This is a genomic window from Noviherbaspirillum humi, from assembly GCF_900188095.1.
GTDB lineage: Bacteria > Pseudomonadota > Gammaproteobacteria > Burkholderiales > Burkholderiaceae_D > Noviherbaspirillum > Noviherbaspirillum humi.
Map to the genome: position 1 here is coordinate 342698 of NZ_FZOT01000003.1, position 57671 is coordinate 400368.

Sequence of the window (57671 nt, forward strand, 5' to 3'; positions counted from 1 at the left end):
CCAACAATGGACGCACGACCAGAAGTGGCACGTGACTTGCTAAAACGCTACAGCGGTGTTTTAGCCGCTCTACTCTTATTCAATCTAGGCAAATTCCATGTCAACCATTTCATCTATATCGGTCTCATCGGCTCACGGGATGGACGAGTCAACGACGTTCCACTCACCCGAGCTGCTTGCAGGGCGAGCGAATTCATGGAAGCCGCACGCAACCAAGCCCAAAACAAGCAGCCGCGCACTGAGCATCGATGCCCGGCAACTGGACGCAGGAAAACCGACAGCAGGCACCTCAACCGCGCTGCTTGAACGTCTTGCCAAGGAGCGCGAAATAAATGGTGCACCGTTCTCAGAAATTCACCTCTGGTTGAATGCCAGCGATGGATACATTTACATGCAGGATGGCCAGGTGAACCTGGCTTGGCTCGCTCGTTGGATGCAAGCCCGGAACATAATGAAACCGCCATCGACGTTAATCATCAGCACCGGCGGCCCCGTCGAATCATTGAATGGCGTATATCACGACGACATCAGTGTCCACGAGACGAAATACAATATCGCACAGCGTGCTGCGACGACGGGCACCAAGATAGTGTTGAAAGGTGAAGGTCGCACCATCATCTTTACACCAAGTGCAGAGCAGCTGAAAAAGGTTCAGCTCGCCGCCGCGCGAGCTGAAGACCTTGTCAATCGGGTCGCGAGGCAGCTCGGCAATTCATTCAAGAGTGAAGAGAAACTGCTGGTCCGAGAATGTGTATTGTCCGATGCCATGTTTAACCGCAGCACGAGAATTGAAACGATCGTTGATGTTGTAAGACGTTTCAGCGAGCTTCCCCTGGAACAAAAACGCCTCGAACTGAACGACATCTACCTGAGGTAAGTGATGATTCATCGCGTTGTCTAAGCGCTTGACTTATCAAGGTATAGAGGCGCTCACCTCCGGCACGTTCCATCGGAAGATGGATGTCCGGGGTGGGCGAGGACGAACAAGGATTCAGGCCGCCGAAACGAAAAGCCCGCACTGGCTGAGATCGGTAGGGAGTACATTTTCGCCGCAGCACATCGCCAGCATGGACAGAGATGAATGTTCCCGTGCTTTCGCCCTGACGAAACGCCATCCTGATATAGGATGGCGTTCCGCCCCTGAAAGTGCAGAAGCACCGAAGCGTTGAATGCTTGCTTCGCCAGCACATTGACTCTCTGGTGCGCCATGCGAGATGGTGCAGCCTACCTCAGCACCTTCGGCACCCGGCTCGCAAACAGCATCACGCTATGCCCCTGCACCTCCACTGCCTCCTCCCCAACCTGCCGAATCTCCGTCTCCCCAACGCTGCTGTCCACCAGCAGATACCAACCGCCATTCATTGCCGGGAAGCGGAAGCGCAGCGGCTCATGCCAGCCGTTGACGAACATGAGCACCTTGTCCACTTCTCCTTTCGGCCCGATGCCGGCGCGCTGCACCGCCAGCGCCCGCGCGTCCCCGTTCTGCCAGGCATCGCCTTCCAGCGCATTGCCCTGTTCGTCGTACCAGGACACGTTCTGCACGCCGGGCGCAATCTCCTCGCCGTGCAGGAAGCGGTGCGACTGCAGCGCCGTGAAGTTGTGGCGGATCGCGCCGAGGCGGCTGACGAAGTCGATCAGCGCCTGGCCTTCCTCCGATTCGGCCAGCTTCCAGTCGACCCAGGAGATCTCGTTGTCCTGGCAATAGGCGTTGTTGTTGCCGCCCTGAGTGCGGCCGAACTCGTCGCCGCCGAGGAGCATCGGCGTGCCTTGCGAGAACATGAGGGTGGCCAGCATGGCGCGCCTCACCTTGTTGCGAAGCTGCTTGATGCCGGGATCATCGGTCGGGCCTTCCGCGCCCCAGTTGGCGCTGTGGTTGTCGGAGTGGCCGTCGTTGTTGTTCTCGCCATTGGCGTCGTTGTGCTTTTCCGAATAGCTGACGAGGTCGTTGAGCGTGAAGCCGTCATGCGAGGTGAGGAAATTGATGGAGGCCCAGGGCTTGCGGCGGCGGCGGTCGAACACGTCGGCCGAGCCGGAGAGGCGGGCGGCGAAGTCGGCGCGCAGGCCGGCGTCGCCGCGCCAGTAGCGGCGCATGCCGTCGCGGTACTTGTCGTTCCATTCGGCGAAGCGCGGCGGATGATTGCCGAGCTGGTAGCCGCCGAGGCCGACATCCCAGGGCTCGGAGATGAGCTTCAGGCGCGACAGCACCGGGTCCTGCAGGATGGCGTCGAAGAAGCCGGAGCCAGGGTCGAAGCCGGTGCCTTCGCGCCCCAGGGTGGCGCCGAGGTCGAAGCGGAAGCCGTCGACATGGAAGGATTCGGCCCAGTAGCGCAGGGAGTCCAGCACCATCTGCAGCACGCGCGGATGGGAGACGTTGAGCGTGTTGCCGCAGCCGGTCTCGTCGATGTAGTAGCGCTCGTTGCCCGGCACGAGGCGGAAGTAGCTGCTGTTGTCGAGGCCGCGGAAGCAGAGCGTCGGGCCCATCTGGTTGCCGCTGCCGGTGTGGTTGTAGACCACGTCCATGATGACCTCGATGCCGGCCGCGTGCAGGCGCCGCACCGCGAGGCGCATGTCGTTCAGGCCGCCGCGGGACATGTAGCTCGGCTCGGGCGCGAAGAAGGAGAGCGGGCTGTAGCCCCAGTAATTGCGCAGGCCCTTGGCGAGCAGGAAGCCTTCCTGCATGAAGGCTTGCACCGGCATCAGTTCCAGCGTGGTCACGCCGAGGCGCTGCAGGTGCTCGATGAAGCGCGGATTGGCCAGCGCGGTGAAGGTGCCGCGCATTTCGCTGCGCAGGTCCTCGCGCAGGATGGAGATGCCCTTCACATGGGCCTCGTAGATGACGGTCTGCTCCCAGGGCACTTCCGGCCGGCGGTCGTCGCCCCAGTTGAAGGCTTCCTCCACCACCACGCCCTTGGGCATGGCGGCGGCGCTGTCGCGCCGGTCGAAGCTCAGGTCCTGGCGCGAGGAGCCGATGCGGTAGCCGAACAGCGCATCGTTCCAGCGCAGCGGGCCGGACAGCTGGCGCGCGTAGGGATCGAGCAGCAGCTTGTGGGGATTGAAGCGGAAGCCGCGCTGCGGCTCATAGGGGCCGTAGACGCGGTAGCCATACAGCAAGCCCGGACCCGCTTCCGGCAGGTAGCCGTTCCAGACTTCGTCGGTGCAGTCCGGCAAGGTCAGGCGCGCGACTTCCTTGCGGCCGGCCGGATCGAACACGCACAGCTCCACCTTTTCGGCATTGGCGGAGAAGACGGCGAAGTTGACGCCGGTGCCGTCATAGGTGGCGCCGAGCGGATAAGTCTTTCCAGGCAGCAGGCGGTCCGGGATTTCAAAGAACATGCGGCAATCTCCATGGGAAGCGGATAGTCGATTCTTGCCGAAATGGCAAATTTCGTACCACGGGTTGCGCAAGACCTTTGCATGTTCAGAAAGGTTTGGATCGCAGCCATGTCACTGAGCCTGAATCGGTTGCTGACAATGGCAAGGTTGCCGGATTCAGCATCCGTCCATCCCCGTTTCCATGGCAAAAATTGCCATGGAAGGCAAGTTTTACTCATCCCCAATCAGAAGCGCTGCCTCTTCGTCAGACACAAGCGGAGCTTAACCCGTCAACCAATTTTGACTGGTAGTGGCACTTCTTGATTCGATTGAACAAACGCGTCGCTGCGCGAACACATTTCTTCCATATGTCATATGGTGCGCCTGCCAAGTCATTCCTATGCTGGACCTTTCTGGTTACACCCATTTTGGCATTCAGGAGTTGTGCATGCAGACGCCAGCGGAAAAGTACGGCCAGCCTTCGAAAACTCACACTTCACCCCGGCAGAAGGAAAAGCGCCCTGTCCTGCGTATGCGGCTTGGCCGTACGCGGCTGACCTTGGTATGGCGGCCGCGCAAGCTGCCTTCTATCTTGTGGCGTCGCTTGTTGCTGCGTGCATTCGTTGGGCTGTTTGGAGTGACCAACATCGTGCAGGCGCAGGTCGCGTCCAACGCCCTGCCCACCGGCGGCCAGGTCTCTGCCGGCTCCGCCAGCATCGCCCAGACCGGCTCGGCCATGACGGTGACCCAGTCCACCCCCAAGGCCATCCTCAACTGGAACAGCTTCGACATCGGCCCGTCCGCCTCCGTCACCTTCAACCAGCCCAGCCGCGATGCCGTGGCGCTGAACCGCGTCGTCGGCATTTCTCCCAGCCAGATCCACGGCCAGCTCAATGCCAACGGGCAGGTCTTTCTCGTCAACCCGCAGGGCATCCTGTTCGGCCCCACCGCTCAAGTGAATGTGGGAGGCCTGGCCGCCTCCACCATGGCGATTGCCGATGCCGATTTCATGAGCGGGAACTACCGCTTCGAGCGCAATGGCAGCACCGCCTCTGTCGTCAACCAGGGCAAGCTCACCGCCGCCGATGCCGGCTACATCGCGCTGCTGGCGCCGGAAGTCATCAATGAGGGTGTCATCACTGCCAGGCTGGGCACGGTGGCCATGGCAGCAGGTGAGGCCATCTCGCTGGACTTTCGTGGCGATGGCGTGCTGGGCGTGACGGTGGACCCGTCCACTGTCAAGACGCTGGTCGAGAACCGGCAGATGGTGATTGCGGAAGGCGGTACCGTCTACTTATCCGCGAAGGCCGCCGGTGCGCTTGGTGGCGTCATGGTCAGCAACAGCGGCACGGTGAAGGCGACCTCGCTGGTGAACCGGGGCGGCATGATCCGGCTGGAGGCCAATGGCGGCGTGATCGACAACAGCGGCACACTGAGCACGGCAGGTGAAGCGGGCGCTGCCGGTGGGCGCATCGAGGTGGCGAACCGGGCGGATGCAGACAGGCCGGTCGGGGTATTGGTGCATACCGGCACCTTGAGCGCCGATGGCAATGGCACAGCGGGCGGTACCATTGCGCTCAAGCTCGATCGCATGTTGAGCGCTGGCCGTATCAGTGCAGCAGGCATTAAAGGCGGGCTCATCGATGTGCAGCTCACCAGCGATTTGATGGAAACCTCCGCCGCCACACTGAGCGTCAATGGTATTGACCAAGCCGGCGGCATCACGGTGCAGAGCAGCGGTGGAAGACTCTTCACGTCAGGCCGCTATGAGGCGATTGGCCGCACTGGCGGCAGCATCGATGTGCTGGGCCAGGATATCGCTCTGAATGCCGCCACGCTGGACGCGGCCGGCAGGCAGCAGGGCGGCACGATACGCATCGGCGGCGACTGGCAGGGCAGCGGCGATGTGCAGCGCGCACAGAGCACTTACGTCACCCATGCCAGCAGCATTCGCGCCGACGCGACCGAACAGGGCAATGGCGGCCGCGTGGTGGTATGGAGCGACGGCAAAACCAGCTTCTACGGCAGCGTGAGCGCGCGCGGCGGCAAGGACGGCGGCAATGGCGGCATGATGGAGGTATCGGGCAAGCAGCAGCTGATCTTCGGCGGCAAGGCCGATGCCGGAGCGACGCAGGGCGAAAAGGGACTATTGCTGCTGGATCCGAAGAACATCACGATCGATTCGACCGGCAGCGGCGTGGCGGCATTCGACCTTCTTGATCCGCATCCCCAGGACAACACCTACCTGGGTGAATGGCAGGCGAAGGTTCTGCCAAACGACAATATTGTCCTGACCAAGGGCTACGACAACTTTGCCGCGACGCGGGCAGGCGCGGTGTATCTATTCGACGGCAAGACCGGCGCCCTGATCAGCCTGCTGACAGGCAGCAAGCCCTTCGACTGGGTTGGCAGGTCCGGGCGTGTTTGGGTTCTGCAAAACGGTAATTTCGTTGTTGGCAGCAATTACTGGGGTAACGGCACAGCGACACGGGCGGGCGCAGCGACGTGGGGCAGCGCCGTGACCGGCGTCAGCGGTATCGTTTCAAGCACCAACAGCTTGGTCGGCACGCAAACCAAAGATCGCGTGAGCGAGGACGGCATCACGGTGCTCGCCAACGGCAACTATGTCGTGCAGAGCGGTTATTGGGCCAATGGCACAGCGACGCAGGCCGGCGCTTCGACGTGGGGCAACGGCGCCACCGGCATCAGCGGCGTGGTGTCCAGCACCAACAGCCTGGTCGGAAGCCAAGCAAATGATCGCGTGGGTGCTCAGGCGATCGCTGCGTTGAGCAACGGCAATTACGTCGTTCCGAATTATCTTTGGGCCAATGGCACCGCGACACAGGCGGGTGCCGTTACCTGGGCAAACGGCGGCATCGGCATCAGCGGGCTGATTTCCAGCACCAACAGTCTGGTTGGCGCTCAGGCGAATGACCAAGTGGGTGCGGACGGAGTCAAGCTGCTAAGCAATGGCAACTATGTCGTGGCCAGCCCTTTCTGGAGCAATGGCACCGCGACCAATGCGGGTGCTGTCACTTGGGGAAATGGTGCCGCCGGCATCAGCGGCGTGGTTTCAAGTACCAACAGCTTGGTCGGTGGGCAGACAAATGACCAGGTTGGCTACATCAACAAGATAACTGCCCTCGCCAACGGCAATTATGTGGTGGCCAGTCCCACATGGGCCAATGGCACCGCAACCAATGCCGGCTCCGCCACTTGGGGAAATGGCGCTACTGGCACCAGCGGCATGGTTTCCGCCGCGAATAGCCTGGTCGGGAGCCAGCCAGGCGACCAAGTGAGTTATCAAGGGATCGCAACGCTGAGCAACGGGAACTATGTCGTCATCAGTCCCTTTTGGGCCAATGGGACGGCGACTTCCGCCGGCGCCGTGACATGGGCCAATAGCGCCACCGGCATTAGCGGTTTGGTCTCCAGCACCAACAGCCTCGTTGGAACGCAGCCGAATGATCAAGTGGGCTGGGCCGGAATCACGCCGTTGGCTAACGGCAACTATGTGGTAGCCAGCCGATTTTGGGCCAATGGCACCGTGACCAACGCCGGCGCCGCCACCTGGGGTAGCGGCACTGCCGGCATCATCGGCGTCATTTCGCCCACCAACAGCTGGGTGGGGAGCCAGGCCGATGACCAGGTGAGCTCGGATGGGATCATGGCGCTTGCCAATGGCAACTACGTGGTGGTGAGCGCAAACTGGGCCAATGGCGCGGCGGTGAATGCCGGCGCCGCGACATGGGGCGATGGCGTCGTTGGCAGCAGCGGCGTCGTATCCGTCGCTAATAGTCTCATTGGTGGACAAGCTGGTGACCAAGTCGGTACGCAAGGAGTTACAGCGCTTTCCAATGGCAACTATGTCGTACACAGCCCCCTTTGGACAAATTTCACCACGACTAATGCGGGTGCGGCGACATGGGGTAACGGCGCCACCGGCACCAGCGGTGTGGTTTCTGCCGCCAATAGCCTTGTCGGCACACACGCCGATGACTATGTGAGTTCTTATGGAATCACGGCCCTGAACAATGGCAATTATGTGGTCAATAGCGCGCTGTGGGCCAATGGCACGGCCACGCGGGCTGGCGCTGTCACCTGGGGCAATGGCGCCACGGGAACCAGCGGCGTCATTTCAGGCGCCAACAGCTTGGTCGGCTTGCAGAGCGATGACTGGGTAGGCGGCCAAGGTGTCACGGCGCTCAACAACGGTAACTATGTAGTGCGCAGCGTTAACTGGACAAATGGCACGGCAACCCTGGCGGGCGCCGTCACCTGGGGCAATGGCACCGCTGGCATCAAGGGGGCTGTATCGGGCGCCAACAGCTTGATTGGAACGCAAGCCACGGATCGAGTGGGTGCCTATGGGATCACGGTGCTAGGCAATGGCAACTATGTAGTCCGCAGCCCTTTCTGGTCGAATGGAACGGTCACGCAGGCTGGCGCTGTCACCTGGGGCAATGGCGCCGGCGGCACCAGCGGCGCGGTGTCCGGTGCCAACAGCTTAACCGGTACCTATGCCTACGATACCATCGGCGATGCCAATGCAATCTACACACTCTCCAATGGAAATCTCCTGGTTGTCGCCAGCAATGCACAAGTGGGCACGCATCCCGGCGCCGGCCGTGCCATCATTGCCGTTCCACGCGTACAGAACCTGGCCTACGCCGACTTCCCTAACTACGACGTCACGCTGGCGCCATCCGCCATTACGAGCGTTACCAGCACCGGCACCGCCGTGCTGCTGCAGGCTTCCAACGACATTACCATCAATAGCCCGCTGATCACTTCGGGCGGCGGCAATGGTGGGAACATGACTTTCCAAGCCGGCGGCAGCATCAATCTCAATGCCGACATCGTTACCGACAATGGCAACATTACGCTCATCGCCAATGACAAGCTCTCCTCCGGCGTGGTCGATTCCAACCAGGGTCCCGGCGCCGCAACCATCAACATGGCCAACGGCACGGTTCTGAATGCAGGCAGCGGCGATGTGCTCATCAAGTTGGACGACGGCGCCGGCAAAACCAATAGCGCCTACGGCAACATGACACTGGAGCAGGTGCAAGGCGGCACCATCACTGCCACCACGCCTTCTGGATCGAATATCATCCTCAACGGCACCCTGACCGCCACAGGAAGCGGCAACTCGGTGGTGCTCGCGGCAGGAGGCAATTTCATTAACAATGCCGGTGCCTCGGCCATTAACCCCGGTCCCGGACACTATCTGGTGTATTCGCAGTCGCCTCTTACCAATACGAATGGCGGCTTGAACGCGTTGCCCTTGTACAATAAAACCTATGCCGCAAATCCGCCGACCTCCATCGCCAACAGCAGCAACCTCCTGGTCTACAGCCTGGCTCCCGTACTGACCTTTACCGCAGACGATGCAAGCCAGCCTTACGGCAGCCCAACACCAACCTTGACGTACAGCGTCACTGGACTGGTTAACGGCGATGGACTGGGCATGGCAACCAGCGGCGCGCCGGCATTGAGTACCACTGCTTCGACAAATAGCAGCCCCGGCAATTACAGTATCAATATTGCCCAAGGCACGCTGACATCGGAACTTGGCTACAACCTGGCATTCACCCCCGGCACGCTGACGGTGGTCGCTGCACCGACGCCAACCCCAACACCCGCGCCGACGCCAACTCCGACACCTGTGCCGGCTCCAACTCCGACACCTGCGCCGGCTCCAGCACCGACTCCTGCGCCGACGCCAACTCCAACTCCTGTGTCGACTCCTGCGCCGACGTCAACTCCGGCTCCAGCCCCTGCGCTGATTCCTGCGCCGATTCCTGCGACAGTTCCTGTACCAAAACTAGCGCCGCCGTTGGAAAACACCCAAGTCCTTCCGAACATTTCGGTACCGCCCGCCCAAACCCTGCTTCAGTTTATCTCTCTTCATTCGGAACCGAAGAGCGAAACGCCCACTGCTTCAAATGTTTCCGCGCCTCCTACAGCTCAAGGCGGTGGCATCCCATCGGTTCCCGCTCAAAGCGTGACCATCCCGTCCATTCCAGCGCAAAGCGAGCGCAGCATCCCGTCGATACCCGGGGGTTCTTCCAGCAGCTCGTATAGCATCACAAGCCCCGGGCGCCCTGCCAGCGCGGTTGAGCCAGCAGACCGCTTGACCCAAATCTGCTTCAGCACGATAACGGTGGAGCGGGATCCCGACGGTTGCATCGCACACTTGGCGACCAAAATCCCAAACGGCAGGAACGATGGGCAACCAGGTTCAGGAAAATGCAGCGTTGCGGAAAACGTGACCGCCCGCCGTTTTGATGGCAGTCCGTTGCCGGCTTGGGTGCAGTTCGATCCCAAAACGATTAGCTTCAGCGCAATCAACCCACCGCCCGGAGCCCTTCCGTTGCTGGTGGAAATCGGCTTTCAGTATGCCAGCAAAGGGCAAGCCATCATCCATACCTTGCTGGAGAAGTGCAGCGATGATTAAGCGGTCCAAGTAAATCACTCATCCGAAGAACCGTGCGCATCAGCTTGAAATTCCGCCTGGAAGGAGGCGTCTGGCATCGGCCATACCGCAACATGCTGTCGTGATGAGAAGACATTGCCTGTGGGTGAATCAGGCACATGGGTTTCTTTCGTCCGGAAAGGACATTTACACCGCAAATTAAATTTGAATGTGGGAAATGAAGGGGCTTTACGTTTCAAAAGTAAGAAGGCCAGTGGAAATTCGCTTGAGGGTGACTTGTTTCATATTGGCCGGTTGGTGCCGTGAATCCTATGCTATTTAGTTGTATCTGGTGCACAAAAATCGCCTAGATGCCTTTCATGGACAGATTGGCCGCCAAACAACCAAATTCATTTTCCGGCCCACGAACCGCCCCACCCGCCAGGCAGCGATGCATGCAGCTGCGCTTGGGCCGGACAAGGCTTATCGTTCGATGGCGGCCCAGGAAAGTATCCTCCGGACTCTGGTGCCGGTTATTGCTGCGCGCCCTCCTAGGCCTGTGCGGCACTGCTTCATTGGCGCAAGCCCAAGTGGCACCGGCTGTCCTGCCCGCCGGCGCTCAAGTCTCTGCCGGCGCCGCCAGCATCGCCCAGTCCGGCTCGGCCATGACGGTGACCCAGTCCACCCCCAAGGCCATCCTCAACTGGAACAGCTTCGATATCGGCCCGTCCGCCTCCGTCACCTTCAATCAGCCCAGCCGCGATGCCGTGGCACTGAACCGCGTCGTTGGCCTCTCGCCCAGCCAGATCCACGGCCAGCTCAATGCCAACGGGCAGGTCTTCCTCGTCAACCCGCAGGGCATCCTGTTCGGTCCCACCGCTCAGGTGAATGTAGGAGGCCTGGTCGCCTCCACCATGGCGATTGCCGATGCCGATTTCATGAGCGGGAACTACCGCTTCGAGCGCAACGGCAGCACCGCCTCTGTCGTCAACCAGGGCAAGCTCACCGCCGCCGATGCCGGCTACATTGCGCTCTTGGCGCCGGAAGTGATCAATGAAGGTGTCATTACCGCCAGGCTCGGCACGGTGGCCATGGCCGCCGGCGAAGCCATCTCGCTGGACTTTCGTGGCGATGGCGTGCTGGGCGTGTCAGTAGATGCAGCCACCGTCAAGACGCTGGTGGAAAACAGGCAGATGGTGATCGCGGAAGGCGGTACCGTCTACTTATCCGCGAAGGCCGCCGGCGCGCTTGGCGGCGTCATGGTCAGCAACAGCGGCACGGTGAAGGCGACGTCGCTGGCGAACCGGGGGGGCGTGATCCGGCTGGAGGCCAATGGCGGCGTGATCGACAACAGCGGCACACTGAGCACGGCAGGTGAAGCGGGCGCTGCCGGCGGGCGCATCGAGGTGGCAAACCGGGCGGATGCAGACAGGCCGGTCGGGGTATTGGTGCATACCGGCACCATGAACGCGGATGGGAATGGCGCAGCCGGCGGGCAGATCGCCCTCACGCTGGACAAGCTGCTGAGCGCAGGACAGATAAGCGTCAATGGCAGCAGCGGCGGGCGCATAGATGCGCAGCTCACTGGCGACCTGCTTGAGACGACTTCAGCCAAACTGAGCGCCAATGGCACGGACCAGGGCGGCAGCATCACCATGCAGAGCAGCGGCGGGCGTCTGTTCAGCTCCGGCCGCTACGAGGCCAAGGGCCACGTCGGCGGCGGCATCGACATGCTGGGCCGGGACATCGCCCTGAATGCCGCCGCGCTGGATGCATCGGGCGCGCAGCAGGGCGGCACGATCCGCATCGGCGGCGACTGGCAGGGCAGCGGCGATGTGCAGCGTGCGCAGAGCACCTATGTCACCCAGGCCACCAGCATCACGGCCGATGCGACTGAAAAGGGAAATGGCGGCAAGGTGGTGGTATGGAGCGATGGGCAGACCAGCTTCTATGGCACGGCCAGTGCACGGGGCGGCATGCAGGGTGGCGACGGCGGCGCGATCGAAGTGTCGGGCAAGGCACAGCTGACGTTCGGCGGCATGGGCGATGCAAGTGCGGCGGCGGGCAAGGCGGGCGTGCTGCTGCTGGATCCGAAGAACATCGTCATCGACAGCACGGGCAGCGGCATTGCGGCGTTCGATCTGCTCGATCCCAATCCGCAGAGCGGGGGCGCTTTCGGTGCCAGCACGAGCAACCGCTTGACCGTTCTATCAAACGGCAATCTGGCGGTGGCCAAGCCGGCGGACAGCTTTGTTGCCAATAATGCAGGTGCCGCATATCTGTTCAATGGCACGTCGGGCGCGCTGATCAGCACGCTCAGCGGTTCGCAAGCCAACGATCAGGTCGGTCTCGGGGGAATCACCGCCCTAAGCAACGGCAATTACGTGGTGAGCAGCTATAACTGGGCCAACGGCACGGCGACCAATGCCGGTGCGGCAACCTGGGGAAACGGCGCGACAGGTATCACAGGGTTCGTCTCCAGCACCAATAGCCTGGTGGGATTGAAAGCCAATAATTACGTCAGCAAGGGCGGCATCACCGCCTTAAGCAACGGCAATTACGTGGTGAGCAGCTATAACTGGACCAATGGCACGCTCAACAATGCTGGCGCGGTCACCTGGGGGAATGGCGCCTCGGGCATCACCGGCCTGGTAACCAGTTCCAATAGCCTGGTCGGGTCGTGGAAAAACGACCAGGTGGGAATAGGCGGCGTCAGTGCCCTAAGCAACGGCAACTACGTCGTGAACAGCTACAACTGGGCAAACATCGGCGCACTCTTTGTCGGGGCCGTCACATGGGGGAACGGGACATCCGGCATCACCGGCGCCATTTCCAGCAGCAACAGCCTGATCGGATCGCAAGCGAACGACCAGGTTGGCTATGCCGGCATTACCGTTTTGAGCAACGACAACTATGTGGTGAAAAGCCCTTACTGGGCAAACGGTACGGTGTCCAGCGCTGGCGCGGCGACATGGGGCAGGGGCACATCGGGCGTCGCCGGCCTGATCACCGGTACCAACAGCCTGGTCGGCTCGAGCGCCAACGATCAAATCGGGATCGGCGGCGTCAGCGCTCTGGCTAACGGCAACTACGTGGTGAACAGCTACTACTGGGCTAATGGCACGGCGACACGCGCCGGCGCGGCGACCTGGGGTAACGGCGCATCCGGCATTACCGGTTCGGTCGACAGCAACAACAGCCTGGTAGGATCCAGAACCAACGATCTGGTGAGCATTGGCGGCACGACGGCTCTGAGCAACGGCAACTATGTCGTTACCAGCTATAACTGGGCCAATGGAACGAATGCCAATGCCGGCGCGGCGACCTGGGGTAACGGCACAACGGGCATCACCGGCTTGATCTCCGCTACCAACAGCCTGGTCGGAACAACGGGCACTGTCGGGCGGGGCGGCACCGTCGCGCTCACCAATGGAAATTATGTCGTCAATAGCTACACCTGGGCCAATGGCGCATCCAATAACGCCGGAGCGATCACGTGGGGAGATGGAAACGCCGGGCTTGCGGGGACCGTATCCAGCACCAACAGCCTCATCAGCACGAAGGCCAATGACTTTATCGGCTATGGCGGCGTCACCGCCCTGAGCAACGGCAATTATGTGGTGAACAGCTATTTCTACTATTGGCCAAACGGCTCGACGAATGCCGGTGCCATCACGTGGGGAAACGGCACAGGTGGAACAACCGGCCTGGTCTCCAGCACCAACAGCCTCGTCGGCGCGAAATCCAATGATTACGTTGGATATGGCGGAGTAACCGCCTTGAGCAATGGGAGCTACGTGGTCAACAGCTACCGCTGGGGCAACGGCACGGCAACCAGCGCCGGCGCGGTGACCTGGCTGAACGGCACGTCGGCCTTCTCGGGCCTGGTTTCCAGCGCCAACAGCCTGGTCGGGTCGCAGACCAATGATCAGGTGGGGCTGGGAGGGATAACCGCTCTCGCTAACAGCAATTTTGTCGTAAGCAGTCATAACTGGGCCAACGGCACGGCAACCAGCGTCGGCGCGGTGACATGGACCAGTGCGACTTCGCCGCTGACAGGCGCGGTCGGCGCCAGCAACAGCCTTGTCGGAAGCTATGCCGGCGATCAGATGGGTGCTTCGACCGTACGCGAACTCGCCAATGGCAATGTTCTGACCGGAGCTTCTTCCGCCCGCAGCGGAACGACAAGCAATGCCGGCCGCATTTCGATTATTGCGCCGGGCACGACTAACCCGAGCTTCGGCACCTACCCGGCCGGCGACATCTACCTCAATCCCGCCTACCTCACCAAGATCACCAACACCGGCACGTCGCTCGTCCTGCAGGCCAACAATGACATCACCGTCAACAGCGCGGTGACCACTTCAGCCAGCGGCAATGGCGGCACGCTCACCCTGCAGGCCGGCCGCAGCATCAGCCTCAATGCCAGCATCACCACCGACAACGGCAACCTCACCCTCATTGCCAACGACAAGCTCGCCTCCGGCGTGGTCGACGCCTATCGCGATCCCGGCACGGCGGTGTTGTCCATGGCCAGCGGCACGGTGCTCGATGCTGGTACAGGCAATATCGTGCTCAAGATCGAGGATGGCGCCGGCAAGACCAACAAGAGCTATGGCGGCATGACGCTGCGCCAGGTGCAGGGCAAGACCATTACCGCCACCACGCCCACCGGCTCCAACATCACGCTCAATGGCACCGTGAGCGCCACCGCCAGCGGCGATTCGGTGGTGCTGGCCGCCGGCGGCAACTTCGTCAACAATGCCGGCGCTTCCGCCATCAACCCCGGCGCCGGGCGCTATCTGGTGTATTCGCAGTCGCCGTTGCTCAACACCCTCGGCGGCCTGTCGGCCCTGCCGCTGTACAACAAAACCTATGCGGCCGATCCGCCCGCAACGATCACCAGCAGCGGCAGCCGCTTCATCTACAGCCTGGCGCCGACGCTGACCTACACCGCCGACAACGCCAGCCGGGTGTATGGCGATGCCAACCCGTCGCTGACCTACAGCGTGAGCGGGCTGGTGGGCAGCGATGCGCTCGGCACCGCCGCCAGCGGTTCGCCGACGCTGAGCATCACCGCCACGCCGAGCAGCAACGTCGGCAGCTACGCCATCAGCATCAGCCAGGGTTCGCTGGTGTCGGACCTCGGCTACAGCCTTGCCTTCGTCAATGGCACGCTGAGCGTGACGCCAGCGCCGCTGACCATCAGCACCAGCGCCGTCACCAAGACCTATGACGGCACCACCAGCGCAGCGGGCAATCCGATCGTCACCGCCGGCACGCTCTACAACGGCACTACGCTGTCCGGCGGCAGCTACGCCTTCCTCGACAAGAACGCGGGCACCGGCAAGACGGTGACCGTTTCCGCCGTGACCGTCAACGACGGCAACGGCGGCGGCAACTACAGCGTCACCTATGCCAGCAACACCGGCAGCACCATCGATCCGAAGACCCTCACCGTCACGGCGGCGGGCCAGAACAAGGTCTATGACGGCACGACCTCCGCCAGCGTCACCTTGTCGGATGACCGCATCGCGGGCGACGCGCTTTCGCTGAGCTACCTGAACGCCTCCTTCGCCGACAAGCATGCCGGCACGGGCAAGACGGTCAGCGTCAACGGCCTGGGCAAGAGCGGCGCCGACGCCGGCAACTATGTTCTGGCGGGCACGAGCGCCGTCGCCAGCGCCGATATCACGCCCGCCTCGCTGATCATCACGGCGGATGGCAAGACCAAGGTCTATGGCGACGCCAATCCCGGCCTGAGCGCCACCTATAGCGGGTTTGCAAGCGGCGATACCGCTGCCAGCCTGACCGGCGCACTGAACCTGGCCACGCCGGCGACCGCTGCATCCGGCACTGGCAGCTATGCCATCACGCCCAGCGGCCAGAGCAGCGGCGACTACAGCATCAGCTATGTGCCTGGTGCACTCACCGTCACGCCGGCGCCGCTCAACATTACGGCCGATGGCAAGAGCAAGGTCTACGGCGACGCCAACCCGGCCTTCACGGCTTCCTACGCCGGCCTTCGAAATGGAGATACGGCGGCAAGCCTTTCCGGCAGCCTGAGCTACTCCACTGCCGCCGGGACCGGCTCGAACGTAGGCAGCTACACCATCACGCCTGGTGGGCAAAGCAGCGGCAACTACAGCATCACGTATGTCGATGGCACGCTCGACGTCACACCCGCGCCGCTTGCCGTCACTGCCGTCGATGGCAGCCGGCAGTATGGGCTGGCCAATCCCGGCTTCACCGCGTCTTATGCGGGATTCAAGAATGGCGAGAGCGCGGCCAGCCTGGGCGGCACGCTGACGTTCTCGACCGCGGCCGCGCCGGCGTCGAATGTCGGCAGCTACAGCGTCACGCCCGGCGGATACACATCGTCGAACTACAGCATCAGCTACGTTCCCGGCACGCTGACCATTACGCCCGCGCCGCTCACCATCAGGAGCAGCGATGTCGTCAAGACGTACGACGGCACGATGAATGCAGCAGGCAGCCTCGTGGTCGCCTCCGGCAGCCTGTACAACGGCAACACGCTGTCCGGCGGCAGCTACGCCTTCCTCGACAAGAACGCGGGCACCGGCAAGACGGTGACCGTTTCCGGCGTGACCGTCAACGACGGCAATGGCGGCAGCAACTACAGCGTCACCTACGCCGACAACACGAACAGCGCCATCACCCCGAGGGCGCTCACCGTCACGGCAAGCGCGCAGAACAAGGTCTACGATGGCACGGTCCTGGCCACGGCCGCGCTGGCCGACGACCGGATCGTCGGCGATGCCCTCACCACCGGCTATGCCTCCGCCGTCTTCGCCGACAGGAACGCCGGCACTGCGAAGAACGTGACCGTATCCGGCATTTCCCTTGCCGGCGCCGACGCCGGCAATTACACGTTCAATGTCGTCGCCGGCGCGAGCGCCGACATCGCGCCGCGGCCGCTGACCGTTGCCGCCACCGGCCAGAACAAGGTCTATGACGGCACGACCGCGGCAACGGTGAATCTGTCGGACGACCGCATTGCCGGCGATATCCTTGCCGCCAGCTACACGAACGCGGCATTCGCCGACAAGCATGCCGGCATCAGCAAGGCCATCAGCGTAAGCGGCATCGCCAAAAGCGGAACGGATGCCGGCAACTATGTCCTGGCCAATCCAAGCACCGTCGCCAGCGCCGACATCACGCCCGCAGCGCTCACCATCACCGCCGATGACAAGAGCAGGCTCTATGGCGTTGCCAATCCTGCCCTTACCGCGATCTATGCCGGCCTGGTCGGCGGCGATTCGGCGGCCAGCCTGGCCGGCACGCTCAGCCTGTCCACGCCGGCCGGCCCCGCCTCGAACGTCGGCGCCTATGCCATCACGCCTTCAGGACAGAGCAGCGGCGACTACACGATCAGCTACCTGCCCGGCACGCTGAGCGTGACGCCCGCGCCGCTGACCATCAGCAGCGGCGCCGTCACCAAGACCTATGACGGCACCACCAGCGCAGCCGGCAATCCGATCGTTACCGCCGGCACGCTCTACAACGGCAACACGCTGTCCGGCGGCAGCTACGCCTTCCTCGACAAGAACGCGGGCACCGGCAAGACGGTGACCGTATCCGGCGTGACCGTCAGCGATGGCAACGGCGGCGGCAACTACAGCATCACCTACGCCGACAACACGAACAGCGCCATCAATCCGAAGCCGCTTGCGCTTTCCGCCACGGCGCAGAACAAGACTTACGACGGGACATCGGTTGCCGCCGTGTCGCTTGCCGATGACCGCATCGCCGGCGACGTGCTATCCGCCGCTTATGCCGCCGCCAGCTTCAGCGATAAAAACGCCGGCACTGGAAAGACCGTCACGGTGTCCGACCTCTCGCTTTCCGGGGCCGACGCCCGGAATTACACCGTGAACGCTTCCGTCGCCACGGTAGCCGACATCACGCCGCGGATCTTGACGGTAACGGCCACCGGCCAAAACAAGATCTATGACGGCTCAGCCAGCGCCACGGTCGCGCTGCTGGATGACCGCATCGCCGGCGATGCGCTTTCCATCAGCCATGGCGGGGCTTCCTTTGCCGACAAGCATGCCGGCATCGGCAAATCCATCGCCGTGAGCGGCATCAGCAAGAGCGGAGCGGATGCCGGCAATTATGCTTTCGCCAGCACGGGCGCGACGGCGACCGCCGATATTTCGCCCGCCCCGCTCGCCATCGTCGCGGATGACAAGAGCAGGCTCTATGGCGATGCCAATCCCGCCTTTACCGCCTCCTACACCGGCCTGCGCAGCGGCGATACCCCGGCCAGCCTTGCCGGCAGCCTGACCTTTTCCACGCCGGCCCATGGCGCCTCCCATGTCGGCAGCTACGCCATCACGCCCGCCGGGCTGAGCAGCGGCGACTACAGCATCAGCTATGTCGGCGGCACACTGGCGGTCGCGCCGTCGCCGCTGACGGTCACGGCCGACAATGCCAGCCGGCAGTACGGGCTGGCCAACCCTTCCTTCACTGCGTCCTACAGCGGCTTCAAGAACGGCGATACCGCTTCCTCGCTGGGCGGCACGCTGGCTTTCTCCACCGCTGCCACTGCGGGTTCGAATGTCGGCAGCTATGGCATCGCGCCGAATGGGCACGCCTCCAGCAACTACAGCATCAGCTATGCGCCCGGCACACTGACCGTCACGCCCGCGCCCATCACCATCAGCAGCAGCGATGTGAGCAAGATCTACGACGGTACCACCAGCGCCGCGGGCAGCGCGGTCATTGCCTCAGGCAGCCTGTACAACGGCAATACGCTCACGGGCGGCAGCTACGCCTTCCTGAACAGGAACGCCGGCACCGGCAAGACGGTCACCGTGACGGGCGTGACCGTCAACGACGGCAACGGCGGGAACAACTACAGCATCACCTACGCAAACAACACCGGCAGCACCATCACCCGCAAGCCACTCGCCGTCACCGCTGCCGGCCAGGACAAGGTCTACGACGGCACGACCGCCGCCATGGTGACCTTGTCGGATGACCGCATCCTCGGCGATGCGCTATCCATCAGTTACGGCAGCGCCGCGTTCGCCAGCAAGAACGCCGGCCCAAATCAGGCCGTTGCGGTGCACGGGATAGCGGCATCGGGACTGGATGCGGCAAATTACCAGCTGGCCGGCACCACCGCCGCGGCCACCGCCAGCATCGCCAAGGCGCCGCTGACCATCACTGCCGATGACAAGAACCGGCTGATGAGCCAGGCGACTCCTCCCTTCACCGCCACCTATGCCGGCCTCGTGGCGGGCGAGAGCGCGGCGGATTTGAGCGGGACGCTGGCATACGCGACACCGGCCACCAGCGTCTCGCCGCCGGGCAGCTACGCCATCGTGCCGTCGGGGCAAACCTCGTCCAATTACGCCATCAGCTTTGCGGCCGGGACCTTGAAGGTAGCGGCCGATCCTTTGCCTGCACCTGCACCTGCACCTGTGCCATCGCCCTCGACATCGCCCGCATCCTCGCCCGCATCCGCACCGGTTCAGACGCCGCCCGTTAATGCCCCGGTATCCGGCCCTCCCTTGCCCACTGCGCAGCAGCCGCTCGGTGATACACCGACTAGCCCATCCACCTGGCTCCCGCCCGTGCGCACCCTCCTGGACCTGATTGCGCCGAGCGGGGCTGCGGCGCCCCTGCTCAGAAACGTCAACGGCGACGGCGAACGGCAGGAAAACCCCAACCGCATTGGCAGCGGCAAGGGTTGGAACGATAGCCTCGGCAGCGTCCGCTTGGCCGCGACTACCGTCGAGCGCGATGTGGACGGCTGCCTCATCTCTCCCAGCCGATGCGCTCCACCAGACAAGGTCATTGCGCGCCGCGCGGACGGCGAGCCCCTGCCCGGCTGGCGGCTGTTCGACGCCGAGTCCCTGCGCTCCATTGTCCTCGATCCGCCGCCCGGATCGCTTCCCTTGCCGGTGGAATTGACGCTGCGGCGGGAGCGCGGCAGCGAAGCCGTCATCCGCACCCTGCCGGAGCGAAGTTCTCAGTAAGCGCTGCTGCGCCGCGACGCGTCTGGCCGAAGCAGATGCCCAAAAGCGGCGCCAGCAATCAATCTTGGTAGACCGCCATCATGCTGCGCGCTGCCACTTCCCAGCTGAACGCCTGCCGCATGCCTTGCTGCTGGATCTTCCGCCATGCCTGCGGCTGGCCATGCAGCCTGAAGGCTTCGCCCACCGCCCAGCGGAAGGCGTGGGCATCGAAGTCGTTGAACACGATGCCGGTGGCCGTGCCGGCCGCCAGGTTTTCCGGCGAGCGGTCCGCCACCGAATCGGCCAGGCCGCCGACCCGGCGCACCAGCGGCACCGTGCCATAGGCCAGGCCGTAGAGCTGGGTCAGGCCGCAAGGTTCGAAGCGGGACGGCACCAGGATGAGATCGCTCCCGGCAATGATGCGGTGCGCCTTGGCTTCGTCGTAGCCCAGCTGCACCGCGACCGACTGCGGATGGCGCGCGGCCGCCTCGCGGAAGGCGTGCTCCAGCCAGGCGTCGCCGCTGCCGAGCATCGCCAGCTGGCCGCCGCGCTCGATGATGTCCTGCACGCCGTCGAGCACCAGGTTCAAGCCCTTCTGGTCGGTCAGGCGGCTGACGACGCCGAACAGCGGCGCATCGTCGCGCACCGCCAGGCCGCATTCCGACTGCAGCGCGCGCTTGCAGTCGCGCTTGCCGCGCAGATCGTCGGCGTCGTAATGGGCGGCGACGTGGGCATCCACCCGCGGATGCCAGACGGCGTAATCCACGCCGTTCAAAATGCCATGCAGGTCGGCGGCGCGGCCGCGCAGCAGCCCCTGCAGTCCGCAGCCCTGCTCCGCGTCCTGGATCTCGCGCGCATAGGTCGGGCTGACGGTGGTGATCTTGTCGGCGTAGTACAGGCCAGCCTTGAGAAAGGAAACGCTGCCGTTGAATTCCACGCCATGCATGCCGAAGAACTGGCCGGGCAGGTCGAGTTCGCCGAAGCACTGCGCCGGGAACACGCCCTGGTAGGCCAGGTTGTGCACGGTGATGACGCTGCGCACGCCTTGCACGCCCCAGGCGCGCAGGTAGGCCGGCGCCAGGCCGGCATGCCAGTCATGGCCATGCAGCACGTCCGGCCGCCAGGCGTCATCCAGGCCCTGCGCCAGCCGGGCGCCGACCCATCCGAGCAGGGCGAAGCGGCGATGGTTATCGCCATAAGCCTGGTGATAAGCATCCGCATACGGATTGCCGGGACGGTCGTAAAGGCCGGGCGCCTCGATCACGTAGGCATCGAGGTCGAGCAGCTTGCCGGCCAGCAGGCGCACGGAGGATGCGCCGAAGCGCGGCGGCAGTTCTGCCAGCGTGCGTGCGTCGCGCAGTCCGGCCAGCAGCGCCGGGAAGCCCGGCACCAGCAGGCGGGCTTCGCAGCCCAGGCGTGCCTGAGCCGTGGGCAAGCCGGCTGCGACGTCGGCCAGGCCGCCCGTCTTCAGGTAAGGATAAACTTCGGAACAGACATGCAGCACCCGCATCATGCGCCCTGCCCCTCGGCAGACGGGTTCAATCCTGTCCTCACGCCTGCCCCGCCTTCAGCTTGGCCAGCATTTCCACCGTCACCAGCACCACGCCGTTCTCGGTGCGGAAGAAGCGCTGCGCATCCAGCTCCGCATCCTCGCCGATCACCATGCCGTCCGGGATGACGCAGCCGCGGTCGAGCACCACCTTGCGCAGGCGGCAGTTGCGGCCGATGACGGTATGCGGCAGCACCACCGCCTGGGTGATCTTGCAGAAGGAATGCACCCGCACATTGGAGAACAGCACCGCCTGGGTGATGTCGGAACCCGAAACGATGCAGCCGCCCGAGATCAGCACGTTGGCGGTTTCGCCGTGGCGGCCGCTTTCATCCGGCACGAACTTCGCCGGCGGCAGCTGCTCCTGGTAGGTCCAGATCGGCCAGTCGCGGTCGTAGAGGTTCAGCTCCGGCATGTTGGAGGCGAGATCGAGGTTGGCGGCCCAGAAGGCGTCCACCGTGCCGACGTCGCGCCAGTAGGGCTGGGCGCGGGAAGCGGCGGGCACGCTCGACATGTTCAGCGGATGGGCGAGCGCCTGGCCCTGCGCCACCACGCGCGGAATCACATCCTTGCCGAAATCATGGGTCGAATTCTCGTTGGCTGCGTCTTCCTGCAGCAGCTGGTACAGGTAATTGGTGTTGAAGACATAGATGCCCATGCTGGCCAGCGAGGTCTCCGGCTTGCCGGGCATGCCGGGCGGCGCGGCCGGCTTCTCCAGGAATTCGGTGATGCGGCGGCTGTCGTCGATGGCCATCACGCCGAAGGCCGATGCCTCGCTGCGCGGCACCTCGATGCAGCCGACGGTGCAGCCGCGCCCGCTCTCCACATGGTCGAGCAGCATCAGCGAATAATCCTGCTTGTAGATGTGGTCGCCGGCCAGGATCAGGATGTACTCCGGGTTGTAGGAGCGCAGGATGTCGATGTTCTGCGAGATGGCGTCGGCGGTGCCGCGGTACCAGTAGGCTTCGTTCACCCGCTGCTGCGCCGGCAGCAGGTCGATGAATTCGTTGGCCTCGCCGCGCAGGAAGTTCCAGCCGCGCTGCAGGTGCCGCAGCAGCGAATGCGACTTGTACTGGGTCACCACGCCGATGCGGCGGATGCCGGAATTGATGCAGTTCGACAGCGCGAAGTCGATGATGCGGAACTTGCCGCCGAAATACACCGCCGGCTTGGCGCGCAGGTCGGTCAGATTGTGCAGCCGCGAGCCGCGCCCGCCGGCCAGCACCAGGGCCACGGTTCTTCTCGGAAGCTGCCGCGCCAGAAGCAGCTTGTCAATTACCTGATTCATCTCTTGCCTCACGTCCTTGTTCTGTTTTGTGTTCGATTTCAAGCTCGGCGCCGCCAGGCAGTGAAGCCTGGAAACACCCGACATGTCGCCGCCGAAGGCGCAGTCCGCAGGCGGGATTCCATCATGCCACCGCGCCGGCATGCGCGCAAACGGCGGCCTGCCTCAATCATCTTGTTCGGCCAGCACCAGCATGAGGGTGGACAGCGGCGGCAGCGTCAGGCCGAGCGAATATGCCCGCCCATGCGATGCCACAGGCTCGGCTTCCAGCAGGCCGTTGCCGAGGCCGCTGCCGCCATAGACTGACTGATCGGTATTGATGATCTCGCGGTAGCGGCCGGCGACCGGCACGCCAATGCGGTAGCCGTGGCGCGGCACCGGCGTGAAATTGCTGACCACCAGCACGAATTCTTCCCGCTCGTTTCGGCGCAGGAAGGCGAACACCGAATTCTCGGCATCGTCCTGCACCAGCCAGTCGAAGCCCTGCGGCGAGGCATCGCGTTGATGCAGCGCGCCGAAGTGGCGGTACACCGCATTCAGGTCGCGCACCAGGCGCTGCACGCCGCGATGCGGCGCCTGCTCCAGCAGATGCCAGTCGAGGCTGCGTTCCGCATTCCACTCGTCGCGCTGCGCGAATTCGCCGCCCATGAACAGCAGCTTCTTGCCGGGATGTCCCCACATGAAGCCGTAGTAGGCGCGCAGGTTGGCGAAGCGCTGCCAGTCGTCGCCCGGCATCCGGCCCAGGAGCGATCCCTTGCCATGCACCACTTCGTCATGCGACAGCGGCAGCACGAAATTCTCGCTGAAGGCGTAGACCAGGCCGAAGGTCATCTGGTGATGGTGATGGCGCCGGTGCACCGGGTCCTTCTGCATGTAGCGCAGGGTGTCGTTCATCCAGCCCATGTTCCATTTGTAATGGAAACCGAGGCCGCCCTCATGCACCGGGCGGGACACGCCCGGATAGCTGGTGGATTCCTCCGCCATGGTGACGGCGCCCGGCCGCAGCGCGCCGATCACCGTATTCATCTCCTGCAGGAAGGCGATCGCCTCCAGGTTCTCGCGGCCGCCATGGACATTCGGTATCCACTCGCCCTGCTTGCGGCTGTAGTCGCGGTAGAGCATGGACGCCACCGCATCCACCCGCAGGCCATCCACGCCGAAGCGCTCCAGCCAGTAGAGCGCATTCCCAACCAGGAAATTGCGCACTTCGGTGCGGCCGGTGTTGTAGATCAGCGTGTTCCAGTCCGGATGGAAGCCCTCGCGCAGATCGGCGTATTCGTACAGGCAGGTGCCGTCGAAGCGCGCCAGCGCGTGTTCATCTTCGGGGAAATGACCGGGCACCCAGTCGAGCAGCACGCCGATGCCGGCCGCATGCGCCGCATCGACGAAATGCCGGAAGTCCTCCGGCGTGCCGAAGCGGGCGGTGGGCGCGAACAGGCCGGTGGGCTGGTAGCCCCAGGAGCCGTCGAAGGGATGCTCGCTCACGGGCAGCAATTCGACATGGGTGAAGCCCATCTCGCGCACGTAGGGAATCAGCTCGTCCGCCAGTTCGCGGTAGCCGAGCCAGCGCCCGCCCTTCTCCACCCGGCGGCGCCAGGAGCCGAGATGCACTTCATAGATGCTGACCGGCGCGCCGATGCCATTTGCCTCCCGGCGCTGCGCGGGCATGGGTGACGCCGGCGGCAACCGATGCACTATGGAAGCGGTCTGCGGCCGCAGCTCGGCGCGCAGCGCGTACGGGTCCGACTTCAGGCGCACCGCGCCGTGCGCATCCTTCAGCTCGATCTTGTAGAGGTCGCCCGGCTGCACATGGGGGATGAAGATTTCCCAGACGCCGCATTCGCGCCGCAGCCGCATCATGTGTCGCCGGCCATCCCAGTTGTTGAAGCCGCCGACGATCGATACCCGGCGCGCGTTCGGCGCCCAGACCGCAAAGCCCACGCCCGTGACGCCCTCCATCACGCGCGGATGCGCGCCCAGCACCTCGAAGGGCCGGCGGTGGGTGCCTTCCGCCAGCAGCCAGACATCCATTTCGCCAAGCAGCGGCGGAAAACGGTAGGCGTCTTCCATCTCCTGCACCTGGCTGCCCCAGTCCATGCGCAGCCGGTAGGGGAAAGGCTCGCGCCGATGTGGCAGATGGATGGCGAAGAGATCGGTGCCGGGCAGGCGCGGCATGGCTGCCGCTTCGCTTCCATCGCGCGCATCGATCAGTGCCGCCGACACGGCTCCCGGCAGAAGCGCCCGCACCACCAGGCCGCCTGGCGCGCGATGCATGCCGAGCACGGAAAACGGATCGGCATGGTCGCCGGACATCAGGACAGCGACGGTAGCCGGGCTCAGCAGGAAAGCGTCTTCTGGTGGCGCCGAGGGGGGTCTTGTTCTTGTTCTCAATGCGGAGTCCATGTTCATGACAGCGAAGCCAGCGCAAAAGTTTGCGCCGAGCCGGAGATATTAACGCCAGGAAAGTGAAGCAAGTTTGAAGCACATCAGCACATGGCGCGAAATTCGGCATGCGTTCGAGCGCCATGAGATGGGCTATCGCAGACGCGTGCCGGCACGTTAAGATGCAAACTTCCCAGAAGAATGTTTATCAGCCCAGACATGAATAACGAAGCAGCGCAGTCGCATGTGACACCCGGCACTCAGCAGCCTGCAAGCCCTGTATCTGGCGGGCGTCGCAGGATGCTCGGCCTGGGTGGCGCAGCGGCGGCCATGAGCCTCGGCGGCTGCGCCACGATCAAGTCCTGGCTGCCGGCCTACTTGGGCGGCACACCGGCCCGGCCGGCCGCGACGCCAGCCGCTGCGGGCTCCCGCATCTGGCTCGACATGGACCAGAAGCAGCTCGACGCCGCCTACGACCAGGCCGCCTACGCGCCCAACCGCGATACCGTGCTGAAGCGCTACGAAGCGGAGAGCGAACGGGTACGCGCCCGCATCGGCGCGCCGCGACGTTTCAGCTACGGCTCCGAGCCGATCGAGGCACTGGACTGGTACGCCACCGACCGGCCCAACGCCCCGGTCCATATCTTCCTGCACGGCGGCGCCTGGCGCGGCGGCACGTCAAAGGAATACGGCTTCCCCGCCGAACTGGTGACGCGGGCCGGCGCGCATTACGTGGTGCCCGATTTCGTCAGCGTCATCGACGCCGGCGGCAACCTGCAACCGATGGCCGACCAGGTTCGCCGCGCCATCGCCTGGGTCTACCGCCACGCCCGCCGCCACGGCGCCGATCCGGAACGCATCACCCTTTCCGCCCACTCTTCCGGCGCCCATCTGGCGGCCGTGGCGCTGACCTCCGACTGGTGGCAGGATTTCAACCTGCCGAAGAATCTGGTCAAGAACGCGCTGCTGTGCAGCGGCCTCTACGACCTGCGGCCGGTGCGGCTCTCATCGCGCAGCAACTACGTCAAATTCACCGACGCGATGGAAGAAGCGCTCAGCCCGCAGCGCCACCTCGACCGGCTCGCGACGCCGCTCATCATCGCCTACGCCAGCGGCGACACACCTGAGTTCCAGCGCCAGTCGCGCGACTTCGCGGCGGCGGTGAAGGCGGCGGGCAAGCCGGTGCAGCTGCTGGTGGGGCAGCATTACAATCACTTCGAGCTGCTGGAGACGATGGGGAGTCCTTATGGGGTGCTGGGGGAGGTTGTGGGGCGGATGGTGAAGTGAGGCCCTAATTCCCGAGGCTGACTGCGCTAGATCTTCGACTTCCAAATGGCTTGCCATGTGAGTCATTCACAAAGAACCCGGCGTCAGGTCAAAGGCGTCTTTTAATTCTATGGCCGGCACGCCAGCTGCATCCTTTTCCGGCCACGTCACCTAAGCGATAGGGCTGCAGCCTGTTTCTGACGAGCTTATCGGACGCAACGCCTGGCTTTATTGCATCGTTGCTAGTTACACGATCTGCCATTCCGATTTCCACTTAAGAATAGACCAAATTCACAATAAGCATTAATACGTAATCGCGGCACAATAGCTTAGTGGCCGCGGTCCCGTAAGAGGTCTTTTTTGAGACGTGCAGTTCATAAAGCCGCAGCCATGCGTCCTCATTAAAGGAGCATTGCATGAGCGCCGACCTGCAAAAAGTCAGCACATCTGACATCGCACAGCGTGCGGATGTAAGTCCAGGACAGGAAGTGTTGATCGCTAACTTGAACGAAACCGCCCCGTCGGGCAATTCCCCCATTGAACTGGTTAAATCCCTCTTCGAAGTCCTTTCCTTCTCTTTCTACGGCTATACGCTGATCATTCAAACTCTTTTTATGCTACCGGACATGCTTGGCAAACTCGCCGCCGACGCCAATATTTCGTCGGAAAGCATCAAGGGATTAATGGAAAAGCTAAAGGATGATGGCAATCGCCAAATTCTTACGCCGGCCCTGGACGCGCTCAAGCAAGGTATTGAACAAGTTATTCAATCGGGCGCAAGAGGAGCGGATCTAGTTGCAGCCTTATCAGTCCACTTGAATGAGTTCATCGGCGAAGCAAACGCGCTTCTATCGAAAAACGCACAGTCAACCCGGATATCAGTACCGGTAAAGAATGTACCGGGCCTTCCTTCTAATGGAGCGCAAGCTTCGAAACCAATTACCAGCCCAGTCATACTCCAGCCTGAATCACAGAAGTCAACCCCGGCGACAACGGCGCCTGCGTCCTTACCGCCCTGGATAAATCAAGCGAGACTGGACGTAACGAGAATATCAAACGACGTGATCAAGGGCGCTCTTTACGACAGTGGCGAATTACAGAAATGGGTAGCCGAGATTGTTACTCTTATTTCCCAAACTCCCGACCTCCCGGAAGGAAAAAAACTGATCAATGAGGTGAAACGGGCAAGCCTCATCAACAACGCGAACTGGCAGGCATCGGCAAGCTTCGCGAAGTTCGACCCTTATCGCTATGCGGGAAGCCCTGACGCATTTTCGAAAGGATGGTCGCAACTCAACGAACTATATCAAAAGGAAAGCGTCAACAAGCAGCAGCGAGGTTATCCGACCGTTCAACTTTCGCAACTGCTTGAAGGAGCCCGTACACAATTAATACAGTTTCGCTACGTTGCCTTGAGGAATGCCGCAGTAGCAGCCATGAACATTCCAACCCAAAGGGCCGATGTAAGCAAAAAAGCCGGCGCATTGCTCAGTTTTCTGAAATCGCAAAAAGTGGCGATTCCAGCGCAGATCCTCCAAGACCTCACACTTTTAGCGAGCAACACATGGGGCAAGCCACAACCATCAACGACACACCCCTCTCCAAGCCCAACAGCCGATATTCGGCAAGCCCCGCCAAAACCTCAGCAGTCATCCGGAAGTGCCTCAGCGGAAGCCCAGAATCCGCCTCCGTTGACCCAAGTCGATAACGTTACTTTGCAAGCTGTGATAGCGCTGCATCCGGAATTAGCAAAGAATATTGAGGACCTCAGGCAGCGGGTTTCGCAATTAGGCACAGTCAACGCTGGCGGCGCGCCGGGCATGCCGCCGAACAAGGAAGGTCAGATTGAAGCCTTGGTCAATGCGATTATTTCGGTTGGCAATACCCTTGCCGACCAGACGGTGAAGCTAGCGGGTGGACAACCCACCGACGATACCAAGCTGCAAATTCAGCATATGGCCGTGACGTTCATCGCCAACGCGCTTTTTCCGGCTGGCGAAGGCAATTTGATGGCGCAGATACTGGTTAATGGTGGGCAGGCGGCTTATGAGAACGCGCTCAATCAATACGCAGACCAGGTCGCAGGCAGACGGCAAGGCCTGAATGCTTGGGAAGCGGTTATTGCCGGCATGACGGGCTCCGCATTCGGCGCAGCCATCCACATCTCAGGCGATCTTCTTAACCGATTGATCAAGGCATTTGGTGAACCCAAACTTGCCGGGTTCAGCGCTACAAGTGCAGGTCTTGATGGATATATTTTGCAACCGATGAGAATTGAAGGAAGCGTGCTCAACAATGAAAGGGGCTATCCCAGCACGCGGCCCTCGTCACCCACTACTTCGGAAGGCAATCGTGAACTAATTGATATTGCTGCTTCCTTATCTAATCAAAATGCTTCTGAGTCATGGAAACTGTTGCAGGACGCTGGCTGGCAGATCGCCCATGGTGAAAATTCAATGCTCCAGTCTTATCAGATAGATGGAGAAAAAAAGCTCATCTTAATAAAACAGGGCCTTAGCAGGAGGCAGCTCCGCGATGATTTGGGAAATGTATTCAAGCAAGCGGAGCGCGTCGAAATAACAAAGCTGTTAAACGAATCACTATCCTCCTTGCCTTGGCCAGCACAGAAAGATGCCGACATTCGAACAATCTACGACTTCGTGAGCGGCAGTTTTAGGCGAAATCCGGAAAGACTCCTTTCCGCAATCAGCAATATTGAACGCGCGGCGAAACCTACGGGTGGCCTAAAGCTGCTGCTGCTAAAAAAAGTTTTCCCTAATTTTTCTGGGCTTGAAAATCTTTCCCCGAACAGTCAAGCCGCAATATTGGAGTGGTTATATCCTCCTTTCAGTGGAAGCTTTATACAACGCGTCGAATCGATCGCCAGCTTGAACTTCCTTATATCAGGAAAGCCGGCGGAAAAGAAATTGGCGAATGATGCAGCAAAAATCAGAAAATCCCTTGCTGAATCAGCTCGCCAGTTGGGATTTAAAACTGAAGGGCATTTCATAGATGAGCTGCGCCGAAGCCTTTCTCATTCGGCACTCGAAACTTTCGATAAGCGAGAATACGCTGCGATCAGCGATTCGATGCTTCGTGCGCGAGCTGACTTGATACCGTACATCAGAAACCGCTATCCGGAGCTATGGGCGAAGTACGTTCTTAAATGTAACGAACTCGGTGCCAGGCAGGAATTGGGCATTAGCTTTCTGCCTGAGGGGCCCATCAGCATCAGTCTGATAGAAGACGACTCTAACATTAAAGGTCTGAGGGTTTTCTTGCCGCCGCCTTTCGATTCAAAAACGCTTGATGCAAAAATCGCAGAATTGTTTAACAACTTCATTGAGTCAACGCTTTTAAAGCGTGGCAGCGTTCCAATTTCCACTCAAGCCCCTATTAGTGAAAAAATTCAAAGACAATCACCGCCGCAGATGCAAGAGCCTGCTGTAAACGGTAGCGTTGTGCCGCCACCCGAATTAAAAAGCTCCCCCGCACGCACCGCTCAGCAAACGACGCCTGAACCTTCAACTTCGTCACCTGAAAAACCCAATTCTTCACGATCAGAAAATACTAACCCGGTCGCTGGGTTCGACGTGACTGTAGAACAAATTAAGAACGGCGAAGTTCAAATCCTTTCTCAACTTCCTGGAATCCAGATTGAACGTGTCCAAGTCAGAAGCAACGTAACTTACCTAAGCTATCCGAGTGGCCATCCTCAAGGTGTGGATGCGCTATTGACCGTCGCGGATTTTTCGCCACGTGGTGCTACGGGCGAGCCATTTTCCCGCCTACCGGAAGGATGGGTTAGGGCACACCTATTGCCGGCAACGATGGGCGGGGTGGGCGGAAAGCTCAATATCGTGGCAACGGATCGCATGCTCAACCATCGCATGATGGCTTCCGTGGAAAACATAATTCGGAGAATGATGCGAATCGCTGCAAGTAAGCCGAACGCTGCCGTAAAGCTATCCATACGCTGCAATTACTTTACCCGCGATGGAAAAATCGTGGAGGACATTCCTGCCGCCATTACTTATGATGCCGTCATCGTCGACAAATCAAAGCGAGGCACGGAGTACGCCGAAATCCCTGGCCAGCCCAGTGTGCATGTTACCCAGTCAAATGCACTTTACCACCTGAATGCGAAAGACGGCGTGCCGGTTTACACTGGATATGGCCCTCAGAACAGTGACGCCAGGTTCGCATATAAACCGGTTGGGAAGATAAAAACGCCATCGTTGGGTGCCCCCGAACCCAAAGGCGCACTCTGGACGGATAGAAGAAAAATCGTCATCAAAGACCTAGAAGCGAGTGGAAATCAGTCTGTGGGAAAAATGGACGCATTCGCACTGCAAATTGCCTATTCAGGTCAGTTGGATGACAGAAGCAAGCCCTTCGATGCTGACAAAGCCTTTTCCAAATTGCATAAATTCCGTGCTGACGCCCAAGAAGCTTTAAAAAAATTGAAAACTGATTATCTGTTCTGGTTCAACAGTCAAGGGACGGCTTTAACAGCGTATCGCGCAGAAGAAGAGCGCTATATCGATTCAGTCGTCCAAGTGTACGGAGTTCGCAACCAGCAAATGGTTAACGAAGTAAGAACTCAAATATTCCAGCGGGCTTATCTGCAGTTTGAGCAACGTGTTAGATCATTGAGGGAAAATCGATTAACTGATGAAAAACTTCTCGAAGAACTCGCGGAATTCTCACAAATGACAGTGCGCGCATCGAAGTCTTTTGCTTCAACTCGCGGGGAAGATGCTTCTGGTGTGAGCTATTCAGGCGATTTTGCCATGGGGATCCTTTTCCGTTCTATGGCCCTCGACCATGTGTTGAAATTACGCCCTCATCTTGCCACCGAAGCGAAAGTGGCTACCATGCTACGAAATTTGGATGGCAATCGGATCGAGTTGGAAAGCATGCTTGCACTGGAAAAACCCATCGAATCGAGGGATAAGAAACGCATCGAAGACGCGCTCGAAGAAATTAGAAGGGTAAATATGACTGTCGAAAAAGCGCTAAGTGAAACGCCTGAAGGTGGATAACTTGCAAGCAGATGCCATGATTTAACCGACTGCAGTTCATCAAGCTGACGGACCGAGGTGACAGCAGAGAAATCAAGAACGCTTCGTAGTAAGTGTGACCTGATCTGGAATTTGCCCGGTTTGACAGAGGTAATTGTCAGGTAAAGTTCATCGGTTTAGAGCGATAACTATATCGTGTCAATCTTCCTTTCCGTCCAATAGGGTTTGGGCCACTTATATACATCAAGCGGTAGTGGATTGACAGCGTTCCAACAACAGCAACGGAGTAAACCATGGCGATCACGTCGAACATCCGAATCAACAGGGACCTTCCTCCAAATAATTCAATACAAGAGCCTGGTCCTTCACTCAAAAGGGGAACTGCTCAGACCGCTTCCACTTCTTCCAACGGAATGTCGGATAGCGCAACCAAGAAAACCGAACTTTCTACGCCGCTCATTGCGGTTTTCGATGTTTTCAGTAATGCCGACGAGACTGTCCGCTGGGTCGATGTCAACAACGATGGCATGAATGATTTCCTTGGTCATGGAGATATCGTGTCAGCGATCATTCAAGCGAAGACAGGGATTGCGCCCGAACACCATGATGCAAGTCCGGAAGCGGTTGTAACGTTCCTTTGCGACTTGAACACCAGCAGAAAAGGAGATTTCCAAGGCGTGTTCTTGAACTTCTCACAAGAGGTGAGTGACACACCCGAAGTCGTTGACGCATTGATCGACGCTGCTAAGAAAGGCGCGAAGATCACGATCTCGGAAGGCAACCGGAACTTCAATCAGTTGGCCTTAAACGTGCGCAAACGTTTAGGTGGCAAAAAGCACCCCAACATAGCAATCGTCGCCGCTTCGGATGGCAGGGTAGGGGAAAAACCGAGCATGATCGCGGACAGCAAGAACGTCTTCCGCAAAGATCTGACTGATGCGATCTCGAACGGTCGGTTGAAAGTGATACAAGTGCGAGGAGGATTTGACATCAACGGCGACAAATTTCCAGATTTATCAGACAACGTTGTTTTCAGAAACTGGAACGATCTCACCGGCAAGAAGCTTGCAGAGAATTGGGCACCAGACGACGTCCGGAAAAAGATAAGAGGCGGCGCTCAGGTTGGAGAACTATGGACCGACTCGACATTGAATGGGAAGCTGATCCGGATTTCCGACATCGGCGACCAAGATGAACGCGAACTGGTGCTTCGGGACCTGGCCGCCAGATTAGGTTTGACCAAAAACCAGATACAAGGACTGTATGTCGATCTCGGCGCGCTATCAACTTATGTCGTAACGATGCAAAGCGGCGGCGGACTCGTGGTGTATAGCGCCAATGGTCGCGGCGAACTGTCCCGCCTTTCACATAAAGGCGGCTTTGGCGACGCGGCGGCGACTTCATGGGCGGCACCGAATTATCTTGCTGACCTTATTCTTCAATTTGAGAGCACAGTGAGACGTGCTCGATAACGATTGCACGCTTGCCACATCAAATCTTGGTGTCTGCATGAATGCTTGGTGAACGTCCCCGCGGCAGCGGATTGGGCTTGATCACATCCCCCGTTTCGCGGTACGGCCGCCACAGCTTTTCCGCTGTGGCCAGACACACGCTGAAGAGTGCGGCCACTTCACGCTAACTCACCGTGCCGCGTTCGCTGGCGGCAATCAGTTTCCAGCGCAATTTTTTTTGATAGGGCGGCGGCCATGACATTTTTCCTCCATACCAGACATGTCTCGGACCTCGTATCTCTAACTTCGCTTCTTATGCTTTACCGTAACTCGCTGTAGTTACGACAAACCCACAGCGGAATTCAGAGCGCATAAGGAAATGGAGCTTGAGCCTACGATGCTCACGCTACAGTAGGTACGGATGCGCTTCTCGACCGAACCTTCGCCCCTTGAACCTACTAATCCTTAAGGTTTAAAGAAGAGTTATCAGGTAGGGTGCTTAGGTAGTTGAACAGATTTCCTTGTCCTTTAACGTTAATTTCAACAGATCCATCCGCTTTTTTAAGAACGGCAAGTTCATCGTTTGAATGCAGTCGCCATTCGGTGAAACTGTGATCTTTATTGTACCGGCTGACACGCAGTTGCCCATTAATCGTTTCAATTGTGTAGGAGGGCAAACTTTTGTTTTGTGGCGTAAGTTCAATTGAGCGATGTTGAGTAATACCTTTATACGTTTCTATTTCTTGAGGCCGGCTGTATGAAGGAGCGACCGAATAACGTACGACTTTTTGACCAGAGTCTGTACTCGCAGCAATAGACATGTCGACGAAAAATGCTAAGCTGCCCTTTTTACTAAGATTTTGTAGTCGACTAGCAAAAAGGTCTTTAGATATGCGGTCCAAGAGCGGAAGATTAGCATCCGGTGTCGCGCCATCGGAGCTATTTTTTACTCCAACTGGAATTCTGGATATCTTGTGATTGCTTTGGTTATTACCAGCACTCGAAACTTTGTGTGTCGGGTCGAAAGAAGACATTTGGACTCCCTGTATATAAATTGAAATTATTTAGACAGCATCAGGGTCAATGCAAGCCACGTGCCATAGAAGCAATGTTTGCGCAACTTCTGATAGAAGGTGACGGCGGTTGAAAACCAAAGATTGGTGTTCTAACTCTGTCCTCATCCAACTCGTAAATCGAACTTCTTTTCAATAGCCGTCGATATATCTTCGGTCATCCTTCAACTGCCACCACCCCGGCAACAACCCCCTCACTTCCCCCCGATTGAACCGGTCATCAATCAAGTACACCACCCCCACATCCTCCCGCGTGCGGATCACCCGCCCCGCCGCCTGCACCACCTTCTGCAAGCCCGGATACAGATAGGTGTACGCATAGCCCGACCCGAGCAGCGCCTGCAGCCGCTTCTGCATTTCCTGGTTCACCGGGTTCACCTGCGGCAGGCCCAGCGTGGCGACAAAGGCGCCGATCAGGCGCGCGCCGGGCAGGTCGATGCCTTCGCCGAAGGCGCCGCCGAGCACGGCGAAGCCGATGCCGCGGCTTTCCGGCGTGAAGCGGGCGATGAAGGCGTCGCGTTCGGCTTCATCCATGCGGCGCGACTGCAGCCAGGTGGGCATCTCGGGATGGCGGCGGTGCAGCTCGGCGGCGGCCTTCTCCAGGTAATCGTAGCTGCTGAAGAAGGCGAGATAGTTGCCCGGCTGTTTGGCGTACTGGCTGGCCATCAGGTCGGCGATCGGGGCGAGCGAGGCGTCGCGGTGCTGGTAGCGGGTGGAGATGCTGGACACCACATGCACGTCCAGCTGCTCGGCGCTGAATGGCGATTCGACATCCGTCCACACCATGTCGTCCGGCAGGCCGAGCACTTCCTGGAAGTAGTGCCATGGGCTGAGCGTGGCGGAGAAAAGCGTGGTCGAGCGGGCGGCGGCGAAGCGCGGCTTGAGAAAGGGGGCTGGCAGCACATTGCGCAGGCACAGGCGGGATGACTTCGTGCGGCCGCCGTCGATCAGGCTGATATCGAAGAGGGAGTGCTCGCCGAACAGTTCCGCTACCCGGGTGAAGTGCAGCAGATCGAAATAGAACTGCTGCAGCTGGCCATCCACCGCCTGCGGCTGCTCGGCGAGATAGTCGGTGATGTCGGCGCCCGCCTGCTGCAGCGTGGACAGGAAATCCGCGGGCGGCGCGGGATACACCTGGTACGGCGCTTCCTGCTCGGCGTGCAGCGTCTTCCAGGCGCGCTGGATGCGGTCGAAGGAACGCTTCAGGGCCGGCGGCGCGGTGCGGCGCACCTGGCGAAAGGCGAACTGGTCCAGTTCCGCGCCGTACATCTTGCGGGCGCGGTCCACCAGGTTGTGCGCCTCGTCCACCAGCACGCCGACGCGCCAGCCGTTGGCCTGCGCCAGCGCATGCAGCATGGCATTCAGGTCGAAGTAATAGTTGTAGTCGCCGACGACGACATCGCTCCAGCGCGCCATGTCCTGGCTGAGGTAGTAGGGGCAGATGTCGTGGGCCAGGGCGACTTCGCGCAGGGCGGCGCGGTCGAGCAGGGTGCGCCGCACGGCGGCCTCGCGCGCCTTGGGCAGCCGGTCGTAGAAGCCTTGCGCCAGCGGGCAGGCGTCGCCGTGGCAGGCCTTGTCCGGGTGCTCGCAAGCCTTGTCGCGGGCGACGATTTCGATCACCCGCAGCGGCAGGCCGGGCGAAGCGGCCTCCAGCTTGCGCACCGTTTCCAAGGCGAGGCCGCGGCCGGAGGTCTTGGCGGCGAGGAAGAACACCTTGTCGATCTGCTGCGTCGGGCAGGCCTTCAGCATCGGGAACAGGCTGGCGATGGTCTTGCCGATGCCGGTGGGCGCCTGCGCCAGCAGGCAGCGTCCCTGGCTGGCGGCGCGGTAGACCGCTTCGGCGAGCTGGCGCTGGCCAGGCCGGAAATCGGCATGTGGAAAACGCAGCGCCTGCAGGGCGGCGTCGCGCGCCTCGCGGTGTGCCATTTCCTGCCTGGCCCAGGCGAGGAAGCGCTCGCACTGCCGGTTGAAGAACTGCTCCAGTTCGGCCGCCGCGTGCAGTTCGGTCAATACGGTTTCCTGCTGGCTGCCGATATTGAAGTACACCAAGGCCAGCGTCATCTCGCTCAGCCCGAGCTTTTTGCACAGCAGCCAGCCGTAGATCCTGGCTTGCGCCCAGTGCAGGCTGCGGTGGTTGCCGGGGATGGCGTCGAACTTGCCGCGATAGGTCTTCACTTCTTCCAGCCGGTTCGCATCCGGGTCGTAGCCGTCGGCGCGGCCGCGCACCCGCAAGGCGTCGTACTCGCCTTCCAGGCTGATCTCCGACTGATAGGAAGCCGGCCGACGCCCTGCGACAACCTGGTGGCCGGCGATGCCTTCCTGCGCCGTGGGTGATGGCGTGAAGCGCATGTCGAGACCGCCCGCCTTGGCGGTGAATTCGCACAAGGCGCGCACGGCGACGACGTACTGCATGGAAAGCGTATCCGGGTCAGCCGAAGCGGTAGGAAGCCATGGTCACGCCCATCGCGTGTTCGATGATGAGCCGCTCGCCCGGGCTGTCGCCGGCGGCGCCGGCGGCGGCGAACAGCGGCACGAGGTGGTCCTCGCGCGGATGGCACAGCCGGCCGCTGGGTTCCTGCGCCCAGTTGACCAGGCGTTCGATACGGTGCGCCGGATCGGCCACCGCCGAGTACAGGTACTGCTCGAACTGTTCCGATACCGCGCCGGCGGCCGGATGGCGGAAGGCCCGCATGTTGTGGAAGCTGAGCCCGCTGCCGATGATGAGCACCCCCTCGTCGCGCAGCGGCGCCAGGGCTTGCCCGAGCTTCACATGCTGCAGCGGGTCGTAGCTCGATTGCATCGACACCATCAGCACCGGCACGTCGGCCCCGGGGAATATGAGTCCGAGCGGGATGAAGGTGCCATGGTCGAAGCCGCGATGTGCATCCTCGCCGCAGGACAGGCCGGCGCCGCGGATCAGGTCCATGGCGCGCGACGCCAGCGCCGGCGCGCCCGGCGCGGGATAGCGGATCTGGTAGGTATGCGCCGGGAAGCCGGTGTAGTCGTACAGCATCGGCGGTCGGGCGCCGGTGCAGACGGTGAACTGCGGCTCTTCCCAGTGGCCGCTGATGATCAGCACGGCGGCGGGCTTGGCCGGCAAGGTTTGCGGCAGCTGAGCCAGCACCTTCAGCGTATTGGGATACTCATGCCGGCGCTCTTCCATGAAGGGCCAAGGGCCGCCGCCATGCGACAGGAAAAGAACGGGAAAACGGGAGGAAGAGGCTGTCATTGCAAACCAGACATCGAAGCAGCAGGGGAGAAGGCCTATTGTTGCATACCTGGTGCCTCAAAGGTTGGTGCAGCAGCCGGAGTGGACGTGTCCCCGCTGCCCGGTTTTTCAACCTTTGCTTGGCCTGGCCAGCAGCGCCTTCCACCCATTTCGCTTCGCCTCGCGCAGGCGCTGCATCACGCTGGCTGCTGCCAGGGACATCCTGTCGTCGCGGCGCTCTGCCTCCAGCAGCCAGAGCCTGGCATCGCGCACGCGGTTCTGCAGCGCCTGGCGGGCGAGGTGGCGGCCGTCGAGCAGCCAGTGCAGGCGGTTGCGATACAGCTCCAGGCGCGAGATGTCGCGCAGCTCGCCGCCGAGGCGAAACTTGTATTCATAGCGGCCGGACATCAGGTGGAAATGCCTGCCGCCGCGCTTGATGCCTTCGCAGATGGTGAAGTAGTAGCACAGGATGCCGAGGCTGTAGTCGTTGTACGCCGGATCATGGGCGATCACGTGCATGAAGTAGTTGTCGCGGATGCGGAAGCCGATGGCGCCGGCGCAGACCTTGCCGTCGATGCGGGCGACGCCGACGATGCCGCACTGCTTGGCCATCGAGACGATCCAGCGGGTCTCGTCCTCATCGATGCGCGAGACGATGCGCTTGCCCGCCATGCGCGTTCGGTTCAGGGCGATGATGTCGCGCAGGTCCGATTCAGCGATGCGGTCGGCAAGGTAGACGTCATAGGTATAGCTCGGAAACTTTTCTCCCAGCGTGGCGTGATAGCGCTTGATATTGCGCCGCATGTTCTTGCCCAGCCGCCCATGGTAGGCGTCGATGCTGTCCGGCAGGCTCACCACGATGTCCTCCGTCACCGGCACGCTGGCGTACGGATAAGGCAGGACGCGAGGAAGCTCGCCGGCCATTGCGCCGGCATTGGCCTTCCGATAGACGATCTTGCCGACCCCAGGATAGGTGGCGAACACATGCTGGGCGAAGCGCCGCACCGAGTCGGCGTCGATGCGGATGAATTCGCTCAGCACCGTCACCACCCGGCCCTCGCGGCGATAGAGGAAGATGTCGGTGATCCTGCCCTGCTCCCTGACCACGAAGGTACTGGCGCCCGGAACTTCGTCGGCGATGCGGTAATTGCGCAGGGAAGGCACGAGATGGTCATGCACCCGGTCGATTTCGGGGCCGGTGAAGTCGGGCACCTGGCCGTCGTAATCATGGATGACGGGAGTGGCGGGATCTTTTACTGCCGGCGCTTCAGGCTCCAGCAAGCCGATTTCGATATCCGGTGACTTCATGTTCCTCCTGCTGATGATGGCCGTGGCAGTTCAATCTCGTCTGTGACTGCGTGCTGCGGTTTCGATGCCAAAAACGCAGGCGAGTTACATCAGGGATATTGACCGGCATTAAGCGAGAGGAACAATGGAATTCCTCCAGGCATTTTCATCGGCAGGGCGTGCCGCCTAGGTGGGGCGGGATGCCGGTCTCGTGGGCGTCGTGACGCTGACGCTTCAGATGGCTCAAGGTTTCCGCCGGGCAGAGCCGGAGCGCACGATGATGGCGAATTTCCCGGCCGGCCAGCGCTTCGACGGTTTTTCCAGAGTCGGAATTGACTCTTGTGAGCACAAACAGCTGAGGTCAAAATGAAGAAATATTCGGCTGAAGCCGAATCAGTTCTTTGCCGTAGCTGATCATCTTTTTATGACCGACACACAGATTCCTATTATTGCTGCTTACTTGAGTAAGTATCACAGGAAGGGATTTGCCGATCCGCAGCGTGTAGTCAAGCTTGCCTCGATTCAAACCAACGTAGGAGATATAGCCTTCCAACACCGGCAATCACCGCGTTAGCGGAGCTACTGCCAACCTATATGCGGTAGTTTCATGACGTGAACTTGAAACCGTTATTTCATGAACCGTAAAACTTTTTTGACAGCTGTCTGGGCTTTAATTTTTTTAATGTTTTTTGGGTTCGGTGTCATTCATATTTTTTGAGCGCAAAGACCATCCTTGAAATTCAAAAGACGAACTACTGGCCTAGCGTTTCAGGAACTATCATCTCATCGCTAGTGCGTGTTGAAAAACGACGCGGCGTTAGCTATTGGCCGGAAGTGAAGTACCGATATCAGCACGACGGCCAGCTTTTCATAGGCTCCAAGATTTGGATGTACGAGGGTGGGGAAACTGAACCCACCGCAAGAGAACTTATAAATGAGTATTTACCGGGCAAACCGGTACGTGTCTACTTCGATCCTGAGAACCCTGCGTCGTCCGTGCTTCGCATAGGATTGAATCCAGGCGCAATTGCTTGGCTTGCCGTCGCTTTGTTCGGAACCGTTTTTGGGGCCGTGATGCTTTATTTCACTTTTTTCAGCAATCAAGATAGGCGCCGGCCAGAATAACTAGCTGACCGATCAAAGGTAGTGAGGTAGTGTCATCGGCGCCGCCTTCCCACCACCTTCACCCGCTCAAACTACCCCAACGCCACCTGCGCCGCCACGCCGCACCTCGCCATCACATCCAACCCACAAGCGCAAACCGAAACACGCCCGCTAAGGCCGGCAGATAGAGCGTAGCCAACGGCATCACGACGGCCGCACCGGCCACCAGCAGCGGAAGGCGGTTAGTCGACGTCAGCACATGCAGCGCACTGCGCCTCGGCGACAGGCCGGTAAAGATGGGCGCGAGGTTGGGCCAGCACCAGCACGATGAAGCCCGGCCGAGCAGCGCGTGCAGCAGGACCATGACGGCGATCGACACATGCATGGCCAACACATGGCACATGGAGATTTGCATGGCTGTGAAGATGCGCCGGCCGCGGCGGATGCTGAGGGCGATGGAGGCAAGACCATGCCGATCAGCATGATGCTTCGTTCAGATCGCCCAGCATGAGGCAGCGCGCGGGCGTCGCCAGCAGGAACATCGATTCGCGCCTCCCGTCCAGCAGCATACAGTGCAGCCGGTTGCCGCTTCCCTTGGCGCACGATCTGTATCGAATCCTGCAAGGCAATTGGGTCGCTTCGTTTCCTCATAAAAATCCCTGGCATTCGCTGCGCTGGTTTGTAAAAACGCCTCGCCTGATCCACCCGTCATCCCCTGCCAGCGGCCGTCCTATCTTCGCAGTACTCGCGGTTTTCCCTTATCAAATGCCGGCAGTCAAATGGCATACCCCATGCTTGCCATGCCCGGTCCACCACCCAAGGAGACTTCCATGCAAGCAAAAACCACCCTCATCGCGGCGGCCATCGCCCTGCTCTGCTGCGCCGGCGCCCAGGCGCAGAACAGTTCCGGCTCCTCGAATCAGCGCGACCAGTCCGGTTCGGGCGATCAATCCCAGAAGCAGCAGATCGATCAGCAGCACAAGGCGGCAATCGAAAAATGCAATGGCATGCAGGGCAATGCCAAGGACGTTTGCAAGGCAGAGGCCGATGCCCAGAAAAAAGTCGCCGATGCGCAGATGAAGCACCGCGGCGACAACTCGCCCAAGAGCCAGCTGGAGATGGCCGAAGCCAAGGCCGAAGCCGACTATGACATCGCCAAAGCCAAGTGCGGCCAGCAGGTCGGGGACGCCAAGAAAGCCTGCGAGGATGAAGCCAAGGCGGCGCAGAACCTCGCCAAGGCCCAGGCCAAGCGGCAATCGCTGACGCAGGCTGCCGGCGCGCAGAACGTCGGCAGCGCCACCAGTTCCGGTTCCAGCGGCACCGGCGGCGCTTCCGCCAGCAGCGCTTCGACGCCCAGCGCTTCGACCAGCCCGAGCGCCTCGCCGAGCACAGCCAGCACGCCGCCTTCCTCCGGCGCCTCCGCCTCGCCGAGCACCGGCGGCACGTCGGGAAGCAGCGGCACCTCCGGCTCGAGCAGCAGCGGCAGCGCCGCATCCGGTTCGCCCTCGGCCACCGGCACCACGCCCGCTACCGGCAGCAGCGCAGCGCCTTCGTCGAGCGCCGCGCCGTCCAGCGGCCCGTCGGTGGATTCCTCCAGCTCTCCAGGCACGTCCGGCTCGTCCGCTCCCTCGTCGCCGTCCTCCAGCTCCGGTTCCAGCCCGTCGTCCGGATCGACCTCCAGCGGCAGCAGCGCGTCCACCCCGTCGGCCGCGCCGGCTTCCCCGCCGCAGCCTGCCGACAGCAAGTAAGCGCCTTAGGCCATTGCCTCACACCCAGGCGCTGCCGCCGGTGTCCTGCATACCGCGGCAGCGCTGGGTCGGCCTCAGTCATCAGTTGCCGATGCCGACCACCTGAGCAAGGAACATCGTCACTCCACTAAGGCAGACGTTGCCGGCACTGGTCCCGGCGTTGTTGACAAGCGCGGCCGACGCGGCGACAGCAAAGCATCCTTACGACAGCGGCGCAGCGATTCCGGCAAAAGCTTGCATGGCGTTTTCCTTCTCATGATCGCGCCACTCCCAATGCCGCCTCATTGAGCGAGATAGCCGCCATCCACCGGATAGTAGGCGCCGGTGGCGAAGGAGGCGCGGTCGGAGCTCAGCCACAGCACCAGCTCGGCGACCTCGTTTGCTTCGCCGATGCGCCCCATCGGATGCAGCGCCGCCAGCGCTTCGAACGCTCGCGGCGGCAGATCGTCCAGCAGCGGCGTGCGGATGAACGCGGGGCCGACGGTATTGACGCGGATGCCGCGCGACGCATACTCCAGCCCGGCGGTGCGCGTCAGTCCGATCAGCCCATGCTTGGCGGCGACATAAGGCGCGTGTTCGCGGAAGCCCACCTGCGCCAGGATGGAAGCCATGTTGACGATGCTGCCGCCCCCCGATTTCAGCATGGCGGGGATCTGGTAGCGCATGCCGTAGAACACGCCGGACAGATTGACCGCGATCACCCGGTCCCACTCCTGCGGCGCGCATTCGCCCACGGTCGCCGCGGCGCCGCCGATGCCGGCGTTGTTGCAGGCCACATGCAGCGCGCCATAGTTTTGCATGGCTGCGTCCGCCAGCGCCTCGTTATCATCGGCGAGGGAGGTATCGGCGCGCACGAAGAGGGCATCGCCGCCGGCGGAAAGAATCTGCTCCACCGTCTCGTTGCCGCCCCGCTCGGCGATGTCCGACACCACCACCCGGGCGCCGGCTTCGGCGTAGGACAGCGCCACCGCCCGCCCGATGCCCGACCCGGCGCCGGTCACCAGCGCCACCTTGTTTGCCAGCGGCATGATCCGCACCATGGTCGCTCTCCTTCCCTCAATGCGTCATCAGCACCGGCGCCGTCATCGCCTGCAGCACGGTGCGCGTGACGCCGCCGAGCAGGATTTCGCGGAAGCGGGAGTGGCCGTAGCCGCCCATGACCAGCAGGTCGGCGCCGAAGTCGGACAGGTGCGACAGCAGCGCATTGCCGATGTCGATGTCGTCGCCGGCCGACTCGCGCGAGACTTCGACGTTGATGCCGTGGCGGGCGAAGTACTGGCCGATGTCGGCGCCCGGCAGCTCGTCCAGCGGCGTCTCGGCCTGCGCATCGAACAGCGCCACCTGCACCTGCTCCGCCTGCATCAGGAAGGGCATCGCCAGGCTTACGGCGCGCGAGGATTGCACGCCGCCATCCCAGGCCACCACGATGCGCTTGCCGACGCTGTTGAAAGTGCCGGCATAGGGCACGATCAGCACCGGCCTGCCGGCGTTCAGCACCACGTAGGCCGGCATGTCGGCGCGCTGGCCGAGCAGGGATTCATCCGGGTCGTCCTGGCCGATCACCACCAGGTCGCTGTAGCGCGCCTGCAGGCACAGCGCCACGCCGGGATCGTCCTCCACCACCCGCTTCTCGAACAGCGCGACGCCGGCGCGGTCGGCCACGCCTTCGAACTCGGCGAGCGCATCGGCCGCCTGCCGGTTCATGGTGTCGAGGTAGGCGGACAGCAGCACCGCCTCGTCGGCCATGCCCGGCATGTACAGGGCCGCAGGCAGGCCGGTGACGGCCACGCCCACCAGATGGGCGTCGTTGCGCAGCGCCAGGTCGGCGGCGATGCGCACGCGCTCGGCGTTGTGATCGGAATCGTTGACGTGGACGGCAATGGTTCGGTATCTCATGGCGGCTCCTCGGGGGATCAATGGCTGGATGACGGGCACACCGGCTGCTTCAGCAAGGGGATGCGCTTCTCATCGTTCGAATACATGAATGCCGGGCGCCGGCAGCAGCGGCGGATAGCCCGCCGCCGGCGCGCCGATGGACGGCGGCGCGGCGCTCCAGTCAGTCGGCCCAGGGCGGCGTAAAGTGGCCGGTCCACATCGTTGGGCGGCTTGATGCCGGGCGGCTGGTCCATGCCTATTCCAGTTTTCGGAGGTCATGGCATGAGGAGGCTCATGCGTGGCTCTCCGCTCATGCCGCCGCAGGCGGTGCCCGCGGTACTCGGCATAATCAGAATTTCATCCTATCGGCGCAGGGGAAACGCCGAAAGCGGGGTATTTGATGTGAATCAAAAACGTCAAGATAATAATTTCCTCCAAGGCCGGCGCGAGGACCGGCGCACCTTGGCGCAAAGAGGATGACGGAAAAAGCAGCGGCTCCAGGCTGTCCGCAACGCGGCGAAATATTCAGCCGGCCGCCTGGATCGAGCCAGCACTTGCTGCGTGACGCGGCCGGAAATCTGTTGATGCCGTTGCACCTCCGCCCATGCAGGCGGAGTTTGCGTCACTGCGAAGGCGCGGCCTTACTGCGCGGCACCGCCACGATGAACCGGCAACCGTGGCCGATACCGTCGCTCTCGGCGCGAACGGAGCCGCCATGCAGCTCCACCAGGCTTCTGACCAGGGCAAGTCCGATGCCCAGGCCGCCTTGCGAACGGTCGTGGCTGCGTTTGGCCTGCGTGAAAAGATCGAAGGCCTGGGCCAGCATGGCGGAATCCATGCCAATGCCGTTGTCGGATACGCGCACGCCCACCTGCCGCGCATCGACCTCCATGTCCAAGACGATCCGGCCGCCGTCCGGCGTGTACTTGGCGGCATTGCTGAGCAGATTCGCCATCACCTGCACCAGGCGTTTGCGATCGCCTTCCACCAGGACGGAACCAGGTGGCAGCCGCAGTGCCAACTGATGTCGGTGCCGCTCGATCAGCGGCCGCGCCTGCTCCACCGCATCGTTGATGATGTCGGCCATGTCCAAGGCCTGACGGTCGAGGGTGATCAAGCCGCGGGTCACGCGCGAGACATCGAGCAAGCCGTCGACCAGGCCGGCCATGTGCCTGGCCTGGCGCGCGATGATTTCGCTGGTTCGCCGCTAACGTTCCGGATCCGGGCCGGTCGTGAGCAGCAGGTCCGCAGCCGACGCGATGGGCGCCAGCGGATTGCGCAGCTCAAGCGCGAGCATGGCCAGAAATTCATCCTTGCGCCGGTCCGCTTCACGCAGCGCCGCTTCCGCCCGAATGCGGTCGGTTACGTCCATTTGCGCCACTACCGCGCCGGTAGAAAAGCTCGACCAGTCATGCAACCGCAAGCGTGCGGCGATGTCGCCGCCGCCGGCGAATGGCTTCTTTGTCATTGATGCTTATGGCCAAACTTTTCTTACCCGCATGCTAGTCATGGCTAGGGTTTCGCAGAGGACTGGAGCACGATCATTTGATTCGCATCTAAGATGCATGCCAAGTGCCTGTTACAGCAAGCTTTATTGCGCTCGGCAGGGAACCCGAAGTTTTTCAGCAGCCGGTTTCCCGCATGCCATGGCAGCTTGCTGCCACATCGCCATGGACGTCAGGAGTAAAATCTACGGTTGCCAAGCGCAGACGCACCAATGAAAACTAACAATTGGTTCGTTGCGCATCCTGTTTATCCCCTTAGGTTTTTTATTCGATGTCCCAACCGTCCGATGCCGCCCGCTTTCACCTGCTCGTTTCCGGCGTCAACGACTACGCGATCTACATGCTGTCCCCGGAAGGCAATGTCGTCAGCTGGAATGCCGGCGCGCAGCGATTCAAGGGATACACGTCCGACGAAATCATAGGCCGGCATTTTTCGCTTTTCTATACCGAGGAAGACCGTGCCAAGGACAAGCCGGCCTGGGTGCTGCAGACTGCGCTCAAGGAAGGCAAATACGAGGAAGAAGGCTGGCGGGTGCGCAAGGATGGGACGCGCTTCTGGGCCAGCGTGGTGATCGACCCGATCCGCGACGAGCAGGGCAATCTGGCAGGCTTCGCCAAGATCACGCGCGACATCACCGAGCAGAAGAAGGCGCGCGACGCCATGCTGGAGAGCGAGCAGCGCTTTCGCTTCCTGGTGCAGGGCGTGACCGATTACGCCATCTTCATGCTCTCGCCGCAGGGCGAGGTCAGCAACTGGAATGCCGGCGCCCAGCGCATCAAGGGCTATGCGCCGGAAGAGATTATCGGCCAGCACTTCTCCCGCTTCTACACCGAGGAGGATCGCGCCATCGGCCTGCCTGCGCGCGCGCTGGAAACCGCCCCGCGCGAGGGCCGCTTCGAGAACGAAGGCTGGCGGGTGCGCAAGGATGGCACCCGCTTCTGGGCGAACGTGGTCATCGACGCGATCCGCGACGATCAGGGCGGGCTGCTCGGCTTCGCCAAGGTCACGCGCGACATCACCGAACGGCGCGATGCCGCCCAGGCCTTGGAGCGGGCCAAGGAAGCGCTGTTCCAATCGCAGAAGCTGGAAGCCATCGGCAAGCTGACCGGGGGCGTCGCCCATGACTTCAACAACCTGCTGGGCGTGCTCTCCACCGGTCTGGAAATCCTGGCCCGCGAAGTGCAAAGCCAGACCGGCATCAAGATGATGGCGGCGATGCAGCGCGCGGTCACGCGCGGCGCCACGCTGACCCAGCAGTTGCTGTCCTTCGCCCGGCAGCAGCCGCTGCGGCAGGACCGGTACAACCTCAACGCCGTGATCGGCAAGTTCGAGGCGGTGCTGCGGCGCGCGATCGATGAATCGATACGCTTCGACCTCAGGATGGACCCGGCGCTGCGTCCGGTGCAGATCGATGCCGCCCAGTTCGAGGCGGCGCTGCTGAACCTGGTCAGCAATGCGCGCGACGCGATGCCGGATGGCGGCACGCTGACGCTCTCCACGGAGAACGTGCAGCTGGGCGAGAACCAGGTCGATCACCTGCCGGCCGGGCAGTTCATCAAGGTGACGGTCGCCGATACCGGCTGCGGCATGTCGCCGGACGTCGCCGCCCGCGCCATCGAGCCCTTCTTCACCACCAAGGAGGTAGGCAAGGGCACCGGCATGGGCTTGAGCCAGGTATATGGTTTGGTGCAGCAATGCGGCGGCGATCTGGAAATCGCCACCGAAGTCGGAAAGGGGACCGTGATTTCGATCTACCTCCCGGCCCTGGGTGCCGAAGACAGCCGGGACCTGGCGTCGGCCGAGACCAATGCGGGCAACGACAAGGCGCTGGTGGTGGACGATCAGCCGGATGTGCTGGAGGTGGCGGCCGAGATGTTCCGCAGCATGGGCTACGACGTGCTCTCGGCGAACAACGCCGCCGGCGCGCTGGAGATCTTGAAGCGCACGCCGGACATCGATGTCCTCTTTTCCGACGTTGTGATGCCCGACATCAACGGCGTCGTGCTTGCCCAGGAAGCGCGCAAGCTGGTCCCTGGCATCAAGGTAGTGCTCGCCTCCGGCTATCCGGCGCCGGCGCTGAACGAGGAGAACGCCAGCATCCGCAGCTTCCAGTTCGTGAGCAAGCCGTATCGGCTGGCGGAGATTATGCGTAAACTGCGGGCGGTGGATTGAGCTGGAAGAGTTCACCGCCAGCTTTCAAGGAAGTAGTCGCTCTGCAACCCGAATTCATTGTCCTGGTTTTTGGAGGAAAAGACACCATCCGGTTTGCTCGCCCGCAAATGGAAACTCACTTCGATGCTTCCAAACCTGTAACTGCAAATGGCCCTTAAAAATGGCAGTCAATCTTTAGGAAATGTTGTAGATGACTGCCTGGCGTAAGAATCATATGCACTGTCAAGTTCAGTCACAGTTGCCTGTTTCCAGAGGCTTCATCTACCCATTTTCTAGCAATCTCAGGATCGATGAAGGCAGATATTGCTTCATCTGATAATTCACCGGAACCGTCCGGGGACCACCCGCCAATACAAGTGACGTCATCGAACTTAAGATTGAAGGCTTCCCAGAAGTGGCACATCATTTCAGACACATTCAGATCGTAGTCAACCAAAACATACAAAATATCGGCACTGGTTTTCCCATCGCGCTTCATTCTTCTCATCAGTGCAATTATTGCCGGATTATTATCGAACTCCATTATTAGGATTCCTTAATATAAGCGTTGAGGCCGAGTGAAATCACTGCGCTTTGCAGATAGGTTTGAAGGACAGTCGTATTGTTTGAATCGAGTGCCAGCATCGGTATTGCTAACGGTGTTGATTGGCTAACTGAGCACCTCGTCAAGCATTGAACGTGCCCGGGTCTTAAGATGGCGCAGCTTGGCCTTCAACATTACATGGCACCGCTCAATCGTTAGCAGATCCGGCTAGCAAGGCGGCGGATGCATTAATTGTTGCTTTGGCCTGGATTGCATTCCGGGAGCCGTGCACTTGATCGTCGCACAGATTGTCAATGACTACCATCTCACCGTTGCGCAGACGCGATACCAACAGCTGCTTGGATTGGCAGAGACCAATGTCGGCACCGGCAAGGCGCTGGTGGTGAACGACCAACCGGATGTGCTGGAGATCCTGAAGCGCACGCGCGACATCAATGTCCTCTTTTCCGACATGGTGATGCCCGACATCAACGGCGTCGTGCTTGCTCAGGAAGCGTGCAAGCTGGTCCCTGGTATCAAGGTGGTGCTCGCCTCCGTCTATCCCGCAACGGAGCTAAACGAGGAAACGCCAGCATCCGCAGCTTTTAGTTCGTCAGCAAGGCGTATTGGCTGGCGGAGATCATGCGGAAGTTGCGGGCGTTGGATTGAGCTGCCATTAGTTTCGCTGACTGAATCTGGTGGGAGGCGCTACGCTGCTGCGTAGATTCGGGTGATGAAGCGCCGCGCCGTGAAACGCTGGTTGGCAACCTAGGGCTTCCATGTCCGGAGTTCCAGATTACCCATGATGACTCAGCCAGAGCTCCAATTAGCGTGTTTTCCCATCAGTCTGCGCTTGCCGCGAGATTTTATTCAGGGAGGAGCCAGGATTCAACACACTATAGAGGTTAATCAGCGCGCCAATCGCCGTCGCGTTTGCTTCATCCATATCCGTCCCCTTGGAGTCGAGCTGGTCGTTCATCACCTTTAGCAAGTCGCCTAGAGTCTTGATATTCGGATTATCTTTAATGAATTTCTCCAATTTGACTGCTTGCTCTTCAAGCTCCTTTATTTCTTGCTTTTTGACCTCACTTAAGTCTTTTGACGTCGAGAGCTCAGCAACCTTCGCCTTTGCAGCGGCAATAACTTGATCAATAGGGAAGCCCATCGCTTGGGAATTCAAGCCAATCATCTCGCTACTGATTGTCTCCAGCATGGACTTGACCAAGGCAATTTGAGATGTGGCCGACTGATCTGCTTCGTTAGTTTGATTAGCGGTGTTATTGGAAGTGGTCGCAGGTTGCGAGGAATTATCGCTAGGGTTAGCAGAGTCTGCTTCCGGCTGCGCTGCGGCCGATTGAGCGGCAGTCGATGTTTGCTGGACATCACCAGTGGCAGATTGTTGAGAGTTTGTTGGCTCAGTTTGCGAAGCGGAAGAAGGCGTTTGCGTTGCAGTGTTCCCGACAGATCGATTGGCCCAAGCCAATGCACGAGGCAAAAACTCATCGAAACCTTTCTGGTTGAGCCATCCAAGCCGGTTCCCAAGGGAGAAGAGCTGAGTGCCCAAGTCCATTGCTTGCTGTTTCAAGCCAGTATCCAATTCCGGGTTGTTTAAATAATTCACGAGAAGCGCGGCTGCATCCCTAATTCGATGACCCTGGTCTCCAATCTGGCCCTGAGTAAGGTTCAAGATCTTAGCGATGGTCTTGTTTAACTCTGCCTTCGTTGCATTGAATTCTTGACTAGTTAGTGTTGAATTGGTTGATGCTGGCGACTTCGAGATGGCCGGCGCCGCTGGCTTCGGTTCGGCTTGAGATGCGGCTGATGGTTGGTTACCGCGGCTTACGCTAAGGTCATTAGGCATGACATCTCCCCTTAAATTGGTTAGAGGCCGCAGTGACGGGCCTCGCGCACAAGGCTCTGCAATTGCAATGCCACCCGCTTAACCAGAACGGACGATTTCGCTAATTTAGGAATTACACAACTACTCCTGCATGGCACTCAGGGGCGAATGATGGCATTGAATACGTGTAGAAGCAGGATGGAAAGCCTTGCCACTCTGAGCACTGCTGGCCCCATTAAGCCAAGGACTCGACAAACTATCGCGTTATAGCGACGCGATAGAGTCGGTTCCGTGGCCAGCGCAGCCACCCCAGCGCCACTGGGCGGGCGGCAAGTTATCCGGATACCGGATGAGATTGACTGGTGATGCCGCCCATGTGCAATCTGGATTTGTTCGCGTCGCCGTCATGTGCTATTCCCGGTTTGACCTTGTCATATTTGCGACACCCGCAACAGCGGGCAACCATAGTCAAACGCCTTGAGAGTTACCCATCCTGCCCGGCAACGTGAATGCCCACTATCATGCGGTCGCTTGAGCCATGGCGATCGATCGAAGTCCGCCAGGCTTCACCGCCCCGCCGGCCGCCACCCCCGCAACAGCAACGCATTCGTCACCACGCTAACCGAACTGAAGGCCATCGCCGCGCCAGCGATAACCGGGTTGAGCACGCCGAAGGCGGCAAGCGGGATGCCGACCAGGTTGTAGATGAAGGCCCAGAACAGATTCTGCTTGATCTTGCGGTAGGTGCGGCGCGAGACGTCGATCGCGTCCGCCACCAGCGCCGGGTCGCCGCGCATCAGGGTGATGCCGGCGGCATGCATGGCGACGTCGGTGCCGGTGGACAGCGCGATGCCCACGTCCGCCGCCGCCAGGGCTGGCGCATCGTTGATGCCGTCGCCCACCATCGCCACCCGGCGCCCGCCCCGTTTGAGTTCTGCCACCGCGCCAGCCTTGTCGGCGGGCAGGATCTCGGCGCGGAACTCGGCGATGCCGAGCGCCGACGCCACCGCTTTCGCGCTGCCGGGGTTGTCGCCGGTGAGCATGATGGACGACACGCCCATGGCCGCCAGCCGCGACACCGCCTCGCGCGCGCTGGCCTTGATGCTGTCGCCGAAGGCCAGCAGGCCTTCCAGCGCGAGGCTATCGTCGCGCTTGACCGCCAGCCAGGAGACGGTGCGGCCGGCGGCTTCATGGGCCTGCGCCTGCATTTCCAGCGCCGTCGTCGGCGCGCCGATCTCCTGCATCAGCCGCCGGTTGCCGAGGTAAATGGTGGCGCCATCCGCATCGGCCTGCACGCCGCGCCCGGGCAAGGCCTTGGCCGCGGTGGCAGCGAGCCTGGCGATGCCGCGCGCCGCTGCCGCCTCCTGCACCGCCCGCGCCAGCGGATGGTCGCTGTACTGCTGCACCGCCTGCGCCAGCGCCAGCAGCTCGTGCTCGGCGCGGCCGGCGCTGTCGACCGCCGCCACCGTCGGCTTGCCTTCGGTGAGCGTGCCGGTCTTGTCGAAGGCCACCATGCTGACCGCATGCGCGGTTTCCAGCGCCTCCGCATCCTTGATCAGGATGCCATGCCGCGCCGCCGCGCCGGTGCCAACCATGATGGAGGTTGGCGTGGCCAGCCCGAGCGCGCAGGGGCAGGCGATGACCTGCACCGCCACCGCGTTCAGCAGCGCCTGCTGCCAGTCGCCGGTGATCATGCCCCAGCCGAGCAGGGTGATGAGCGAGATCAGCAGCACCACCGGCACGAAGATAGCGCTCACCTTGTCCACCAGGCGCTGGATCGGCGCCTTCACCGCCTGCGCATCTTCCACCAGCTTGATGATCTGCGACAGCATGGTGGCGCCGCCGACGGCGGTGGCTTCCATCACCAGCAAGCCTTCGGCATTGATGGCGCCGCCGGTGAGATTGTCGCCGACCGTTTTCGACACCGGCAGGCTTTCGCCGGTGAGCAGGGCTTCGTCGAGATGGCTGCTGCCTTCGACGATGCGGCCGTCCACCGGCACCCGCTCGCCCGGCCGCACCACCACCCTGTCGCCGACCCGGACCGAGCCCACCGGAACCTCGCGCTCCTGGCCATCGCGGCGCACGGTGGCGACCGTCGCCCGCAGCGATTCGAGCGCCTTCAGCGCCGCCACCGTCTGGCCCTTGGCGCGGGCCTCCAGCCACTTGCCGAGCAGGACCAGGGTGATCACGACCGCCGAGGATTCGAAGTAGAGATGCTGCATGCCTTCGTGACCGCCATGTTGCAGCAGCAAATAGAAGGAGAGACCGTAGGCGGCGCTGGTGCCGATGGCCACCAGCAGATCCATATTGCCGCTGCCGTTGCGCAGCGCATTCCAGCCGGCGCGGTAGAAGCGGGCGCCGAGCCAGAACTGCACCGGCGTGGCCAGCGCCAGCTGCAGCCAGCCGGGCAGCATCCAATCACGGCCGAAAAGCAGCCCGATCATGGGCATCACCAGCGGCAGGCTGAATAGGGCCGAGGCTGCCACCGGCCACCATGACGGCAAGCCTCGGCTCTCCTTCGCCGGCGCGCCGGCTTCGTGTACCGGCCTGGCTACATAGCCAGCCTTCTCGATGGCGGCGATCATGGCATGCACCGGCACGCCGCTGGCCTTGACCTGGGCTTTCTCGGTGGCGAGGTTGACCGAAGCATCGGTCACGCCAGGCACTTTCTTCAGCGCTTTCTCCACCCGGGCCACGCAGGAGGCGCAGGTCATGCCGGCAATCGAGAGCGAAACCGACTCCTCCGGCACTTCATAGCCGGCTTTCTCCACCGCGTCGGCCAGCGCCTGCAAGCCGACGCTGGCATCGGCGCGCACCGTGGCCCGCTCGGTGGCGAGATTCACCGAAGCGGTTTCCACACCGGGCACCTTCTTCAAAGCCTTTTCCACCCGCGTGACACAGGAGGCACAGGTCATTCCTTCGACCTTGAAGCTCAATTCGTTGTGGCCGATCTGCTGAGGCTTGATGCTGGTCTTGACGACGGTATCCATGGGGTACTCCTTTCATACCCTCAACGATAAACCTTACCATGATTGGAGAGTCAAGCGGTATTCGGCATGTCGGTCGCGGGCTGTGCTGGCGGAGTGCCAAGCCTAAGCATCCGCCAGTTCGATTGCTCTACCGCAGCGCGGCCGGCGCCAGGTTGTGCATGACGAGAAGAAAGGCGGTGGCATCCACCGGGCGCCGTCCGAGTCCAGCGCGGCCGGCCGCAATGGGAGGCTGTCGTTGTGCTTCTGCATGGGCTTGCACTCGTTGCGCGATGATGCCCGGAGGACTGAAGCGATGACATGCGGCTCGACGGGCATGCAGCCGAAGCCTTGACGGTATGAACCATGCCATCCATCCTGACTGGCGCGAAAAACCGGCGCGGTGGACTGCGATCAACTATAAGCTGAACGACGTTTGTCCTTGCTGCAGCGGCAATGACGGTGATTACGTTGCGCCGATCAGCGTCGCGAACAACCCGGCGCAGCTCACGCTCGACAGCTTCGCGCCTACCGCTTCGGATTCCAGACGCCATGGCGGCACGGTGTCGGTGACGATGATGCGGTCCAGCGCCGCATCCGCCAGCACCGTATTGGCCTCCTCCGCAAAAGCGCCATGGGTTGCGCAGGCGATCACGCTGCGCGCGCCGGCGGCACGACAAGCCCGGGCAGCGCGCACCAGCGTGGCCCCCGTGCTGATCAGGTCGTCGAAGAGGATGGCGAGGCGGCTGCCGACGTCGCCCACCAGCAGGTCGCCGCTCAAGCCTTGCTCGCTGCGATGCTTTTCCGCGAAGGCGATTCCGACCGGCCGGTCCAGCCGCTGCGCCAGCAGCTCTCTCAGGCGCTCCGCCCGCTTCATGCCGCCGGCGTCGGGCGACACCACCACGACATCGGCTTGACCCACAACCGGCAGCAGCTCCGCGACGAACAGTGGCGCCGCCTCCAGGTTTTGCGCAGGAATGCGGAAGGCATTGTCGAAGGCGGCGGAATTATGCACATCGATCGTGACAATGGCGTCGGTGCCGACCGCCTCGAACAGCTGCGCCACATAGCGCGTGGCTACGCCATCCTGCGGACGGGTGCGCCGATCCTTGCGCGCATAGGCAAGGTAAGGCACCACGGCCGTCACCCGCGCCGCGCCGGCATCCTTCAGGGCGCCGATGAAGAACAGCAGCCGGCACAGCTTGTCGTTGCCGCTCTGGCTGCGGTCCGCATGCAAGGCATGCACCACGAACACCTGCCTGCCCTGCACCTCGTCCACCGGCCGGGTCTTGTGCTCGCCATCCTCGAACTCCCGCTCCTCGTGCGCCGCCGGCTCCAGGCCGAGGTGGCGCCCGATGCGCTGGCCGAATTCGCTGCTGCCGTGCAGCGCGAACAGCAGCGGCGGTTTCCCGGCGCCATCATGGATCGATGTCATCGCGCCGCTCAATGCTGGATGGCGCCGGCATTGCCGCTCGGGCCGAAACCGCCGCGGCGCTGCCGGCGTTCGGCATCCTGCTGATCCACGACCACGCCGGTCATCAGGGAGAGTTCCATGGTGAGAAGGCTGAACACATCATCGGCGCTGACGATGCCGTACAGCCCGCCCGACTGCGCCAGCACCGGCAGGCGGCGGATGTTATGCGCCCGCATCAGTCGAAGCGATTCGAGAATGCCGTCGGTCTCGCTGACGGCGACGAGGGGACTGCTCATCATGTCGCCGGCGGTGAAGACGGTGACGTCGAGCTGCAAGGCAATCGTCTCGACCACGATGTCGCGGTCGGTGATGATGCCGATCGGACGCGCGCCGCTTCCCTCGCCTTCGACCACCACCACGTCGCCGACATGATGACGGCGCATCAGCGCGGCGACTTCCGGCAGCGGCATGTCCTTGCCGCAGGTAATGACATTGGTGGTGCAGCATTCGCTGATGGGCATGGCTGTCTTCTCCTTGATCGTCATGATTGCCGCAGTCACCGCAGATCATGCTGCATCGAAACCTCGATGGCTGACGTTCATTGCGCGCGGGCCTTTCTCGGTTTCAGGCTAGGCCAGCGGAGTTGCGGCCTCTTTGAGCTAGGTCAACCGGCGCCGGCACCGGTAGGGCGCACCATGGACGGGCCGAATTGCATGGCGGCCGCGACGGTTCCGCGCATCGGACTCGAACTTACCTGACAGACATGGAGACGGCGATGAATGACAGCATGACGGTAGGCGACTTGTGCAATCGCGATGTGATAGTAGTGACGGAAGACATAAGCCTGAGGCAGGCGGCGCAGCTGATGCGCGACCATCACGTCGGCAGCCTGGTGGTGGTGAGCGATACGGCGCGCGGCCGGGCGGTGATCGGCATGCTGACCGACCGCGACATCACCGTGATGGGCGTGGCGCGCGACTTCGATCCGCAGTCCCTGAGGGTGGCCGACATCATGAGCACGGACCCGGTCACCGCGGAAGAAGGCGATTCGGTGAATGAAGTACTCGGGCTGATGCGCACCCGCGGCGTGCGCCGCATTCCCGTCACCACCACCGAAGGGCTGCTGGCCGGCATCATCAGCATCGATGATCTGCTGGATGTCATGGCGGAAGAAATGCAGGGTTTCGTGCAAGCCATGGCTCGTGCGCAGACGCGCGAAGCGCGGATGCGGGTGTAAGACGGCAACGCGCAGGAGTTAACGCAGACGGAGGCCGCCAGTACTTCAGTGAGCGCGTGCCGGAACATCGATGCTGGCTGCAATGCCGACCGCATGAAGGAGAGGAGCATGACCCCGACCAACAGTACGCCGATCGGCACCCAATCCACCAAGCCGCCGCAGCCAGCGAAGCGCATAGCGATTTTTTCTGTCCTAAGGTGAAGCGGACGTCCAGGCGCACGCGCTAGCCGCAGCGCCATGCCAGCCCTGCGGCAACCGGGGACGAGGAGTGAGGGCACGCGCTAGAATGAGCATCCGATTCGATCCGGCTCCTCTCCATGACACGTCCTCCCTTGCACGTACCGGAACTCGTCCTGCCTCCGGCGGCGCAGCCCGGCATGACGCTGGCACAGGTCGATACGCCTTCTTTGCTGCTCGACCTGGACGCATTCGAGCGCAATCTCGATCGCATGCAGGCGCATGCGGCGCGCGCCGGCGTGGCACTGCGGCCGCATGCCAAGGCGCACAAGTGCCCGGCTATCGCGCTGGCACAGGTGGCGCGCGGCGCGGTCGGCGTCTGCTGCCAAAAGGTGAGCGAAGCCCTGCCCTTCATGCGCGCGGGCGTGAGCGACATCCATGTCAGCAACGAGATCGCCGGACCGGCCAAGGCGAGGATGCTGGCAACGCTGGCGCGCCATGCGCGCCTCAGCGTCTGCGTCGATGCCGCGCAACAGGTGGCCGTGCTGGCCGAAGCGGCGAGCGCGGCCGAGGCGCGCCTCACGGTGCTGGTGGAGATAGACGTCGGCCAGCGCCGTTGCGGCGTGGGCGATGCCGAGCAGGCCCTGGCGCTGGTTGACTGCATCGATCGTCATCCCTCGCTTCGCTTTGGCGGTCTGCAGGCGTATCACGGCGGAGCCCAGCACCGGCGCACCCGTGACGAACGGCGGGAAGAAGCGCGTCGCGCTGCCGAAAAGACAGGCAAGGTGCTCGTCCGGCTCCAGACAGCCGGCGTGACCTGCGATGTGGTCACCGGCGGCGGCACGGGCAGCGTCGAGTTCGATCTGGCAAGCGGCGTCTACACCGAAGTCCAGCCCGGCTCCTATGTTTTCATGGATGGCGATTACGGCCGCAACGAATGGGCGGATGCTTTCCGCTTCGAACAGAGCTTGTATATCGATGTTGAAGTGATGAGCGTGGCGGCCGGCGACCGGGTGATCGTCGATGCCGGCCTGAAGTCGATGGCGGTGGACTCCGGCCTGCCCGGGATTCGCCATGCGCCAGGCGACGCATCGGGCGCCGCCTCTGCCCTGCGCTATGTCGCCGCCAACGATGAACACGGCATCATCGAGACGGACAGCGGAGCGCTGCCGCCGCTCGGCACGCGCCTGCTGCTGGTGCCGGGCCATTGCGATCCCACGCTCAACCTGTACGACGAGATCATCGGCTTCCGCGGGGAGACGGTCGAATGCGTCTGGGCGGTGGCGGCGCGGGGGTTCAGCCGATGATGGGTCAGAACTGCGCCGCCTTCAGCGGCGGCAAGACGGTTCGAAATCGATTCGTGCGGCGGCACATGGGGCAGCTCGGCATTGCCAGTGCAAGGCGGCGCTCGCCAGGAAGCAGTTGAATGCCGAAGCGAACCGGAAAAACAGGCTTGACTAGGGAAAAGCTGGAAGAAAAAACCTGGGAGGGAAAAACAAGGAAGGTTTGGTTGCGGGGGCAGGATTTGAACCTACGACCTTCGGGTTATGAGCCCGACGAGCTGCCAGACTGCTCCACCCCGCGTCTGAAGAAAATGATTATAGCGCCTTATGAAGGACTTGGTAAGCCCTTTCTGCCGCACCGGATGCAAGGCCGGCGCGGGACCGCCGAAAGGATGGCAAGGTCAATGCATCAAAGCCGAAGCAAACGAAAAAGCCGCGGCATGTGCGCGGCTTTTTCCGAGCGTGGTCGAGAACCGATCGACCGACGCATTCAGGCGTGACTCACGCCGGCGTTACTTGTTGAAAACGTCCTTCACGCCACCAACCACTTTGTCGACCTTGGCCTCGCCCTGCTTCTGGGCACCTTTGTCGACCTGATGCTGGTTGTCAGTGGCCTGTCCCACCTTTTCCTGGATCTTGCCAGCCGTATCCTTGATGCTGCCTTTGATTTGGTCGGTGTTCATGGAAAATCCTTTCGAATCGTGAATGCAGTTTAACTGCGGTAAGGATTAGACCATGAGCGTGCATGAAAGTTGTCGCATTGCCAGCGGCCTGCAAGAATCTCATTTTTCCTGAAGAAATCCTTGCTTCAGTTTATCCATTCATTGGCGCATCGCCCTGGCGAGATGATTCCGGCGATGCAGCCCGACCTACGAGCTTAGGTTGCATGCGGCCATTATTGACATGGTGCACGATGTATAGCAGGAGCCAGCCGGCCAGGCCAGTGAACGGGAAGCAGCGCGTCGCGTACACAAGGTCGTCAATACGTACAGGCCTTGCATCCTCGCGGTGGTTCCAGGCCAAAGTCAGCGGGCGCAATCAAGACGGCTTCCCGGCAGCCTCCTGGAGGCATGCCGGTCGGCCCGCCGGCGGGCACGGTCACCGGTCAGCGCCGGATCCGGCTTTCCACCTTGGGCTGCTCGGCCAGCACGGTGGTGATGGTGGACAGCTCGCTGGCCAGCGTATTGATGATGTCGTCGATGGAGACGATGCCGCAGAGCGTGCCGTCGGGCCGCACCACCGGCAGCCGCCTGACCTTGAGCGCGGACATGCGGCGCAGCGTGTCGACGAAGCCCGTGTGGTCTTCCACCGTCTGCAGAGGCGAGCTCATGATGTCGGCGGCGGTCAGCATCTCCATGTCCACGCGCTGTGCCACCACTTCCACCACGATGTCCCGGTCGGTGACGATCCCGATCGGCATGCGCGTCTCGGCTTCGCGCCCGACCACCACCACATCGCCGACGTGATGCCTGCGCATCAGTTCCGCCACTTCCGGAATGGTCGTCTCGGCGCGGCAGCACACCACGTCCATCTTGCACAGTTCTCCGATAGGCATGTCGTTCTCCTGAAGCGTGGATTGGGAAGA

33 protein-coding genes and 1 tRNA gene are annotated in these 57671 nt (G+C 61.6%); 12 read left to right on the forward strand and 22 right to left on the reverse strand.

The features are described from left to right. The first annotated feature begins 97 nt into the window (after window positions 1–97). The gene (locus CHB88_RS24330; RefSeq protein ID WP_143131179.1) at window positions 98–877 is read left to right on the forward strand and encodes a hypothetical protein; all 780 of its coding nucleotides are present in this window, start codon (window positions 98–100) and stop codon (window positions 875–877) included. Window positions 878–1224: 347 nt separating this feature from the next. Here CHB88_RS24330 and glgX read toward each other — a convergent pair whose 3' ends face one another. Continuing rightward, window positions 1225–3333, reverse strand: a complete 2109-nt coding sequence (glgX, locus tag CHB88_RS07960) for a glycogen debranching protein GlgX (RefSeq protein ID WP_089398771.1) — start codon at window positions 3331–3333, stop codon at window positions 1225–1227. A 379-nt stretch (window positions 3334–3712) separates the two neighbouring features. Here glgX and CHB88_RS07965 point away from each other — a divergent pair, with 379 nt between their 5' ends. Next, on the forward strand, window positions 3713–9772 hold the full coding sequence (locus CHB88_RS07965) for a beta strand repeat-containing protein (RefSeq protein ID WP_089398772.1): 6060 nt from the start codon (window positions 3713–3715) through the stop codon (window positions 9770–9772). Window positions 9773–10320: 548 nt separating this feature from the next. After that, window positions 10321–19737: an MBG domain-containing protein gene (locus tag CHB88_RS07970; protein WP_176442372.1), complete on the forward strand. Its 9417-nt coding sequence runs from the start codon at window positions 10321–10323 to the stop codon at window positions 19735–19737. 58 nt (window positions 19738–19795) lie between these two features. Here the strand turns inward: CHB88_RS07970 and glgA are convergent, their stop codons facing one another. From glgA to glgB, 3 genes are all read right to left on the reverse strand, one after another. Beyond that, window positions 19796–21229: a glycogen synthase GlgA gene (glgA, locus tag CHB88_RS07975; protein WP_217900139.1), complete on the reverse strand. Its 1434-nt coding sequence runs from the start codon at window positions 21227–21229 to the stop codon at window positions 19796–19798. Window positions 21230–21266: 37 nt separating this feature from the next. Next, entirely contained in the window at window positions 21267–22553 is a 1287-nt protein-coding gene (gene glgC / locus CHB88_RS07980) for a glucose-1-phosphate adenylyltransferase (protein WP_089398774.1), read from the reverse strand. Window positions 22554–22715: 162 nt separating this feature from the next. Continuing rightward, entirely contained in the window at window positions 22716–24953 is a 2238-nt protein-coding gene (glgB, locus tag CHB88_RS07985) for a 1,4-alpha-glucan branching protein GlgB (protein WP_217900144.1), read from the reverse strand. A 198-nt stretch (window positions 24954–25151) separates the two neighbouring features. On the opposite strand from glgB, the gene CHB88_RS07990 reads away from it, so the two are divergent. The 3 genes from CHB88_RS07990 (at window position 25152) to CHB88_RS08000 (ending at window position 32694) form a co-directional block, all read left to right on the forward strand. Next, window positions 25152–26219, forward strand: coding sequence for an alpha/beta hydrolase (locus CHB88_RS07990; protein WP_176442373.1), 1068 nt, complete (start codon window positions 25152–25154; stop codon window positions 26217–26219). Between the two features lie 395 nt (window positions 26220–26614). Then, on the forward strand, window positions 26615–31243 hold the full coding sequence (locus CHB88_RS07995; protein WP_089398777.1) for a DNA/RNA non-specific endonuclease: 4629 nt from the start codon (window positions 26615–26617) through the stop codon (window positions 31241–31243). A 272-nt stretch (window positions 31244–31515) separates the two neighbouring features. Next, window positions 31516–32694, forward strand: a complete 1179-nt coding sequence (locus tag CHB88_RS08000; RefSeq protein WP_143131180.1) for a hypothetical protein — start codon at window positions 31516–31518, stop codon at window positions 32692–32694. A gap of 437 nt (window positions 32695–33131) precedes the next feature. Here the strand turns inward: CHB88_RS08000 and CHB88_RS24335 are convergent, their stop codons facing one another. The 4 genes from CHB88_RS24335 to CHB88_RS08015 all read right to left on the reverse strand — a co-directional run bounded on the left by CHB88_RS24335 (window position 33132) and on the right by CHB88_RS08015 (window position 38262). Continuing rightward, window positions 33132–33707, reverse strand: a complete 576-nt coding sequence (locus tag CHB88_RS24335) for a hypothetical protein (protein WP_143131181.1) — start codon at window positions 33705–33707, stop codon at window positions 33132–33134. A 171-nt stretch (window positions 33708–33878) separates the two neighbouring features. Beyond that, window positions 33879–36158: an ATP-dependent DNA helicase gene (locus CHB88_RS08005; protein ID WP_089398779.1), complete on the reverse strand. Its 2280-nt coding sequence runs from the start codon at window positions 36156–36158 to the stop codon at window positions 33879–33881. Window positions 36159–36174: 16 nt separating this feature from the next. Continuing rightward, the gene (locus tag CHB88_RS08010; RefSeq protein ID WP_089398780.1) at window positions 36175–36975 is read right to left on the reverse strand and encodes a DODA-type extradiol aromatic ring-opening family dioxygenase; all 801 of its coding nucleotides are present in this window, start codon (window positions 36973–36975) and stop codon (window positions 36175–36177) included. Between the two features lie 108 nt (window positions 36976–37083). Further along, window positions 37084–38262 carry a GNAT family N-acetyltransferase gene (locus tag CHB88_RS08015; RefSeq protein ID WP_089398781.1) on the reverse strand — a complete coding sequence of 393 codons (1179 nt, stop codon included), beginning with the start codon at window positions 38260–38262 and terminating at the stop codon, window positions 37084–37086. Between the two features lie 693 nt (window positions 38263–38955). Between CHB88_RS08015 and CHB88_RS08025 the strand changes: the two genes are divergently transcribed. Further along, window positions 38956–39366, forward strand: a complete 411-nt coding sequence (locus CHB88_RS08025; protein ID WP_176442374.1) for a DUF3592 domain-containing protein — start codon at window positions 38956–38958, stop codon at window positions 39364–39366. 112 nt (window positions 39367–39478) lie between these two features. Here CHB88_RS08025 and CHB88_RS08030 read toward each other — a convergent pair whose 3' ends face one another. Continuing rightward, on the reverse strand, window positions 39479–39748 hold the full coding sequence (locus CHB88_RS08030; RefSeq protein WP_089398784.1) for a hypothetical protein: 270 nt from the start codon (window positions 39746–39748) through the stop codon (window positions 39479–39481). Window positions 39749–40175: 427 nt separating this feature from the next. On the opposite strand from CHB88_RS08030, the gene CHB88_RS25120 reads away from it, so the two are divergent. Continuing rightward, the gene (locus tag CHB88_RS25120) at window positions 40176–41093 is read left to right on the forward strand and encodes a hypothetical protein (RefSeq protein ID WP_089398785.1); all 918 of its coding nucleotides are present in this window, start codon (window positions 40176–40178) and stop codon (window positions 41091–41093) included. A 281-nt stretch (window positions 41094–41374) separates the two neighbouring features. Here the strand turns inward: CHB88_RS25120 and CHB88_RS08040 are convergent, their stop codons facing one another. The 5 genes from CHB88_RS08040 to CHB88_RS25575 form a co-directional block, all read right to left on the reverse strand. After that, window positions 41375–42133, reverse strand: coding sequence for an SDR family NAD(P)-dependent oxidoreductase (locus CHB88_RS08040; RefSeq protein WP_245844816.1), 759 nt, complete (start codon window positions 42131–42133; stop codon window positions 41375–41377). Between the two features lie 16 nt (window positions 42134–42149). Beyond that, the gene (locus tag CHB88_RS08045) at window positions 42150–42989 is read right to left on the reverse strand and encodes a universal stress protein (RefSeq protein WP_089398786.1); all 840 of its coding nucleotides are present in this window, start codon (window positions 42987–42989) and stop codon (window positions 42150–42152) included. A 17-nt stretch (window positions 42990–43006) separates the two neighbouring features. Beyond that, window positions 43007–43222 (reverse strand): hypothetical protein, encoded by a 216-nt coding sequence (locus CHB88_RS08050; RefSeq protein WP_089398787.1) that lies wholly within the window; start codon window positions 43220–43222, stop codon window positions 43007–43009. Between the two features lie 368 nt (window positions 43223–43590). After that, window positions 43591–44136, reverse strand: coding sequence for a sensor histidine kinase (locus CHB88_RS25570; protein WP_245844817.1), 546 nt, complete (start codon window positions 44134–44136; stop codon window positions 43591–43593). A 39-nt stretch (window positions 44137–44175) separates the two neighbouring features. Continuing rightward, window positions 44176–44436, reverse strand: a complete 261-nt coding sequence (locus tag CHB88_RS25575) for a hypothetical protein (protein WP_245844819.1) — start codon at window positions 44434–44436, stop codon at window positions 44176–44178. 308 nt (window positions 44437–44744) lie between these two features. Here CHB88_RS25575 and CHB88_RS08060 point away from each other — a divergent pair, with 308 nt between their 5' ends. Continuing rightward, window positions 44745–46646 (forward strand): hybrid sensor histidine kinase/response regulator, encoded by a 1902-nt coding sequence (locus CHB88_RS08060; protein WP_245844821.1) that lies wholly within the window; start codon window positions 44745–44747, stop codon window positions 46644–46646. A 232-nt stretch (window positions 46647–46878) separates the two neighbouring features. Here CHB88_RS08060 and CHB88_RS08065 read toward each other — a convergent pair whose 3' ends face one another. Next, window positions 46879–47169, reverse strand: coding sequence for a hypothetical protein (locus CHB88_RS08065; protein WP_089398788.1), 291 nt, complete (start codon window positions 47167–47169; stop codon window positions 46879–46881). A 292-nt stretch (window positions 47170–47461) separates the two neighbouring features. On the opposite strand from CHB88_RS08065, the gene CHB88_RS08070 reads away from it, so the two are divergent. Continuing rightward, window positions 47462–47893: a response regulator gene (locus tag CHB88_RS08070; protein WP_089398789.1), complete on the forward strand. Its 432-nt coding sequence runs from the start codon at window positions 47462–47464 to the stop codon at window positions 47891–47893. Window positions 47894–47995: 102 nt separating this feature from the next. Here CHB88_RS08070 and CHB88_RS24350 read toward each other — a convergent pair whose 3' ends face one another. The 4 genes from CHB88_RS24350 to CHB88_RS08090 all read right to left on the reverse strand — a co-directional run bounded on the left by CHB88_RS24350 (window position 47996) and on the right by CHB88_RS08090 (window position 53910). Beyond that, a complete protein-coding gene (locus CHB88_RS24350) occupies window positions 47996–49030 on the reverse strand; it encodes a hypothetical protein (protein WP_143131185.1) in 1035 nt (344 codons plus the stop codon). Between the two features lie 545 nt (window positions 49031–49575). Further along, a complete protein-coding gene (locus tag CHB88_RS08080; RefSeq protein ID WP_089398791.1) occupies window positions 49576–51999 on the reverse strand; it encodes a heavy metal translocating P-type ATPase in 2424 nt (807 codons plus the stop codon). A 442-nt stretch (window positions 52000–52441) separates the two neighbouring features. Continuing rightward, entirely contained in the window at window positions 52442–53410 is a 969-nt protein-coding gene (locus tag CHB88_RS08085; RefSeq protein ID WP_089398792.1) for a ribose-phosphate diphosphokinase, read from the reverse strand. An 8-nt stretch (window positions 53411–53418) separates the two neighbouring features. Beyond that, window positions 53419–53910, reverse strand: a complete 492-nt coding sequence (locus CHB88_RS08090; RefSeq protein WP_089398863.1) for a CBS domain-containing protein — start codon at window positions 53908–53910, stop codon at window positions 53419–53421. 254 nt (window positions 53911–54164) lie between these two features. Between CHB88_RS08090 and CHB88_RS08095 the strand changes: the two genes are divergently transcribed. Next, window positions 54165–54626 carry a CBS domain-containing protein gene (locus CHB88_RS08095; protein WP_176442375.1) on the forward strand — a complete coding sequence of 154 codons (462 nt, stop codon included), beginning with the start codon at window positions 54165–54167 and terminating at the stop codon, window positions 54624–54626. A 317-nt stretch (window positions 54627–54943) separates the two neighbouring features. Continuing rightward, complete coding sequence (locus CHB88_RS08100) at window positions 54944–56110, forward strand: DSD1 family PLP-dependent enzyme (protein WP_089398794.1); 1167 nt, start codon at window positions 54944–54946, stop codon at window positions 56108–56110. A gap of 200 nt (window positions 56111–56310) precedes the next feature. Here the strand turns inward: CHB88_RS08100 and CHB88_RS08105 are convergent. From CHB88_RS08105 to CHB88_RS08115, 3 genes are all read right to left on the reverse strand, one after another. Continuing rightward, window positions 56311–56387, reverse strand: a tRNA-Met gene (locus tag CHB88_RS08105). 211 nt (window positions 56388–56598) lie between these two features. Continuing rightward, on the reverse strand, window positions 56599–56769 hold the full coding sequence (locus tag CHB88_RS08110) for a CsbD family protein (RefSeq protein ID WP_089398795.1): 171 nt from the start codon (window positions 56767–56769) through the stop codon (window positions 56599–56601). A gap of 422 nt (window positions 56770–57191) precedes the next feature. Then, window positions 57192–57641: a CBS domain-containing protein gene (locus CHB88_RS08115; RefSeq protein ID WP_089398796.1), complete on the reverse strand. Its 450-nt coding sequence runs from the start codon at window positions 57639–57641 to the stop codon at window positions 57192–57194. Window positions 57642–57671 lie beyond the last annotated feature (30 nt).

Excerpts from the sequence above, each read along its gene's own strand:
- CHB88_RS25120 (WP_089398785.1), top strand. The coding sequence starts at position 40,176 with ATGCAAGCAAAAACCACCCTCATCGCGGCGGCCATCGCCCTGCTCTGC.
- CHB88_RS08110 (WP_089398795.1), bottom strand. The coding sequence starts at position 56,769 with ATGAACACCGACCAAATCAAAGGCAGCATCAAGGATACGGCTGGCAAG.
- CHB88_RS08010 (WP_089398780.1), bottom strand. The coding sequence starts at position 36,975 with ATGACAGCCTCTTCCTCCCGTTTTCCCGTTCTTTTCCTGTCGCATGGC.
- CHB88_RS08090 (WP_089398863.1), bottom strand. The coding sequence starts at position 53,910 with ATGCCCATCAGCGAATGCTGCACCACCAATGTCATTACCTGCGGCAAG.
- CHB88_RS08050 (WP_089398787.1), bottom strand. The coding sequence starts at position 43,222 with ATGGACCAGCCGCCCGGCATCAAGCCGCCCAACGATGTGGACCGGCCA.
- glgB (WP_217900144.1), bottom strand. The coding sequence starts at position 24,953 with ATGGACTCCGCATTGAGAACAAGAACAAGACCCCCCTCGGCGCCACCA.
- CHB88_RS07965 (WP_089398772.1), top strand. The coding sequence starts at position 3,713 with ATGCTGGACCTTTCTGGTTACACCCATTTTGGCATTCAGGAGTTGTGC.
- CHB88_RS08045 (WP_089398786.1), bottom strand. The coding sequence starts at position 42,989 with ATGAGATACCGAACCATTGCCGTCCACGTCAACGATTCCGATCACAAC.
- CHB88_RS08005 (WP_089398779.1), bottom strand. The coding sequence starts at position 36,158 with ATGCAGTACGTCGTCGCCGTGCGCGCCTTGTGCGAATTCACCGCCAAG.
- CHB88_RS08015 (WP_089398781.1), bottom strand. The coding sequence starts at position 38,262 with ATGAAGTCACCGGATATCGAAATCGGCTTGCTGGAGCCTGAAGCGCCG.
- glgX (WP_089398771.1), bottom strand. The coding sequence starts at position 3,333 with ATGTTCTTTGAAATCCCGGACCGCCTGCTGCCTGGAAAGACTTATCCG.
- CHB88_RS24330 (WP_143131179.1), top strand. The coding sequence starts at position 98 with ATGTCAACCATTTCATCTATATCGGTCTCATCGGCTCACGGGATGGAC.
- CHB88_RS08000 (WP_143131180.1), top strand. The coding sequence starts at position 31,516 with ATGGCGATCACGTCGAACATCCGAATCAACAGGGACCTTCCTCCAAAT.
- glgA (WP_217900139.1), bottom strand. The coding sequence starts at position 21,229 with ATGATGCGGGTGCTGCATGTCTGTTCCGAAGTTTATCCTTACCTGAAG.
- CHB88_RS25570 (WP_245844817.1), bottom strand. The coding sequence starts at position 44,136 with ATGGCCGGCCTGGTCGACGGCTTGCTCGATGTCTCGCGCGTGACCCGC.
- CHB88_RS07995 (WP_089398777.1), top strand. The coding sequence starts at position 26,615 with ATGAGCGCCGACCTGCAAAAAGTCAGCACATCTGACATCGCACAGCGT.
- CHB88_RS08040 (WP_245844816.1), bottom strand. The coding sequence starts at position 42,133 with ATGGTGCGGATCATGCCGCTGGCAAACAAGGTGGCGCTGGTGACCGGC.
- CHB88_RS24350 (WP_143131185.1), bottom strand. The coding sequence starts at position 49,030 with ATGCCTAATGACCTTAGCGTAAGCCGCGGTAACCAACCATCAGCCGCA.
- CHB88_RS08080 (WP_089398791.1), bottom strand. The coding sequence starts at position 51,999 with ATGGATACCGTCGTCAAGACCAGCATCAAGCCTCAGCAGATCGGCCAC.
- CHB88_RS08085 (WP_089398792.1), bottom strand. The coding sequence starts at position 53,410 with ATGACATCGATCCATGATGGCGCCGGGAAACCGCCGCTGCTGTTCGCG.
- CHB88_RS07990 (WP_176442373.1), top strand. The coding sequence starts at position 25,152 with ATGAATAACGAAGCAGCGCAGTCGCATGTGACACCCGGCACTCAGCAG.
- CHB88_RS08095 (WP_176442375.1), top strand. The coding sequence starts at position 54,165 with ATGAATGACAGCATGACGGTAGGCGACTTGTGCAATCGCGATGTGATA.
- CHB88_RS08100 (WP_089398794.1), top strand. The coding sequence starts at position 54,944 with ATGACACGTCCTCCCTTGCACGTACCGGAACTCGTCCTGCCTCCGGCG.
- CHB88_RS08115 (WP_089398796.1), bottom strand. The coding sequence starts at position 57,641 with ATGCCTATCGGAGAACTGTGCAAGATGGACGTGGTGTGCTGCCGCGCC.
- glgC (WP_089398774.1), bottom strand. The coding sequence starts at position 22,553 with ATGAATCAGGTAATTGACAAGCTGCTTCTGGCGCGGCAGCTTCCGAGA.
- CHB88_RS08030 (WP_089398784.1), bottom strand. The coding sequence starts at position 39,748 with ATGTGCCATGTGTTGGCCATGCATGTGTCGATCGCCGTCATGGTCCTG.
- CHB88_RS08060 (WP_245844821.1), top strand. The coding sequence starts at position 44,745 with ATGTCCCAACCGTCCGATGCCGCCCGCTTTCACCTGCTCGTTTCCGGC.
- CHB88_RS24335 (WP_143131181.1), bottom strand. The coding sequence starts at position 33,707 with ATGTCTTCTTTCGACCCGACACACAAAGTTTCGAGTGCTGGTAATAAC.
- CHB88_RS25575 (WP_245844819.1), bottom strand. The coding sequence starts at position 44,436 with ATGACAAAGAAGCCATTCGCCGGCGGCGGCGACATCGCCGCACGCTTG.
- CHB88_RS08065 (WP_089398788.1), bottom strand. The coding sequence starts at position 47,169 with ATGGAGTTCGATAATAATCCGGCAATAATTGCACTGATGAGAAGAATG.